This is a genomic window from Aggregatibacter sp., from assembly GCF_057314075.1.
This window is the reverse complement of the sequence record NZ_DBHLAR010000003.1, coordinates 1-57,671: the sequence shown is the minus strand read 5'-3', so window position 1 is coordinate 57,671 and position 57,671 is coordinate 1. Positions and strand designations below refer to the sequence as shown.

The following is a 57,671-nucleotide window of genomic DNA, read 5'->3' as shown; positions in this document are numbered from 1 at the left end:
ATTTTAATTGCGCGCGCCATTGCTTCCGAATGCAAATTAATGTTGTTGGATGAGCCGACCTCTGCTTTGGATTTAGCGAATCAAAATACTGTGTTATCGTTATTGCAACAGTTGGTGAAAGAACATAGATTAACCGTCATATTTACAACGCATCAACCGAATCATGTGGTTGCCGTGGCGAATAAAGTTTTGTTGATGAATAAGCAAAACGTGTTATTTGGTCAAACTGATGATGTGTTGACGGCAGAGAATTTGACACGGTTATTTCATTTACCCATGTTGGTGCAGGAAGCACACTATCAAAACCATGAATTTACGCATTTTGTCCCCGTGTACGACAGCGTATTAAGTGGCTTTCATAGGATCAAAAAATGTTGAATTTAACGATTTTTAGCGCAGGCAGTTTTCGTCATGTTTTAAATGAGCTCGTGACGATTTTCAAGCAGAAAAATCCGGTGGAGGTTCATTTACATTTGGCGCCGGCGGGGTTGTTGCGACAACGCCTGGAAGCCGATGAATACTGTGATATTTTTATTAGTGCTAATTTGCAAAATATCAACATCCTATCTGCCACGAAATGTATTTATAACCAGCAAATTCTAGCGTTTAATCGATTGATGCTCACGACACGAGACGAATCGCAATACAAGAATAGAGAAACATTGGATATATTGCTAGATCCTCATTTGCGTCTCGCTACATCAACGCCTATCGCTGATCCGGGGGGCGATTACACTTGGCAACTTTTTGATTTAGTAGAAAAAAGATACCCTAAGCAAGGTGAATATTTAAAACAGCGTGCATTGCAATTAGTGGGAGGAGAACAAAGCATTGTACCTAAAGGTGAAATTGCCGCGGAATACCTATTAAAAGAGGGGTACGCTGACGTGATGGTAGGCTATACCAACTATCAGACATATTTACAGCATTGTGGTTTATGCTGTCATCTTTTCCCGCCTGAATGGAATATCAAAGCGATTTATGCCGCAGTGCAACTGAATGAAAATTTAGCAACACAACAGTTTTTTCATTTTTTAACCTCTGCAGAGGCAGCACAGATCATGTATAAGCACGGTTTTTTATCAGAATAAAACACATGCTTTTTCCACCGCACTTTCCTTATCTCTTTAATCCCAAGCAAATTAAGCTCCTCTTCATTTTTTCGGTATAATATCGCTCATTATCTATGTCATATAGCCTTAATCATAAAGAACGAAAATTATGCTAAATCACCTGCAAAAAGAATTAAATGAACTGGTTAATCGCGGTTTGGATCGTACGTTACGCATTGCCGTGACGGGGGTGAGTCGAAGTGGGAAGACTGCCTTTATTACGAGTTTAATTAATCAGTTGTTACATATTAATCGCGTCGATAATAGCCATCTTCCCTTGTTTGATGCGGCACGCCGACATGGCATTATTGCGGTAAAACGAATTCCGCAATTGGATTTGTCCGTTCCTCGTTTTGATTATGAAGGCAATCTTAATGTGTTGTCGCAACAACCACCGAAGTGGCCACAGTCCACCAAAGGGGTAAGTGAAACACGTCTGGCGATTCGTTATCAGCGCAGTGGCGGTTTGTTGCGTCATGTGAAAGAAAAGGGGTCGTTGTATCTGGATATTTTTGATTATCCGGGAGAGTGGTTGTTGGATTTGCCGTTGTTGGATTTTGATTTTCAGCAATGGTCACAGGAATTGCAGCGACAACTGAATACGACACATTTGAAATTGGCGCAAAGCTGGTTGGAGAAAGCTCAAAACGTGAATTTGACCGCGCCGGCGGATGAGGATATTTTGGCGCAGCTTGCCAAGGATTACACCGATTATTTATGGCAATGTAAACAGCACGGCTTGCATTTTATTCAGCCGGGACGATTTGTGCTACCCGGTGAGCTGGAAGGGGCACCGGCTTTGCAATTTTTCCCCTTGTTGCATTTAACTGAACCACAATGGCAACAACTGAAGAATGAAGCGAAAGAAAACAGCTATTTTGCAGTGTTGCAAAAACGCTATGATTATTACCGTCGGCACATTGTGAAAGATTTTTATCAACAGTATTTTTCCACGTTTGATCGGCAAGTGATTTTGGCAGATTGCTTAACGCCGCTGAATCACAGTCGCGAAGCGTTTGAGGACATGCAGTTGGCGTTACATCAATTGTTTCGCAATTTTCATTACGGCAAACGCAATTTTTTAAACCGTCTTTTTTCACCGAAAATCGATAAATTGATGTTTATTGCCACCAAAGCGGATCATATCACCACCGATCAGTTGCCGAATTTGGTCAGCCTAATGCGCCAGTTAGTACAGGAAGGCGGGCGTTACGTGGAGTTTGCGGATATTGCTACCGATTACACCGCCATTGCGTCTATTCGGGCAACGCAACAGATGGTGGTAAATCAACATGGTCGTCAATTTAAAGCGATTCAAGGCGTGCGGAGTAGCGATTTGCAAAAAGTCACGCTTTATCCCGGTAGTGTGCCGAGTAAATTGCCGAGTGCTGATTTTTGGCAAGATCAAAAATTTGAATTTGATCAGTTTGAACCGCGCCGTTTAGAACAAGGCGAAAACATACCGCACTTACGAATGGATGCCGTGTTGCAATTTTTACTGGGCGATAAGCTATAACAGGAGAAAGCAGAATGGAAAAAATGATTTTTAGTCAACAGGAGCTGGTTGAACAACAGGAGGCTTTCATCGCTAAACAGGAATTTCATGAAAACCAAGCTGTGCCGGATACGGATGCAGACAATGTGCCGTTGGAAGGTGAATTGTTAGAAGCGCAATTTGAGCAAAGTGTTCAACAGCCACCACGTTGGTGGAAACGAGCTCTGATTGGCACCGCACTTTTATTTTTTACGGCGACAGTGGCGCAGTCCGTGCAATGGCTGATGGATACTTGGCAGCAAAATCAATGGATCTATTTTGCCTTTTCCTTGGTGTTATGTTTAGCGGTGTTACTTGGTATTTCTGCCATCATAGGAGAATGGCGACGTTTGGTGCAGTTGCGTAAGCGGGGTGAAATGCAGCATCAAAGCCGTGAATGGCTGGAAAGTGCGGTCGTTTTTCACGGTGAATTTCCGGCAGAAACCCATCAACAAGCGATTGAATTGTGTGAGCAAATGGGCAAATTAATGAAACTGGACGCGCAACAAGGCGATTTGGCGAAGTGGCGTCAGCAAATGAACGAATCTTATTCCGTGCCGGAAGTATTGCATTTGTTCAGCCAAAATGTATTGCTCCCTTTTGATAAACAGGCCAAAAAACTGATTAACAAAGCAACGACAGAATCGGCAGCATTGGTGGCGATTAGTCCGTTGGCGTTAGCAGATATGTTTTTTATTGCTTGGCGCAACATCCGTTTGGTCAACCAAATTGCACGGCTTTACGGCATTGAATTGGGCTATGTCAGCCGCCTTCGTTTGTTACGCATGGTGTTGGTGAATATGGCCTTTGCCGGGGCGACAGAATTGATTCAAGATCTTGGCGTGAATTGGCTTTCGCAAGATCTTACAGCTAAACTTTCTGCCCGAGCCGCACAGGGCATTGGCGTTGGATTGTTGACGGCGCGATTGGGCATTAAAGCCATGGAATTTTGCCGTCCTCTTGCCTTTGAAACTAACGAAAAACCGCGTTTATCTCATATTCATAAAGAATTATTGAGTCATCTCGGCGCGAGTATTTTTGAGAACTTGAAAGTGAAGCAAAAAGATAAAGCGTAAACTATAAATAAAACTTGCCAAAGTGGTTGGCGATTTTTTGTTGTAACGGTATCATGACAACCGTTTTTTATTGAATGTGCTTTTTACTTCTCGAGGCTTTTTATGGCAACGCCCCAAAATATTGATGCTTTTTCTCATATCGTAACGCGAAATCCGCAAATGCAGGACATTATCGCCAAAGCGAAAAAATTTGCCTTATTGGATGCGCCATTATTGATTCAAGGGGAAACCGGCACGGGAAAAGATGTGATTGCCAAAGCTTGCCATGATTTTAGTACGCGTCGAAATAAGGAATTTCTTGCGGTGAATTGCGCAGGCATTCCGGGAGAAGATGCGGAAACGGAAATGTTTGGACGACGCAATAAAGACGGCGAGTTTATCGGTTTTTTTGAATATGCGGATGGCGGCACGGTGTTGTTGGACGGGGTGGAGGAGTTGCCCTTAACCTTACAGGCAAAGCTGCTCCGTTTTTTGAGTGACGGTACTTTTCGTCGTGTGGGTGAGGAAGAGGAACATTACGCCAATGTTCGCGTGATTTGCACCACACAACAGCCACTACAACATTATGTAGAACAAGGCAAAATGCGCAGTGATTTATTTCATCGATTAAATGTGTTGACGCTTAATTTGCCACGTTTACATGAGCGAATGGAAGATATTGAGCTGTTAGCGCGTCAATTTATCCGAGAAATCAGTGAGAAACTCGCCATTTCTGCACCGCACTTTGATACTGAATTTTTACATTATCTACAACAATATCCTTGGTTCGGCAATATTCGTGAACTCTATAATGCCTTGTACCGTGCGGTTTCCTTAACAAAAGACAATCAGTTGCGCATTGAGGAACTAGGCTTGGAAACATCGGTTGCTGCATCGCAAGAGGTGGAGGGCTTGATGATGGAGGGCGCAACTTTAGAGGAAATGGTGGGGCGATTTGAAGCCGCCGTACTGACCAAATTTTATGCCCAATACCCGAGCTCCCGAAAACTTGCCGCGCGTTTAGGTGTTTCCCACACGGCAATCGCCAATAAATTACGCCAATACGGGATTGGCAAATCCTAGTCCTCTTCCGGCTGAATTGGGTTAAATGCTTCAAGTATAGGGAAACGTTTCACCAGTTTCAGCCATTCTGTTTTTTCAAGACGAATACTCAATAAAAACTCACCATATTCAGTGATTTCTTCTTTTTCCACGCAATTGAGTTCATACAGCACATGACGAATTTTTCCTTCCGACGGTGAAAGTTGAAGCGAGAGTTGGAGAATGTGATCTGTTAAACGAGCACGAATAGCTTCCAATAAAAGCGCAAGGCCGTCTGCAGAATTAGCCGAAATATAGACCGCACTTGGCTGATGTTTTTCATCGTATTCGATGTGTGGCGTTACGTTTTCCAGTTGATCAATTTTGTTGTACACCAATAATCGTGGCACATCTTGCGCACCGATTTCTTCCAGAACGAGGTTCACCGCCTCGATATTTTCTAATTTGCGGGGATCGGCGCAATCAACCACATGGAGCAATAATGCGGCTTCGGTGGTTTCCTGTAGGGTGGATTTGAAAGCGGAAATTAAATCGTGAGGCAAATCCCGTAGAAAGCCTACTGTGTCCGCCAAAATCGTTGTGCCGACATCTTTTAAACTGAGACGACGCAATGTGGGATCGAGCGTAGCAAATAACTGATCCGCCGCGTACACATTGGCAGAGGTCAACAAATTAAACAGGGTAGATTTTCCGGCATTGGTGTAACCCACTAAGGAAATGGTCGGGATATCTGCTTTTTGGCGCGTTTGACGATTCTGATTACGTTGCTTAGCGACTTTTTCCAAGCGATTTTGTAACTGGTTGATACGCACTTTAATTAAACGACGGTCGGTTTCCAGTTGAGTTTCACCGGGGCCACGCAAGCCCACCGCACCTTTTTGTTGATCTAACCCGGTTTTACGGCGCACCAAACGTGTGGCGAGGTGTTTTAACTGAGCCAGCTCCACTTGTAATTTCCCTTCATGGGAGCGGGCGCGTTGAGCGAAAATATCTAAAATTAAGCCGTTTCGATCAACTACGCGACAATCACACAAGCTTTCTAAATTTCGGGCTTGTGCAGGCGTTAAGGTGTGGTTTACTAAAATTAAATCGGCTTGGTATTGTTTGACCGCATCGGCAATTTCTTCTGCTTTGCCTTGCCCAACAAAATATTTGGCTTGTGGCGAACTGCGACTACCGGTGATCACAGTGAGAATATGTGCCTGGGCAGATTTGGCAAGGAGTCGAAATTCGTTTAAATCGTCTACATTTTTCTGCCCATCAAAAAAACAGTGCACGATAATGGCATTGTTCAATGCGTGATGTTCATTTTCTAGGGGATTTTCAGACGCAAAAAGTGCGGTGGAAATTTCCGCAGAATCCACCGCACTTTCAGTTAAAGGTTGTTGAGTTAAATTACCGAGTAAATTAGCCAATATTTTCCGCTTTGTTATTCTGCTTGAGCATCAATATTGTTTTCTACAGAAGGAGTTTCCTGTTGTACTTGGTGTTGTTGCTGTTGGTTCGCGTTGTGATGTGCGACAGAACGAGCCGGAACAACTGTTGAAATTGCGTGTTTATAAACCATTTGATTTACCGTGTTTTTCAACAAAATCACGAATTGGTCAAACGATTCAATTTGCCCTTGTAATTTGATACCGTTTACTAAATAGATTGAAACGGGAATGCGTTCACGACGTAATGCATTCAAGTAAGGATCTTGTAGAGATTGTCCTTTTGCCATTTTTCTTTCCTTCTTTTTGTAAAAAGTGATGAATTAAAACAATACAGCAAGCTGTATGCCTCCGCGAATCAATATAGCAACAATTATATTGAAAGTCACTAGGCGCAATCTGTGTTTTACGCTTTCGCTGACACCGAGGTTAATACTTTTTCAAGGGCTTGAGCCGGTTGCAAACTATCCAACCATTGAATCGGTGATGTCCAACCACGTAGCCAAGTGATCTGGCGTTTTGCTAGTTGGCGGGTGGCGCAGATACCACGAAAAACCATCTCATCGTGGTCATAATCACCGCGTAAATATTCCCACATTTGGCGATAACCCACACAGCGAATGGACGGCAGGTTCTCGTTTAAGTCGGGACGACGGTACAATTTTTCGACCTCTTGCTGAAAACCAAGTTCAATCATGTTGTGAAAACGTTGCTCAATTCGATGATGTAAGACCTCTCGTTGTTTCGGTACAATCGCAAATTGCAGAATGTCATACGGCAAGGCTTCGCCTTTTTGTGCCGTTAATTCCGTTAAGGTCTTACCAGTTAAATAAAAGACTTCTAATGCGCGGTTAATCCGTTGCGAGTCATTCGGGTTAATACGTTGTGCTGAAATTGGATCGATTTTACTGAGTTCTTGATGTAATCCACCCCAACCGATAAGTGCTGCTTTTGCCTCAATTTCCGACCGCACTTTTTCGTCAGCGGAGGGGAGGGGCGACAGACCTTCCAATAAGGCTTTGTAATACAACATCGTGCCGCCCACCAATAAAGGAATTTTGCCTTGTGCGCTAATCTCTTGCATTTCGCGTAAAGCATCTGTGCGGAAATTCGCCGCAGAATAACTTTCTGCCGGATCGCAAATATCAATTAAACGATGAGGTGCCAGTGCCAGTTCGGCTTTTGAGGGTTTTGCCGTGCCAATGTCCATGCCACGATAAATCAGGGCAGAATCGACGCTGATAACTTCCACGGGCAATTGTTGGCGCAACTGGATCGCCAAATCCGTTTTACCGGAGGCGGTTGGCCCCATTAAAAAAATCGCTAAAGGTTTGTGTTCTGAATGCTGCATAGTTAGCGGGTTAATTGAGTTAAATAAGGCTGCCAGTCAATTTCGACGAGTAAATCTAACAGGCGAATTTGTTGCTGTTTCGCGAGTAACTGTTCGGTTTCTGTCAGTAAATTTACCGCATCGGCCAGCACGGTGATTGGCGGCGAGGCTAAAGGTGCCAAAAGTGCGGTCAAAAATTCAGGTAAATTTTCGAAAGATTGATTTAATAACGACACAATCATGTGCTGTAAGTTTTGTTGGCGCAAATGTGCCGATACTTTTTGTAACGTGATTTTATGTTGCGCCGCCTCTTCCATAAACACAAAGCCGATTTGCTCGAAAAAGGCTTTTTGTTGAAGCCATACCTGCCATTGCGCATCAGATAAACGGAAAATAATCGGAATCAACAAGGGCTGGGAGGTGGGCGCTAAGGTTAAATTTAGCGTTTGTTTTAGCTGTTGCAAACGCGCAAGCGAGAGTAAATAAAAATGTTGTTCTTGCTGTAACAGCAAGGCTTCATGTTGGATTAATGCAAGAGCGTGCAAGAAATGGGTATTTGTTTTTTTGACTTCGGTTACGTTGGTTTGCATTGTTGTCGAAGAACCTGCCCACAATGCTTGATGTGCTTTTAACACGCTTGGTGTAATTGATTCACGTGGAGACGTTTCGCCATAAAAGTGCGGTGGATTTTTTGGCTGTTTTGGCTGTTCGTGATATCGGTTTTCCGAGTCGGTATTGGCAGAATGAACTGTCGGCTGGGCAAAGATATTTTGTCCTGCAGCCAAGCGATTGGGTTTTGTCTGTGTGGAAACTTCCCATGCACCGGCGGGTTCTTCCACGCGATATTCTGTTGCAAGCGTATTCAACGGCATTGGCTCGGAGGCCAACGCATTGCTGATGCCTTGGGTGATGAAATCATGCACCAAACGAGATTGCTGGAAACGCACTTCGTGTTTGGTGGGATGGACGTTCACATCAACATCATTTGGATTAAGATCAATAAACAGCACAAAAGCTGGGTACTGCTCGTTGGTTAAATAGTCAGCGTAGGCTTGTCGAATGGCGTGAGTAATGATTTTATCGCGCACCATCCGCCCATTCACATAACAATAATTTAAGTCATTTTGTGGACGATGAAAGTGGGGCGTAGCGATCCAACCGGACAAATGGAGATCATCGTGTTTCCAATCAATTTGCAACGCATTCTGAATAAAATCATCCCCACAAATTGCCGCAACACGTTTTAATTTTTGTTCATTCGTGACCGCACTTTTGTATTGGCGTAATACTTTGCCATTATGCGTCAGGGTAAAACTGATATTAAATTTCGCCAACGCAATACGACGAATGACTTCATCAATATGAGAAAATTCGGTTTTCTCGGAACGTAAAAATTTACGACGGGCGGGCGTGTTAAAAAATAAATTTGCCACCTCAACGGTTGTCCCCACCGGATGGGATGCCGGTTGAATGGTGGTTTCCATGTCGCGTCCTTGGGCATAGACCTGCCAAGCTTCGTTTTGTTCTGCAGTACGAGAGGTGAGGGTTAAACGGGAAACGGAACTGATACTGGCAAGGGCTTCGCCACGGAATCCCAAACTTAAAATGGCTTCCAAATCGGCAAGATCGGCGATTTTACTGGTGGCGTGACGGGCAAGTGCTAAAGCCAATTCTTCCTTGGCAATGCCAATGCCATTGTCGCGAATTCGGATAAGACTGGCGCCCCCGTTTTCAATATCAATTTGAATTTTATCGGCACCGGCATCTAGGCTGTTTTCCACCAATTCCTTTACTACCGAAGCAGGGCGTTCTACCACTTCTCCGGCAGCGATTTGGTTGGCTAATTGTGGCGATAAAATACGTATAGTCATTATTTTTTCCCTGAATTATCGTCAAGCAGTTGGATTTTTTGTCCGCTTAACACTTTGCCATCTTTTAATTTCGGGTTTAATTTCAACAGCTTATTGGGTGAAATTTTATATTCTCGGGCAATCGAGTAAAGCGTTTCATTTTTTTGTACCGTATGGAATTTCGGTATTGCTTCTTTGACTTCCACTTTGTTTTTATTTTGTTCTTTTGGCTTCGTTTGGCTGTGATTCGGTTTCTCTTGTTTTTTATTTTTATCCGCCGCCTTAGTTTCTACCGGTTTGGCTTCCTTAATGCTTGGCGCGTTTGTTTTGGGTGTTTTCTCCGTTTTTAGCGGTTGCCCTGACTTCGCTTCTTCTACTACTTTTGCCTCTCCCGGAATTTTGAGGATTTCGCCCACCAAGAGTTCTTTTCGCTTGAGCTTATTGAGAGCAAGGATATCTGCAGAGGAAACCTTGTATTTCAAAGCCAATTTATTCAAGGATTCACCAGTTTTTACGCTATGACGAATGCCACTATCTTTAATCTCATCAGGTTTCATCTCTTGCGGTTTAGCTTGAGCGGTTTGGGTTGGTGTCTCTTTTTCTTCTACGATTTCTTTAGCGTTATTTTTGGCGTTACTTGGAATTTTAATGGTTTCACCGATTCGCAATTCTTTGCGTTTTAATTTATTCAAAGTAAGAATGTCCGCCGGTTTTACACCGTACTTGGCGGCAAGTTTTGTTAGATTTTCCCCAGCTTTTACGGTGTGGCGTAAAGCGCTATCGTTTGTCTCAAGTGCGGTGGATTTTTCATCTGTTTTTGTCGTGGCAATTTGGGGTTCGTCTTTATAGTTTTTACGGCGATATTCCACTAAGCCGTTGTAAATGACTTGGGCGATTTTTTTGCGGTATGCCGGTGTACTTAATTTAAGTTCTTCTTCTTGATTCGACAGAAAACCGGTTTCTACCAAAATAGAGGGAATATCCGGTGAACGCAAAACACCGAGGCTGGCATGGCGTGGTGTTGGACGGCTTAAAGAGGCAATTTGGGAAAAATGGCGTAAAACGATATTGCCCAATTCATATCCTACGCGTTGGCTATGACCAAATTGTAAATCTAATACGGTTTGATCTAAGTATTTTTCATTATGTGAAGCAAGCACGTTACCGGCACCACCGAGTAATTCTGAGCGTTTTTCATGATCTTCCAGCCATTGCCCCATTTCATCATTGGCACGACGGTTGGAGAGAACCCACACAGAAGCGCCGCGTAAATTCGGGGTTTCTGAGGAATCGGCATGGATAGAAACTAAATAGTTGGCTTTATATTTACGGGCGATTTCTGAACGCTGTGGCACAGAAATAAAATAATCGCCGTTGCGGGTAAGTACTGCGCGAAAGTGAGGATCTTTATCCAGTAACGCCTTCAATTCTTTGGCAATAGAAAGCGTGACATTTTTTTCATAAATTTTGAGATTGTGTCCGATTGCGCCAGGGTCTTTTCCACCATGGCCGGGGTCGATCGCTATCGTCCAAGTATTATTCGCAAACGCGGATAGCGCAAAGAAGAAAAGGCTGTTAATCAAAAGAAATCTAAACATCGTTTTGGGTTTCATTGTGATAAAAGGTTAATTCAGTTTTTCAATAATGTGTCGACCGGTTTCAGATTTAGCAATTAATTCAATATTGCGGGCGTGTTCAGCGTAATGAATATTAACGAGTAAATCCGGTGCTGAGAGCAAACCGGCACCTTTTTCAGCCCACTCAATTAAACAAATCGTGTTTTCTGTGAAGTAATCGCGGATGCCCATAAATTCAAGTTCTTCCGGATCAGAAAGGCGATATAAGTCAAAATGATAAATATTTTTTCCTGAAATTTTATATTCTTCTACGAGCGTATAAGTAGGGCTTTTTACATTGCCTTGATAACCCAATCCCTGAATCATGCCACGACTTAATGTGGTTTTTCCCGCACCGAGTTCTCCGTTTAGATAGAGTGTAATGCCTTTATGATTTGGCACTTGGCAAATGGCATCAATGAGTTTTTTGCCAAAATTACACATGGCATTTTCATCAGAAATATATTGAATTAATGTTTCAGTCATCTTCTTCGCCGGTTGAAAAATAAGGCTGGATTGTACCGCACTTTGAGGGAATTATGTAGTTTTATGATTGCGTAACGTTGCCAAGAGTCATGCTGCAAATTTCATCATTAAAGCTAAGAGCTAGGCAAAAAAATCCCCCGCAAACGCGAGGGATTGTGAATTTGGAGCGGGAAACGAGGCTCGAACTCGCGACCCCGACCTTGGCAAGGTCGTGCTCTACCAACTGAGCTATTCCCGCATTCACATCAAATGAATGAGACGGCATTATACGAATATTTTTAGGCAGTGCAAGCATAAAATCATGAAAATGATGCGCTTGTTTATATATTCGTCGATTTAGTCCATCTTTAAAAAATGTTCGCGATAGTAAGCGAGTTCTTTGATGGATTCACGAATGTCGTCTAAGGCTAAATGGGTGTTTTGTTTACTAAAACCGTCCAGAATTTCCGGCTTCCAACGGGCGGCTAATTCTTTTAGTGTGCTGACATCAAGGTGGCGATAGTGGAAGTAGTCAGCAAGCTCAGGCATGTATTTAAAGAGAAAACGCTTGTCTTGCGCCACACTGTTGCCACAAATGGGCGATACCCCTTTTGGCACATATTTTTTGAGGAAATCTAAGGTTTGTAATTCTGCCGCGCGTTCGGTTAATTTGCTGTTTTTAACACGTTCAACCAGCCCATTGGCGGTGTGGGTTTTCACGCACCAGTCGCTCATTTTATTGAGTAATTCATCCGATTGATGGATGGCAAGCACCGGCCCTTCGGCAAGAACATTTAAATTTTTATCGGTGACAATTGTTGCGATTTCAATGATGTGTTCTTTTTCCGGATCTAAGCCTGTCATTTCAAGATCAATCCAGATCAGATTTTGTTTATCTAATGCCATTATATAAGGTATCCTATGCAAAAATTTTCCTTATTCTAGCGAAAAACGCGAGAAAAAACGACCGCACTTATATGAGTAAACCTAAATTAACGCAAAATCAAAAACGCCGAATTCAGTCCAATAATCATAAGGTATTACATCGCCATCAGAAGAAAGACATTGATTGGCAGGATGAAATGCTGGGCGAGTCGCAGGATGGCTTGGTTGTTACGCGCTATGCCCGTCATGCAGATGTGGAAAATGCGCAAGGTGAGATTTTTCGTTGTAACTTGCGTCGTACATTAGCGAGCGTTGTCGTCGGGGATCGCGTGATTTGGCGGCAAGGCAATGAACAATTGCAAGGAGTGAGTGGGGTAATTGAAGGGGTTCATCCACGCAAAAATGAAATTTCCCGTCCGGATTATTATGATGGCATTAAAGTCATCGCGGCTAATATTGATCGCATTATCATTATTTCTTCCGTACTGCCGAGTTTGTCGTTGAATATTATTGATCGTTATTTGGTGGTATGCGAAGACGCCCACATTGAACCGATTATTGTGTTGAATAAAGCCGATATGCTGACGGAACAGCAATGGCAAGAGGTGGATTTACAGCTGAAAATTTATCGTGATATTGGCTATCAAACATTGATGGTTTCCGCGCAAAATAAAAAAAATCTGGAAAAACTGACCGCACTTTTATCGGATGGCGTGTCTATTTTTGTGGGGCAATCCGGTGTGGGAAAATCCAGTTTGATTAATGCCGTTTTGCCGAATGTGGATGCATTAGTTGGGGAAATTAGTTCAACCTCAGGCCTTGGACAACACACCACAACCTCTTCTCGTTTATATCATTTACCGCAGGGAGGCAGTTTAATTGATTCACCGGGCATCCGTGAATTTGGTTTGTGGCATTTGGAAGATGAGCAGATTACCAAAGGTTATCGAGAATTCCAAACCGTGCTGGGGACTTGTAAGTTTCGTGATTGTAAGCATTTAAACGATCCCGGCTGTACCTTACGTCAGGCGGTAGAAGAAGGCAAAATCAGTGCTGTTCGTTATGAAAATTATCATCGCTTACTCAGCAGTAAAAAAGAAATGAAATCGCAGCGCCATTTTTCTGCGGAATAAAAGTGATTTACTATTTTTTAGGTATGAAATGTTAATTATTGGTTAATGAATTAGCTGATTTTCTGTTTTTTTTGTGATCTAATTCAAATTTTATACCAAATCGCCTTGCGAATTCATTGTGTTCATCTGATACTGCACTATATTTATTTTAATTATTTAAATAAATATTTAATGAATCTTATCTACTTTTTCCAGAGGAAAATTATATGTACTCAAAAGATGTTGAAATTACAGCACCTAACGGTTTGCATACTCGCCCAGCGGCACAATTTGTAAAAGAAGCAAAAGCATTTGCCGCAGATATTACTGTTACTTCTGCAGGAAAAAGTGCGAGTGCAAAAAGTTTATTTAAATTACAAACATTAGCCTTAACTCAAGGTACCGTTATTACGATTTCTGCTGAAGGTGAAGACGCAGAAAAAGCAGTTGAGCATCTTGTTGCATTAATTCCTACATTAGAATAATGCTGTCGCCATAATTTGCGTTCTTATGTTTTTCAATAAAAGCATGGAGAGCTGTGAATTATGGCTTTGTTTTATTTATTCGGTGATTGATTTTTGTTCAATTTACATCAATGAATTTAGATAATAGAGAAGGTCATTATGATTTCAGGAATTCCTGCCTCTCCCGGCATTGTTTTTGGTAAAGCGCTCGTCCTTAAAGAAGAAAAAATTGTACTGGATACGCAAAAAATTAAAGATAGCCAAATTGATGCTGAAATCGCGCGTTTCTATGAGGGACGCAGTGCGGCGGTTGAACAATTAAATTCAATTAAAGATCGTGCTTATGCTTCTTTAGGCGAAGAAAAAGCTGCCATTTTCGAAGGGCATTTAATGATTTTGGAAGATGAAGAGCTGGAAGAGGAAATTATTGATTATCTTCGTTCAAATCATGTGAATGCGGCGGTAGCGGCCAATGTGGTGATTGATCAGCAAGTCGCCATGTTGTCTGAAATTGATGACGAATATTTAAAAGAACGTGCCGGTGATATTCGTGATATTGGTAATCGGTTGATTAAAAATATTTTAGGCATGCACATCGTTGATTTAGGTGAAATCAATGAAGAGGCGATTTTAGTTGCCTATGATTTAACGCCTTCTGAAACGGCACAGCTAAATTTAGACAAAGTATTAGGTTTTGTGACGGATATCGGTGGTCGAACATCACATACCTCCATTATGGCGCGTTCTCTTGAGCTGCCGGCAATTGTTGGGACGAATAATGTTACCGAGCTGGTGAACACCGGAGATTTCTTAATTCTTGATGCATTAAATAATGTGGTTTATGTTAACCCCTCTCAAGAAGACATTCAGTGTTTAAAAGCATTGCAAGCAAAATTAACAGATGAGAAAGCTGAGTTGGCGAAATTAAAAGATTTACCTGCATTGACACTAGATGGACACCGCGTGGATGTGGTTGCGAATATCGGTACTATTCGCGATATTGAAGGTGCGGAGCGCAACGGCGCAGAAGGTGTAGGGTTATACCGCACGGAATTCTTGTTTATGGATCGCGATCAACTGCCGACAGAAGAAGAGCAATTTATCGCTTACAAAGACGTCGTGGAAGCCATGAATGGCAATTTGGTAATATTGCGCACCATGGATATTGGCGGTGATAAAGAATTACCGTATTTGAATTTACCGAAAGAAATGAATCCATTCCTCGGTTGGCGTGCTATTCGTATTGCGTTGGATCGTCGCGAAATTTTAAATGCCCAATTAAGAGCGGTGTTACGGGCATCCGCTTACGGTCGATTAGCCGTCATGTTCCCGATGATTATTTCTGTAGAAGAAATTCGAGCACTTAAATCCGTGATTGAAGAATTAAAAGTTGAATTACGCAATGAAGGCAAAGATTTTGATGAAAATATCCAAATCGGTGTGATGGTTGAAACGCCATCTGCTGCTGTGAATGCCAAATTCTTAGCAAAAGAGGTCGATTTCTTCAGTATTGGTACAAATGACTTAACCCAATATACGTTAGCCGTAGACCGTGGCAATGAACTCATTTCTCATTTATATAACCCAATGAGTCCATCTGTGCTGAGTTTAATTAAACAGGTTATTGATGCCTCTCATGCGGAAGGAAAATGGACCGGCATGTGCGGTGAATTAGCCGGTGATGAAAACGCCACGATCTTGCTACTCGGTATGGGGCTAGATGAATTTAGTATGAGTGCAATTTCTGTGCCACGCATTAAGAAATTAATTCGTAACGTCAATTACCAAGATGCAAAATTCTTGGCTGAAAAAGCGTTGCAACAACCAACGGCGGCAGAAATTGAGCGCTTAGTTGCTGATTTTTTGGTAGAAAAAGCATTAAATTAGATACAAATTTGGCTTTTTAAGCTAAAATACGACCAAGTTTTAAACTTCAGGAGATGATAAAAATGGGTTTATTTGACAAACTATTTGGTTCAAAAGAGAAGAAAGCGGTTAATGTGGAAATTTATGCACCGCTTTCCGGTGAAATTGTGAATATTGAAGATGTTCCGGATGTTGTTTTCTCCGAAAAAATTGTTGGCGATGGTATCGCAATTCGCCCAACCGGTAACAAACTGGTTGCGCCGGTAGATGGCGTTGTAGGTAAAATCTTTGAGACCAATCATGCCTTTTCCATGGAATCCAAAGAAGGGGTTGAGTTATTTGTTCACTTTGGTATTGATACCGTTGAATTAAAAGGTGAAGGTTTTACTCGTGTAGCCCAAGAAGGTCAAAGTGTCAAACGTGGTGACACTATTATCGAATTGGATTTAGCATTATTGGAAGCCAAAGCCAAATCTGTGTTAACCCCTGTAGTAATTTCTAACATGGATGAAGTTAGCAATATGGAGAAAAAATCCGGTGAAGTTGTTGCCGGTGATTCCGTTGTATTGGTGTTGAAAAAATAAGTCGATTATTAAAAACAAAAGGCTTACCTGTTAAGAGTAAGCCTTTTTTATAGGTTAGAAACGCATTAAAAAATGACCGCACTTTGCTTGTTCAAAAGTGCGGTCATTTTTTTTCAGCATTTTTTAGTTTGCAATGCCTTTATGACGTAATAACGCATCTAATTGCGGTTCACGGCCACGGAAGTTTTTGAACAAGGTCATCGGTTCTTCAGAGCCGCCTTTGGTGAGAATTTCATCCAAGAAGGATTGACCGGTTTGTAGATTGAAAATCCCTTCCTCTTCAAAACGCGAGTAGGCATCTGCCGATAAAACCTCCGCCCATAAATAGCTGTAATAGCCTGCGGCATAGCCGCCAGCAAAAATATGGCTGAAGCTGTGCGGCATTCTTCCCCATTCTGCGCCAGGGATGACGGCAACTTGGCTTTTCACCTCGTGTAACATCGCTAACACTTGATTTTGCTTATTTGGATCAAATGTGTGGTGCAAGCGGAAATCAAACAGCGCAAACTCTAACTGACGCAACACAAACATCGCCGCTTGGAAGTTTTTAGCTTTGAGTAATTGGCTGAGCTTTTCTTTTGGTAGAGGTTCTCCGGTTTTATAATGACCGGAAATGAACTGTAGTGCCTCTTCTTCCCAGCACCAGTTTTCCATAAATTGGCTTGGCAATTCCACCGCATCCCAAGGCACACCGTTAATGCCCGCAACATCCGATACATCAATTTTGGTCAGCATATGATGCAATCCATGGCCGAATTCATGGAATAGGGTAGTAACCTCATCATGCGTGAATAAAGCCGGTTGGTCGCCAAGTGGACGGTTGAAGTTACAGGTTAAGTACGCCACCGGTTTTTGTAGGCTGCCGTCAATCTTTTTACGACGACCGATACAATCATCCATCCAAGCACCACCGCGTTTATGTTCACGAGCGTATAGGTCTAGATAGAAACTGCCGCGAACCTCGTCTTTTTCATCAAGCAAATCGAAGAAACGGACATCTTTATGCCAGGTTTCGACGCCATGGCGCTCTACCGCGCGAATATTGAAAATGCGTTTAATCAATTCAAATAAACCGCTTAATACGCGATCTTCCGGGAAATACGGACGCAATTCTTCATCGTTGATAGCATATAAATGTTGCTTTTGTTTTTCGCTGTAAAAAGACAGATCCCAAAGCTCAAGTGCGGTCAAATTATAGTGTGTTTTGCAGAAGTCTTTTAATTCTTGTAATTCACGTTCGCCTTGGGCTTTAGAGCGTGTCGCGAGATTTTCTAAGAAATCCAACACTTGTTGCGGATTTTCCGCCATTTTGGTGGCAAGGGATAATTCGGTGTAGGTGTTGAAATCCAATAATTTGGCTAATTCCACGCGTAGGCTAAGGATCTCCTGCATAATCGCCGAGTTATCCCATTTACCTGCATTGGGCCCTTGATCGGACGCGCGGGTGGCAAAGGCACGATACATTTCTTCGCGTAATTCACGGTTTTCACAATACGTCATGACGGGAATATAGCTTGGGTATTCCAAGGTGAAGCGATAGCCACTGACCCCTTTGCTTTCTGCAGATTGTTTGGCCGCTTCCAGTGCGGATTCCGGCAAGCCTTTGAGCTGGTTGACATCTTCAACGATCTTTTCCCAGCCCATGGTGGCGTCTAATACGTTATTGCTAAATTGTGAGTTGAGTTCGGATAAACGGGCAGCAATCTCGCCATAGCGTTTTTGTTTTTCTGCCGGTAAGGAAATGCCCGATAATTTGAAATCGCGTAAGCTGTTTTCAATGGCTTTCTTTTGCGCTTGAGTGTAATCGGCAAATTCAGGGCTATTTTTTAATTGTAAATAGGCTTTATATAATCCTTGATGTTGTCCGACCCACGTGCTGTATTCGGCCAATAATGGCAAGCAGGCTTGATAGGCTTCACGTAATTCGGGGCTATTTTTTACTGAGTTTAAATGCGAAATTGGCGACCACACTTTGCTTAAACGATCACCGGCTTCGGTTAACGGGAGAATGAAATTTTCCCAAGTAAAGTGCGGTTGATTTACCACGCGTTCTACCGTTTCGCGGTTTTCTTGAATAAGTTGTTTGATAGCGGATTCAATGTATTGCGGTTCAATTTTAGAAAATGCCGGTAGTATGGTTGACGTCAGTAATGGGTTTGTCATTAAGCTATCCTTAATATAAATAAATGTAGTGAGTAAAATTGGGCTCGATTTTATGATTTCAAGCTTGAAAAATCTACCAATTCAATTATTATTGCGAATAATTTTTATTTTGAGGTGTGCAATGAAATACTTTTACATTGGATTAGGGTTTATTTTTTTAGCGTTAGGTCTTATTGGTATTGTTGTGCCTATTTTTTTGCCGACCACGCCATTTTTGCTTTTAACGTTGTTTTTCTTTACAAAAGGTTCGACACGTTTACATAACTGGTTTGTGGGCACAAAGATTTATCAAGCACATTTAAAAGATTTTCATGAACAACGCGCTTTAACTAAAAAAGCCAAAATCTACATTTTGAGTTTTTCCACTACGATGTTGTTAATGGGGTTTTATTTCACACCAAGCATTGTCGGCAAAAGCATTATCATGAGCGTGTTATTGATTAAATATTGGTTCTTCTTTTTCTGGATTAAAACCCTCGAAGCAGAATAAGCTTCAAACATTCGTGTATAATGAGCGCAACTTATTTCATGAATGTATTTCAATGCGTAATTTCCTCTTTAAAAGTGCGGTGCTTTTTTTAGGTGTTTTTTTTCTCAACGGATGTGATGAACACGCTCAAAAGCTCGCCGAATCCTCTCTAACGGTTGATGCATCTGCAACGCCGGAATTCTCTCAATCCCGTCGCCAATTATTGGTTCGTGGTGTTTATACCGATTTATCTCTCAATCCGCTACAAGCGTCTAACATTGAACAAGTCGCCTTTTTGCGTGATCTTTTTGAAGGATTGGTGATTTACGATGCCAAAGGCAATATTGTGCCGGCAGTGGCGGAAAACTGGCAAACTCAAGACAATAAAACATGGCGATTTAGGTTACGCGAAACCGCTAAATGGTCCAATGGAGAGCCCGTGACGGCTCAACAATTCGTGGCAAGTTGGTGGGCATTGGCAAAATCTAACAGTCCGCTAAAAGATTATCTGGCGTATATGAATCTGCTGAATGCGGAGAAAGTATTAAAGCAAGAACTGCCACCGGAGGAGCTAGGAATCGTGGCGGAAAACGACCGCACTTTACGTCTAACCTTAGATAAACCGACGCCGTATTTGCCACAAATGTTGGCTCATAGCAGCTTGTTGCCGCAATATTTACAACCTCATGAAGGCATTGTAACCAACGGGGCGTATCAAGTCAGCGGTCAGCAAGGTGATCTCATTCATCTGGAACAGAATCCGCACTATTGGGCGAAAGAAAAAGTCTTCTTCGAAAATGTGGACTATCAAAAAATCAACTCAAAACAGGAAGTGAGTGCGTTAGATATTGTGTGGCAACCGCAACAATATGTTGAACAGACACAATATTTCCCGCAACTCTGCACTTATTTCTACGCATTTAATTTCAACATGCCACAATTGGCACAAAGCTCGGTGCGTAAAGCTTTGGCGATGCTGACATCTCCTCGTCGTTTACTGCCTGAAAATCCAAGTCGGTTTTATTTAACGGATAATTTTTTACCGCAGTCTATGCAAACGCTAGAAAGTCACTGGGAACAAACTCCGGTGGAGCAATTATTAAGCCAGGGGCAAATTAGTGAAAAAGCGCCGTTAAAACTGACCTTGAGTTACGAACAATCTGAACTGCAGAATCAATTAGTGCAAGGGATTATTCGTATGTGGTCGCAGTCAGATATGATCCGAATTATTGGTGAAGGTATGTCAAAAACACAGTTATTGGAAAATATAGCCAAAGGCAATTTCCATATAGCCCGTTCCGGTTGGTGTGCCGACTATAACGAGCCATCCGCATTTTTGAGTTTGTTTTATAGCCATAGCCCGGATAATAAAAGCGGTTATCGCAATGAGGAAGTGGATCGTTTGTTTGAGCAAAGTTTAAAGGTGATTTCCTCGGCAGAACGCACTGCACTTTATAGCCGAATTGAGCAAATTTTGCAGGAAGAAAATGTGGTATTGCCACTATATCAGTCTAGGGTTCCCGTTTACCTTAATCCGACTTTAAATGGTTACGACTCAGCCAATCCAACAGAAGTTATTTACAGCAAGGATTTGTTCCGACGGATTGAGTAAAGTGCGGTTGAAAATAGGAACGTTTATTTAAGTGTTAAAAGTATGCTTGGATAGCTATTTGAGATAACCGCCTTAGAAAAATAAAAAGCACAAACGCAATGAACGTTTGTGCTTTTTTATGTCATGTGAGGCTGTTATTTTTTCGGCACTTCTTCTTGGCAATAGGGGCATTCCATTAAATGTTGTTCACCGTTATGTACGATAAAATGGCCCATTTTTTTGGCTTTGGTATCTAAATAAGCCGTGTTATAGCGGTTTTCGCCAACATTCAGCGGCACGCGTTCTACCACATTAATACCGGATTGTTTCATGGTTTCGATTTTTTCCGGATTATTGGTAAGCAAGCGAATTTGTTTGACGCCTAATAAATCGAAAATGTCTGCACACACGCTAAAATTACGTTCATCCGCAGCAAACCCTAAAGCCAAATTTGCCTCAATGGTGTCCATGCCTTTATCTTGTAAGGAATAAGCGCGAATTTTGTTAATTAAGCCAATGCCGCGGCCCTCTTCACGGTGATAAATCAATACGCCACGACCTTCTTGTTGAATTTGGCGTAATGCCGCGGCAAGCTGGAAACCGCAGTCACATTTTAAACTATGCAATGCATCGCCGGTGAGGCATTCGGAGTGGATACGTGCTAAGACGGGTTCTTCTGAATGGCTGATGTCGCCCAAGACTAAGGCAACGTGTTCTTTTTTCGTGTCGGGAAATTCAAATCCCACGATTTTAAATAGCCCGAATTCTGTCGGTAAATTGGCTTGGGCAACGAGTTCAATTTTTGCCATAACGTATCCTTATTTTGTCCTTATTCTTTTTCTTTTGTTGGGTTCTGATGATAAAATGACGGCTCAATTTTATCTATGGTTATGAATATGTTAAAAAGGTTGTCATTATATACACTATTGCTTTGTCTTGTCCCTCTTTTTGTCTGGCTGTCCGCTTGGCAGTGGAGCGGCAGTCTCATGTTTGAAGACTACGAGCATCCTTTATATTGGTTGACAGAAAGTGGGAGTGTGCCTTACGCCATTATCACTTGCGGCGTTTTTGCGTTGCTTTTTTTACCATTATTTCCTCAGCGAAAACAATGGATTTTAGCTGTTGCTGTAATGGCTTTTTCAATGGTTGTGACACAAGGACTGAAATCCGGGTTGAAAAACGCGTTTAGTGAGCCTCGGCCTTTCGTGACTTATGTTGCTGACCAAACCGGTACAAGCACCGAAGCTTTTTATGCGCAAGATCGCAAAGCTCGGGCGCAATTTGTTGAGCAATTTTATCAAACGCAAGCATCTGTACCGGAATGGATCAAAGGGCATTACGCGAGCGAAGTGGGCTATTCTTTTCCATCCGGGCACACGATTTTTGCGGCCAGCTGGCTTATGTTAACGGTGGGGTTCGTACAATTAATCGGTAATCGAAAAGGGCGTGCAAAATTATTAATTGCATTTATGAGCTGTTGGGCGGTGTTAATGTTGGTCAGTCGTTTACGTTTCGGCATGCATTATCCAATTGATTTATTTATTTCAGTGTTAATTGCGTGGTTAGTACACTGGATGATTTTTGCATTCTTAGCGAAAAAACAGTATTTCCAGAAAATGGAATAAGTGACTAAAAGTGCGGTAGGTTTTTCAGATATTTGTTGCGTCGTGTAAAAGGAGATGGGTATGTTATATGGGCTTGATATTGGGGGCACCAAAATTGAATTAGCGGTGTTTAATTCTCAGTTAGAGAAGCAATATAGCGAGCGGGTGGAAACACCGAAAAGCAGCTATGAAGATTGGTTGAATGTCATTGTTAATCTGGTGAAAAGCGCCGATAAAAAATTTGATTGTAAAGGTTCTGTGGGATTAGGCATTCCAGGTTTTGTGAACCAAACTACCGGCATCGCTGAAATTACCAATATTCGCGTAGCAGACAATAAACCCATTTTGCGCGATTTATCTGCTTTGTTAGACCGTGAAGCCCGCGCTGAGAATGATGCAAACTGTTTTGCGCTATCGGAAGCTTGGGATGCTGAAAATGCGCAATACCCTTCTGTGTTAGGATTGATTTTAGGCACCGGTTTTGGTGGCGGATTTGTATTGAATGGTAAAATTCATTCCGGACAAACCGGTATGGCTGGCGAGTTGGGGCATTTACAGCTGAACTACCACGCATTGAAATTACTCGGCTGGGATAAAGCACCGATTTATGATTGTGGTTGCGGCAACAAAGCTTGTTTGGATACTTATTTATCCGGTCGTGGTTTTGAAATGCTATACCGTGATTTGAAAGGCGAAGCTTTATCGGCAAAAGAAATCATTCAACGTTTCTATGCCGATGATAAAAGTGCGGTGGATTTTGTCGGTGTTTTTGTGGAACTTGCTGCAATTTCTATCGGTAACATTATTACGGCTTTCGACCCACATCTTATTGTGCTAGGCGGGGGATTATCCAATTTCGATTATTTATATGAAGCGTTACCAAAAGCATTACCGCCCCATTTAATGCGTAGTGCTAAAGTGCCGGTGATTAAAAAAGCCAAATACGGTGATTCCGGTGGGGTGCGTGGGGCGGCAGCATTGTTTTTATCCCGCTAATAATGATTAAAAATAAAAAGGCTGAATTTATTTCAGCCTTTCTTTTTTCTTTGAGATTATGGGATTAAAAAATTATCAACGGTTTCGACTTCGAGTCTGCCTTGTTCTATTCGAACGGCTTTGGCAACTTGCTTGATCATTTTATCCCGAGGATTCTTTTCATCCAGTGTATAAATCGGTGTACTGCTCAAGTAAGCGGAAATATTACTGGCAAGTAGAGGGAGAAGATTTTGCACTTGCCCTATATACTGTTGTGGCGACCCGGACCAACGAAGCACGCGAATATCTTTCAAATATACGGCACCTTTTTGCGCATCATAATAAGGCACGGTGTCAAAGGTGAGATTCAGCTTGGCAGAAAATTGATCAGTTGGGAGTTGAAATAAACCATCAATAATGCCACTTAACTCCAATCGTTTTTCTGCGTTTTGCCCAATTTGGGCGCTGAAATCATGCAAGTTGTAGTTCACACTAGCTAGGCCGGGAATGCCATAACTGTTTTTATAATGATTATGTTGTTTGAGTAATTGGTTTATTTCGCTTTCGCCGATAGCTAAGGCAAAAGCGGCTGTTGAGCATGTGAATGTCAGTAAACAGGCAAAAATGAACGCGATGCCTTTTTGTTTTAACCATGCAAACATAGATGTTCTCCAAAGTGTAAGGTTTAAAAAAAATCAAAAAACGGTTAAACTAGACCGCACTTTTATTGGTTTTAGGAGTTTTTTATGCGTCAATATATCGTCAAAGCGATACTCGGTGCTTCAATATGTTCTTCAATTCTATTGCTCTCTGCGTGCGGATCTTTATTTCCGTCGAACGACATGCACAAACCGAGAGCGGTGGTTGATGTCGGTTCAACATCAGCGCCAACGTTTGATGTTAATGCCTTTGTTCAAAAAGCGGAAACATTGCCACGCTTTGAATATACGCACAACAATACCCATTATGTCGCGTATCTTAATGGACAACCGGAATTGATTAAAGTTACGCATGACGGTGAGAATAAATTATTTTTTTATAAAGCCGGAAATGTGGCTGCAGTGCAAGAAAACGGGAAAGTGTACAGCCTAAACGGTGCTAATGAATCGCATAAAACGCTCATCGCCGAAGGGGCTAAATTGTACAAAATGTTGGGAACAAACAGCGCGGATAAAGGCGCTGCCAACGTCAAAACCGGCAATGATGCCAAATTGAATTACCTTTGCATCGCGAAAATTCAGCAGGTTGCACAAACGTCACGGGTATTTCGCAGTTCGGCAAATCACGCTAACAGCGATTCCCGCCTTACCGCTGATGTTCGTTTGAACGGCAATCAATTTTATAAAATGGATTGTCAATTAGCCGGTGATCGTGTGGCTAAATTAAGTTTAATTAAAAAATAGCACACCTAGTTGCTTAAAAGTGCGGTTAATTTTGACCGCACTTTATGTTTGTGGGGAACGAAAATATGTCGCAATTATCCGCATTGCCTTTTGAAGAATATGTTCAGCAAGTGCTTGCCGAGCATAAAGGTGAGCGCGTATATCATTTTACTTATAACGATAAAGATTTTTGGTTAAAACAACCGGAACAATTACACGGTGTGTGGCATTTTTTGAAGCCGAAACCGAAACAAGCCTTTAAAAACGAAATTCAAAGTCTGCAATACCTTGCGGAACATCATGCGCCGGTACCGCACCTTGAAATGTTTGGTGAGGATTTCTTAGTGTTGGAAGACGGCGGAAACAGTGTAGCCCATTGGATTGGGCTTCGCCTTTCCGAACAACAAAAACGCGCTATTTTATTGGATGCTGCAGTCGCATTGGCTGGCTTACATAGACAAGGATTAGTGCATGGCCGTCCGGCAATTCGTGATATCCTATGGCGTGATGGTCAAGTGTTGTTTATTGATTTTGAAGTGAATGCAACCAAGCGGGCTTTAAGTAAGCAAAAAGCGCGTGATTTGTTGCTGTTTATCTATAATTTATGTCGTGAAGATGAATTATCCGATGAGATCATTTGCGATGTTATGCGGAAATATCGTGAATGTTGCGAGCCACAGGAATGGCTGGATATGCTGGCATCCGTAGAACATTATCGTTGTATTTACTATTTATTACTGCCCTTTAAAGCTATCGCCAAGCGAGATCTTATTGGAATTTATCGGCTATATCAGAATATTGAACAAGTGAAAAGAGAGGACTAAATGAAAAAAATCATCATGACATTATTTATTGTTTTGAGTCTCAGCGCCTGTTCCGTTGGTGTAGGTGTTGGTGGCGGTTCTAATAGTGTCGGCGTAGGCGTTGGCACTGGCGTTCGATTCTAAAAAAATGCCCGATAATATTTCTTATCGGGCATTTTATTTTTTTACTGTTTAACATACGACTTTAATGTCTGTTCCACTTCATAAATCCAATCTAATTCATGTTGCGTAAAACCGGCTTGTAAACGGGCATCCGTGTTGATGACGCCTTTAAAAATCACAATACGATATTTGTGTAGCAGTTCGGTAAAACATTTCATAGCCTCTAATCCGCGCTTGGCGGAAAGTGCGTGATACCAATGATTGCCGATATAAACGTGTCCGATTTCATCCGTTAAAATCACATCTAAAATCTTGACGGCGGCCATGTCTTTCCGTTGCGCAATTTTTTCTTGTAATACAGGCGTGGCATCCAGCCCTCTCGCTTCCAGTACGCGTGGCACTAATGCCATACGTTCCCAAATATCATGCGCGGTTGCCTGTGCCATTTCCCATAAACCGGCATGGGCTTCAAAATCGCCGTATTGATATCCAAGCGTATGCAAATGCGCGTTGACTAAGGAAAAATGGGTGCTTTCTTCACGTGCGACACGTAGCCAATCTTTTACAAATGCCATGCCTTCGCCTAATTCTTGTTGCGCATTTCGGCCAAAACGCCAAGCAGCATCCAAGCCTAAATTAATGGCATTAAATTCAATATGGGCAATAGCGTGCAACGTTGCTGCATAACCTTCTTCTGTGGCGAAAGAACGTTTCGGTACATCTTTCGGTGCAACGAGCCGTGGCTTATGCGGAATACCGGCAAGATCCATTTCTGGCGTCACTTCCGGAAAATCGGGTAATTCCGCCAATTTAATCTGCGGTAATAGCTCATCATAAAGATGATTCACTAAGCGGCATTTTTCTAACGGATCCTTGGTTTGCAGAGCCTTGGTAACGGCATGCCAAAAATCTTGAGCAGCATAAAGTGCGGTCATTTTTTTCCTCGTTTTTTATTGTTCTTCCGGAACGTAACGAATTAACCCTTCTTGTTGGGTGGTTGCAATTAATCGGCCATCTGCCGCAAAAAATTGACCACGAGCAAGCCCACGGGCGGCATAGGCGTTGTTACTTTCAATGGCATAGAGTAACCAATCATTCATATCAAACGGGCGATGGAACCAAATAGAATGGTCGATGGTGGCAACTTTCATGCCTTTTTGTAAAAAGCCTTTTTCATGGGGATGAAGTGCGGTCAAAATGCAATGAAAATCGGAGAAGTAGGCGAGCAGGCATTGTTGAATGCGATAGTCTGTCGGTGCTTCGCCATTGGTGCGCACCCAAGAGTATTGTTGTGGTGGCAGTTTATGTCCGCGGAACGGATTATTTAAATATTTGGTACGAATATCAAAGGGACGCTCTGCTGTAAATTTATCGCGCACGGCTTCCGGAATGGTTTGTGCCATTTGCTGAATGACCGAGCTTTCTGACATGAAGGCATCAGGTGCTTCTACCTTTGGCATCTCGCTTTGGTGTTCAAAGCCTTGTTCCAGCGTTTGGAAAGAGGCGGTAATGTGACAAATCGGTGATTTATGTTGAATGGCTTTTACCCGCATCGCCGTGAAATTTCTGCCCTCGCGTAAAATTTCGACATCATAAATAATCGGATATTGGCTGTCGCCCGGCGAAAGAAAATAGGCGTGGCAAGAATGTAAAAAACGATCTTGAGGGGCGACTTGAATCGCAGCAGAAAGCGCCTGCGCCACGACTTGACCACCGAACACTTGGCGAAACCCGAGATCTTGGCTTGCGCCGCGAAAAAGTAAATCGTCGATTTTTTCCAGTTTTAACAGTTCGATAAGTTGGTTAAGTGCGGTCATGATTTTCCTCATTTGTTTAAAGTTCAGGCTGTTCTGATGTGATCCGGAGATAACGTTTGCAATTCAATAGGGCTTATTGCATAATGCGAAGCCTTAATCGCGCTATCAAATCTTGCGGTTAATTCAATGGAAACCTTTTCGGTCCCTCGCAATGAAGTCTGGTTTACCAGGTCAGGTTCGGAAGAAAGCAGCCAGAGTCAGAATTTTCGTGTGCCGAGACTAAGCCGGAAAGGTTTCCACCTTTCCAGCCCTTCCTTTTAAATACGTTGTGTCAGTTGCTTGAAAAAGCCATTTTCTTTATTGATCAATTCGCTGTACGAACCTTGTTCAATTAATCGACTGTTATCGATCACCACAAGTTGATCAAATTGCTCAATGGCGGTTAAACGGTGTGTCACCATAATCAAGGTTTTACCGACACTGTGAGCCAAAATCGCTTGCAGAATATGGCGTTCGGTTTCGCGATCCAAGCCTTCTGTGGGTTCATCTAAGAGTAAAATGGGCGCATCATTTAATAACACGCGTGCCAAGCCTAAACGACGTTGTTCACCGCCCGATAACGGACGACCGCCGTCTCCCAGCCATAAATCTAATCCTTGTTCTTGATTCACCAATTTTTCCAAGCCCACTTGTTGTAGCACGGCAACCATTTTTTCATCGCTCAATGGCGCAGGGTTAGCCAGTTGCAAGTTGTTACGCAACGTATCGCTAAACACATGCACGCGTTGCGTTAAGAAACAAAATTGTTGGCGTAAACTGCTTTCGCTATAGGCTTGAATGCGATTACCGGCGAATAAGATTTCCCCTTGGTTGGCATCATAATTGCGTACCAATAATTGAAGTAGCGTCGATTTGCCGCTGCCGGTTTTTCCTAAAATGGCCAATTTTTCACCGGCTTGAATATGGAGATTTAAGTCCACTAATGCCGGGTTATCACGTTGCGGATAAGTGAAATGAACTTGATTAATTTGCAATAACGGCACTTGAGTTTGGCTTTCAACACGTTGCGTGCCGGAAAAATCCACCAGGGGTTGCTGTTCAATAATATCGGTTACCCGTTCAGCCGATGCCACCATTTGCCCGATGTGCAAAAATGCGGCGCCGATCGGCATCAGAATTTCAAACGAGGCGAGGGCGGCAAAGGCAAACAAGCCAATCAAGGCTGTGCTGTATTCATTGCTGCCCAAATCCACTTGTGCGGCAAACCACATCACAATACATAACACCAAACCGTTGGCGAACAACAAAAGTGCGGTGGAAAATCCCGATAAATTTGCTTCCCGTTGTTGATAGGCTTGCCATTGCTGTTCGGTTAGGCTCAATTTCCCTTTTAGTTTTTCTTCCCCGTTAAATAACAATAATTCTGCTTGTGCCTGAATAAATTCCACAAATTGCGTGCGGTACAGTGCGCGGGATTGGGTTAATTTTGCGCCGAATTTGTTGCCCAGATGGTAAAAAATGGTTGGGATCACCAGTAATAAGGTCAGTAATGTGAGGCCAAGGAACAGTGCGAGTGGCACATGAACAAAACTTAATCCAAGGGTAATCAAAGTAATCACCACAATGGCACTGATAAACGGTGCAATCAGGCGAAGATAAAGTCCGTCTAAGGTATCCACATCGGCGACCAAACGGTTTAATAAATCACTGTTACGATAGCGATTGAGCACGCCCGGGCTTAACGGAATAATTTTGCTAAACACTTGCACGCGTAATTTGGCTAACACGCGGAAAGTGGCATCGTGGGTGACGACTTTTTCAAAATAGCGCGCCACCGTGCGCCCGATGGCTAAACCGCGTACGCTAGCGGACGGATAGAAAAAGTTAAAGAGCGAACCCAAGCCGGCAATGGCGGTCGCCGCCAAGAACCAACCCGAAAGGGTAAGTAACCCGATGCTGGAGGCAAGCCCTAGAATCATTAACAAACCACCGAAAATTAACGGCAGTTTGGCAAATTTAAATAAACGAATAAAAGGCAATAAAGCACGCATTAGTTAATATCCTGTTGTCGTTGTGCCAATAATTCGGCGAAGAAACCTTGATGTTGCAGTTGGTCAAAATGCCCCTGCTGAATTATTTGTCCGTGACGCATCACTAAAATGGTGTCGCATTGTTTCAGATCTTCAATGCGGTGGGTGATCATCACGGTTGTTTGTTGGCGACTGATGTGTTGCAAGGCTTGTAATACCTGATTTTCCGATTGCGCATCAAGGCTGGCAGTCGGTTCATCTAATAACAACAAATTGCCTTTGCGCAGTAGCGCACGTGCAACGGCCAAACGTTGTGCTTGCCCGACGGACACGCCAATGCCACCTTCTTTAATTTCTGCCTCTAAGCCGAGACGGTCGGTAAATTCTTTCGCTTGCGCTAATGCCAATGCGTGATCAATTTCTTGTGCGGAAGCTTGAATATCCCCCAATAATAAATTCTCTTTAATCGTGCCTTGCAACAATAACGGGTTTTGTCCAACCCAGGCAATGTGTTTGCGCCATTGGGCTAAATCGACATCGCGCAATTCTTGCCCGTTGATTTTCAGGCTGCCTTCATAAGGTAAAAAGCCCAAAATGGCATTGATCAGCGAGGTTTTTCCGGCGCCGCTTTGTCCCACAATCGCGATATGGCTTTTCGCCGGAATATGGAAATTCAGCGCTTCTGTCAGCGGTTTACCTTGTGGCGACAAGACCACCACATTTTCACCTGAAATTTCCACCGCACTTTGGCTTTCAAATGCCGCTTTGCTGTTGCCTTGAGCGATTAAATAATCTTCTTCCAAGAAATCTACGATGGCATCTGCCGCACCAATACCGGCTGCACGGTCATGATAATAAGTGCCGAGGTCGCGTAAGGGTTGGTAAAACTCCGGTGCAAGAATGAGGCAGAAGAAACCGATAAAGAGTGTAATCGGCGTGCCATAACTGCCGAATTCCACTTGCCCTAAATAACTGAAACCGAAATACACCGCCATTAATGCAATAGAAATCGAAGTGAAAAACTCGAGGACGGCAGAGGAGAGGAACGCCATTTTTAGCACATCCATGGTAGTTTCACGGAAATCTTCCGTACTGTTTTCAATATGGCGGGTTTGCTCGGAAGTGCGGTCGAATAAACGTAAGGTTTCCAAACCGCGCAGACGATCGAGGAATTGACCGCTTAACCGCGCAAGGGTATCCATGTTCTTTTGGCTGCTGTCTGCCGCCGCTTTGCCGACTAAAATCATGAAGATAGGAATCAGCGGCGCGGTGCCCATTAAAATCAAACCGGCTGCCCAGTTTAACGGGAACACGGCAATCAGAATAATCATTGGCACAATGGCGGAAAGCGCTTGTTGCGGTAAATAGCGGGCGTAGAAATTATGCAAGTTCTCTACTTGTTCCAACATGATGGTTGCCCAGCTTCCGGCAGGTTTATTGTTAATTGTTGCCGGGCCAACTTGATGGATTTTATCCAAAATTTGCTGACGAATCATATTCCGTAATAATTGACCGCACTTGAAGCCGATTTTTTCTCGGAACCACAAAATTAGCGCACGTAGCGCAAAGCCGGCGATTAAGCCGATAAAGTAAGGGACTAAATCGGTAACCGGTTCGCCCAGAATAATGAGCTTATGCAGCAAAGCGGCTAAGAGATAAGTCTGCCCCACTAAAATCACTGAGGAGAACGTGGCGAGCAGAACATTGAGATTCAAATATTTTTTAATCGGCTTTTGCTGGGTGCGAAGCCATTGTTGCAAATGTTTTTGACGAGATTTATCCATAAGTTATGTTTTATCAGAAACAGAAAAACGGAAGGTGGGCGTTATTGCCCACCCTGTATTACACAATGTGTTGTCTCAGTGCGATGACCGTGCGGTTATGCTTTTTGCGCATCCAAATAACGCTCGGCATCTAACGCCGCCATGCAGCCGGTGCCGGCAGAGGTAATGGCTTGGCGATAATTGTGATCCATCACATCGCCCGCGGCAAAAACGCCTTCCACGGAAGTGGCGGTTGCATTGCCGTCTAAGCCGGATTTCACCACGATATAGCCGTTCTTTAATTCCAGTTGATCTTGGAAAATTTCCGTATTTGGTGCATGGCCGATGGCTACGAAGACGCCGTCTAATGCGACCTCTTCCGTTGCTTCGGATTGCACGTCTTTCAAACGTACGCCGGTCACGCCCATATTGTCGCCCAACACTTCATCTAAAGTGCGGTTGGTATGCAGCACGATTTTGCCTTCTTCCACTTTTTTGTATAAACGGTCGATAAGAATTTTCTCTGCACGGAAACTATCGCGACGGTGGATCAAATGCACCTCGGAAGCAATGTTGGCTAAATAGAGCGCTTCTTCCACGGCGGTGTTACCGCCACCGATGACGGCAACCGGTTTGTTGCGATAGAAGAAACCGTCACAAGTGGCACAAGCGGAAACGCCGCGACCTTTGAAGTTTTCTTCAGAAGGTAAGCCTAAATAACGGGCAGAAGCACCGGTGGCGATGATTAACGCATCGCAGCTAAAGGTTTGTGCATCGCCGTATAATTTTAATGGGCGAGAAGATAAATCTACACGGTTAATGTGATCGAAGACGATTTCAGTCTCAAATTTTTCGGCGTGTTGCAACATTCTTTGCATTAATTCCGGGCCGGTCGTTTCACCGAAATCTCCCGGCCAGTTTTCAATTTCGCTGGTGGTGGTGAGCTGTCCGCCTTGTTGTAAACCGGTGACGAGTACCGGTTTTAAATTAGCGCGTGCCGCATAAATTGCCGCCGTGTAACCGGCAGGGCCTGAGCCTAAAATGAGTAATTGCGCGTGTTTAATATCTGACATAATCAATCCTTATCAACGTAATATTTGTGGGCGCTATTATAGAAGATTTCCCCTTAGTACAACAACGAATAGAGCAATCGGCGGTATTTATTGGTTACCGGATCGTTGTTGCCGATGGCGGCCAAAATAGATAAAAATTCCTGCTTAATTTTGCCGTCCTCTGCGCCTAAATCTTGACGTAAAATGGTAAATAACAAGTCCAACGCCTCTTCGTTGCGATTGGCTTGGTGTAATTGCAACGCCAATTTTAACGCGAGATCATGGGTTGGTTGTTTCGCAAATTCTTCCTGTAATTGTTGAATTTCCGGCGTATCGGCAGCTTTAATCAACAACTCAATTTGCGCCTGTAAACCCTGCCAGCGACTGTCACGATCTTGTAGGGGGATTTTGTTCAAAATCTGCTGTGCCGGCTCAGTTTTTTTCATGGCGATATAGGTTTCCGCATAGAGCAGTGCGATATCGCTATTTTTCTGATCAGATAACTCCCACGCCTCTTTCAACAACGGCAACGCTTGATCATAATTTTCCACCGCAAGCAAATCCAATGCCTGATTAAATTTGATTTCTTCCTCTTTCGGCAAAATCGCACTCAAACGCTGTTGCAAGGTGGTGTTATCCAACGCGCCTTGAAAGGCATCTAACGCTTGCCCGTCTCTAAACAAATAAGTGGTCGGCAAGGCTTGAATACGGAATTGCGCCGCCACCATTTGTTCTTTCTCACAATCTACTTTAGCTAACACAAATTGCCCTTGGTATTGGTTGGCATAATTTTCCAAGGTTTTTACAAACGCCACCGAATCTGCATGGCTTGGCGCATAAAACGTGATCACCAAAGGATGATGTTGTGAAAGTTGTAAAATTTCGTTGAGATTTTGCTCGTTGAGGTCACGAATGGCAGGAAAATCAGTCATGTTCTTCTCTTGTTTTGAATGAAATGAATGGCGCGCATTATAGCAAAGTGCGGTGCGATTTTTTAGTGTTTTTCAGGGTATAGCGTCTTAAAGGCTTGCAAGATTGACGACTCGCATAAAGTCGACCCGGATAGGGTTTAAATACGCAAAATATCCGAAAATTTGACTGCACTTTTCATGTCATTTCCTATTAGTAAAAAATGTTGTTCATAAAGTGTGGTTTATTACTTAATCATTATTTGCTTCATCAAATAACAAGGAGAAAATCATGAAAAAATGTCGGTTTTGTTTATTGAAGAATAATAGTGAATGCTGGTGTAGCGTGGTGCGCCACCGCTTGCGCCTTGGTACGCCGCGTCAAAGGCGATGGTCAGATAGCCCTGTTCGGCGAGTTTTTGCGCGTACAGACCCGCCACTTGCTCTTTCACGCCGCCGTTCGGGTGGGCGACGACGATGGTCGGGTATTTTTTGCTCGGGTCAAAATTGGCGGGCGTATAAACGTTGGCGGCGACTTCGATGCCGGTCTGTTTTTGCACGTATTTGACGGGGTGGATTTGCACTTTGCCCGCCTCATTTTTTGTGATGGCGTGGTCGTAAGTCAAAGTGAATGGGTTGTTGCGGTAGTCTGCTGCCATAGCGTTGCCTCCTAGTGTTGCGGTTAAGATTACGGTTAATAAAGTAGTTTTGAGACGTTTCATTTTAAGTCCTGCTGGTTGATTGATCGATGGAATGCATTATAGGGATTTGTGTTGGTTTGATAATTAGGGGAAATGGCAATGCCGTTGTGAGGAAAATTCAGTAATCAGGCTTTCAGACGACCTTTTATTTTCACTATACTGAAAATCAGCCTGTAAAACCCTTTAACTTTGCATTATAATGAAAATAATCTAGCAGAATTTAGGAAGTTTTCATTATGCTGCAAACTGTATTTGACCGCCCCATTTATCTCAACCGCTTGAAAAAATACCAAAACAGCGAATTTATCAAAGTCATCACCGGCGTGCGCCGTTCGGGCAAGACTTTTGTGCTGGAAATGTTCCGCCGTTATTTGCAAACCAGCGGCGTGGCAGAGGCACAGATTGTGTTTTTGAACTTTGAATCCATGCAGCACCAAGCCTTGCGCACCGCCGAAACGCTGTACCGCTATGTGATGGAGCGTGCGCAGGCGGGGCAGAAAATGTATCTGTTTTTTGATGAGATTCAACGGGTTGCAGGCTGGGAAGATGCCGTAAACAGCCTGCGGGTAGATTTGGATGCGAATATTTATCTGTCGGGCTCAAATTCCTCGCTGCTGTCGGGCGAGCTGGCGACGCTGCTGGTGGGGCGAATGGTGGAAATTCCCGTGTTTCCCCTTTCATTTCAAGAATATATGCAGTTCCGCCAATTCGACGGCGTGCCGGACACACTTTTTCCCGAATATGTGCAGCGCGGTGGTTTCCCCGCCACGGCGTTGGTGGAAGACGAAGAAGTGTGCCGCACGATTTTGGACGGCATTTTCAATTCGATTTTACTCAAAGATGTGAGCGAGCGTGCTAACCTGCGCAACGACGGCGTGTTGAGCCGCCTCGCCGCCTTTTTATTGAGTGAAACAGGCAACAGCATTTCCATTAACAACATTGCCAACACCCTGAAAAACGAGGGTACGGGCGCAAGCAACAACGCCATTGCCAAATATGTGGACCTGCTGGAACAGGCGTTCATCTTCTACCAAGCCCGCCGCTACGACCTGCGCGGCAAAGCCCACTTGCGCACCCAAGCCAAGTATTACAGCGTGGACACGGGCTTGCGCAACGCCACGCTGAACAAATCTTTCCGCGACAACTTCGGCCATCAGATTGAAAACATTGTGTTCATCGAACTGCTGCGCCGTGGCTACCAAGTAGACGTGGGCAGCTACGACAACACCGAAATTGACTTCGTGGCGAAAAAAGGCGCGGAAATCCAGTATTTCCAAGTCGCCATGCAACTGCCCGAAAACAGCAACCGAGAAGTCGGCAATCTAGTCAACCTGCCTGATAATTATCAAAAAACCGTGCTGACCGCGAACCGAATGGACGTGGGCGAAGTGGATGGAGTTAAGGTGGTGCATGTGGTGGATTGGTTGGTGGGGAATATATCTGCCACCGATTCGGATAGTGTACAATAAATGATTCTTTTTATAGGGAAAAGGAAGGAGGAATAAAATGATTTTTCCAGAACCGCCGGACTCATTTTTAGAAGTAAGAGTGCATGACTTATCTTGCACCCCATCGATTTGTGCTCTATGTGCTGGGTATGAAGGAGGAGAATGGAGAGCCGCCCATCTGGCTGATCATGCTATGGAATGGCTGCCTGAGTTCTGCTTATCATTTGATGAAATCACTAGCCTATCATCTAGCAATGCATTGAAACTAATAAGAAAGGCTGCTCGCTTAGTTTATCAAACTGATAAATATAAGAATCGAGGAGAATTTGGAGAGCTTTTTCTTCATATTATATTAAGGCAAGTTTATGGTTCCATCCCAGCTATACAGAAAATATATTTTAAAGATTCTGCTAATTCAACAGTAAAAGGATTTGATTCTGTTCATGTTATAGAAAGAGATGGAAAATTTGAGCTTTGGATTGGAGAGGTTAAATTTTATAGTAATGCAGCAAGAGCCATCATTGAAGTAATAAAAGAAATAGTAGAGCATACAGCAATAGATTATATAAAAAACGAGAAAATATTTATTTCAAATATGCTGAGTCAAAACCATCCATTCTATTCAAAACTAAAGCGACTCCTTGATCAAAACACTTCTATAGATGATTTATTTGATTGTGCATGTATTCCAATATTAATTACCTATAATAGCAAGGTAGTTAAAAGCCATAATAAGAGAGATGACGAATACTCAGAAAAAATAGAAAAGGAAGTTCTAAAAATCAGAAATAGCCTAGAAAAAAGACTATCAACAGTTAAATTACCCCCCATCCAAATTCATCTTTTTCTTCTTCCATTAAAAGATAAGGACACATTAGTTGAACAAATGGATAAAAAACTTAAGGGATTACAATAATGTTGAAAAATCATGAAGAGATCGAAAACAGGCTAAAATCTAAAGAAAAAATCAACTTTGATACAGCATTTCTTATTCTTCAATCTCTATGTGAATTAGTTAATCACTCCTATGATACTAATAGATTGCAATTACTGTTACTGCGCATATTAGACCGCAAAGAAGAATTTTTAGATTTTACAGATGTACTAAATGGGCTTATACGACATTTTGGTCTTTATCCCTACTTAGACGTAAAAACCTTAAATTTTAAAGATGAGCTTGCAAGAGCACTGCATAAACCATCATTGTTATCCAATACTGAGACAGAAGCTCCGTCAGATGATGATTTTGTTTTTCATCGGGTTCAAGCTGAAATTTTTCAGTATATTCTCAATGGAAAGAATGTTATTTTAAGTGCGCCAACCAGTTTTGGTAAAAGCGCGATTATCGATGCGATTATTGACTCACATAGATTTAATAATATTGCAATCGTTGTACCTACAATAGCACTGATTGATGAAACAAGAAGACGTTTATCTAAGTTTAAGAATAGTTATAAGATAATTACTCATGCCTCACAGAAATATACAGATAAAAATATATTCATTCTCACCCAAGAAAGAACTGTTGAATTTTCAGACCTGCTTGACCAAGACATATTTATATTAGATGAATTTTACAAATTAGATCCTAATCAAGATTCAGAGAGAGCAACTACATTAAATCATGCATTTTACGAATTATATAAAAAATCTAAACAGTTTTATCTGCTAGGTCCAAATATTGATCGTATTCCCGATGGATTTCAAGAAAGATTTGAATGTAAATTTATCCGAACAGATTTTTCAACCGTTGTTACTGAACTTATTAAAATTAAATCAAATAATCAAAATAAAGAAGAAAAATTATTAGAATTATGCAGAAAGATAAAAGAACCTACTTTAATTTATTGCGCCTCACCTAATAGTGCAAGGAAAATAACAAAATTACTATCAGAACAATGCTGCCTGAATTCATCACTATCTGAAGCTGCAGAATGGATTGGAGAACATTATCATCCTGATTGGACACTCGTAAAAGGCTTAAAGAATGGCATAGGAATGCATCATGGTCGTATGCCTAGGGCACTGGCACAGTTATGTGTAAAAGGTTTTAATGATGGCAGTTTGCAATTTTTAGTTTGCACATCCACCTTAATAGAAGGAGTAAATACAAAAGCCAAGAATGTTATTATATATGACAACAAAATCGCTACAAAAAAATATGATTTCTTTACCTTTAATAATATAAAAGGGCGTTCAGGAAGGATGTTTCAACATTTTATTGGTAATGTATATATTTTTAATGATCCTCCACAGCAAGATTTACCATTGGTAGATATTCCTGTTTTTTCTCAAGATGAAGACAATACTAAAGAAAGTCTGATTATACAACTTGACAGAGAATATATGACTGATAACTCTTGGAACAGGATAGAAAAATACTATAACCAAGACACATTAAGCATATCTACAATTAAACAAAACATAGGCATTGAACCTAAGGACCAGATTAACTTGGCTTTAGAAATGCTAAATGATTTTTCAATGACTAGTAATTTAGCTTGGAATTCCTTGCCAGAATATAATCAGCTTAAATATTTATGTAATTTAATATGGAAGTTCTTTGTAAAAAGTGGACATATGGGAGAAGTTGTTTCAGGTGAACAACTAGCACTAAAACTAAGCCGGATAAGACATAAATCAATTGAGGATATTATACAGCTAGAAATTAAAGATGGGAAAACTGCAGATTATGCTGTAGAGGACACGCTAAATTTTGTTCGGCAATGGCCCCAGTTCCATTTTCCTAGATATGCAATGGCAGTTTGTAGAATTCAAAATGAGATTGCACAAAAGCAGGGTATTGACCTTGCTGACTATAGTTTTTATTGTGGACAGATTGAAAATTTATTTTTAGATCCTGTATTTACTGCTTTAGATGAATATGGCCTTCCATTGCAAATAGCCCAAAGAATAGATGAATTAAAAACAGACGGAAATCTTGACCTAGCAATAGAGAAATTATCTAAATTGAATATTTCAAATTTAGAATTAACAGAATTTGAAAAAAATCTCGTATTGGAAGTTCAAAAAACAATTTAAGTTAATCTATTAAAACTATGTTTACCAACCGCAACTTCAACGACCTCTACGCCTTCACCCAAGTCGTCAAACTCGGCAATTTCAGCCGTGCGGCGCAGTCGCTCGGGGTGCAGCCGTCGGCGCTCAGCCACCGTATGAACGATTTGGAAAACCGCTTAAATACCAAGCTGTTAAACCGCACCACCCGTTCCATGTCGCCCACCGAGGCGGGGCCGCGGCTGTATGAGCGGATTGCGCTGATGTTTGGCGGGATTCAGGAGGCGCTGGCGGCGTTGGGCGATTTGCGCGGCAAAGTGTCGGGCAGGCTGCGGATTAACGCCGCCGAAAACCCCGCCTATTACCTGATTTACCCCAAAGTGCGATCGTTTTTGGCGGCGTTTCCCGAGGTGGACGTGGAGATTCTGATCAGCAACAGTTGGTCGGACATCGTGGCGCAGGGCTTTGATTTTGGTGTAAGACCTTTGAGCGACGTGGCGCAGGACATGGTCGCCGTGCCGATTTCGGGCGAACGGGCGATGTGCGTCGTTGCCGCGCCCGACTATCTCACCCGCCACGGGCAGCCTGAAACGCCGTCCGAACTGGTGCAACACCGCTGCATCGTGCCTGCGTTCAACGCCTTTAACCGCTTGGACGACTGGGAATTTTTCCAAAACGGGCAAATCCACCGGGTGCGCGTGCCTGCCAGCCTCACCTTCAACAGCACGGCACTCATCAAAACCGCCGCCCTCGACGGCTTGGGGCTGACCTGGCTGCCGCACTACGCCGTCGCCGACGAACTCGCCTCGGGCGCACTGCTGGAAATTTTCGCTCACGCCCGTGCCATCTATCCGCCGATGGCCTTGTACTACCCGCCCAACCGCCACAAAACGCAGGCAGCGGAGGCGTTGATTGAGTGGTTGAAAATAGAAAAGGTCGTCTGAAACTCAACTTTCAGACGGCCTTTTGATTTTAATTTTTTAGCAAAGCCAAAGAATATTTCATCATTTCCTACTGGGAAAATATGTTGTTTATAAAGTGCGGTTTATTGCTTAATCATTTATCCGTACAATCCGCCTCATCAGATATTAAGGAGGCAACGATGAAAAAAATGCCTGTATTGTTTGTCGGGCATGGTAGCCCGATGAATGTGTTAGATAAAGAAAACCCATTCAATCAGAATTTCAGCCTAATTACGCAAAAGTTTGCCAAACCGAAAGCCATTTTGATGATTTCAGCGCATTGGTATAGCAGCCGTTTGCAGGTTTCATCGGGCGAACAGCCTGAAATGATTTACGATTTCTACGGTTTTCCTGAAGAACTCAGCCAAGTGCAATATCCGGCGCCCGGTTCGCCTGAGTTGGCGGAACAAGTGCGGTCGTTATTGCAGCCGGAAAATATCGAGCTGAACCCGACGCGCGGTTTTGATCATGGTACTTGGGCGGTGCTGAAATTTCTGTATCCCGATGCCGATATTCCTGTGGTGCAGCTCAGTCTTAACCGCTTACAACCGGCAGAGTGGCATTTCAATTTAGCGAAAAAGTTGTCTGTTTTACGCGAACAAGGCGTGTTGATTATCGGTAGCGGCAACATTGTGCATAATCTAAGAGCCATAAGCTGGGAACATATTGATCAAATCGGTGCGGGATACAACTGGGCGTATGCGTTCCGTGATCACATTAATCACGCCATGACCACGCAAAATAACGATGAATTGGTGCATTATGAGCAATTTGGTGAAAATGCGGCACTTTCCGTACCCACACCTGATCACTATTTGCCACTCTTGTATGTAATGGCGTTGCGTGAGCCGGATGAAAAAGTGGCATTTTTCAATGATAATTTGATTGCCGGTTCATTGAGTATGACCTCTGTGTTGGTGGGATGAAATGAACGCAACACTTTATGTTGAAATCTATAAATTGGTGTTGTAATAGGGCGGGGTGGTGGCGAGCATTTCGCTTTCAGTTGCCGAGTTTGAGGAACCGTTCACGCACGGATCCGCCCGGTAAAGTAACATGAGAAAACACAATGAGAGCGCTTCTTGCTTTGAAGGTGACAACAATCACGTTATGTTCTGAAAATTAGTGATTCGTTGTTGAAAATAAATTAATCACCAGCACGCCGGAAATAATCAGGGCAATTCCTAACATAGCGGGCATATCGAGTTTTTGTCCAAAGGCAAAGAAGGCAACCATCGCTGTCAAAATGATCCCTACGCCGGACCAAACGGCATAGACTAATCCGACAGGCAGGCTGCGGAAGACGATGGAGACCAAATAAAACGATAAGGCATAAATCAATAACGCACTTATGGTAGGAAGCTGTTTGGTAAAACCATCGCTTAATTTCAGCAAATTGGTGGCGATGACTTCCAAGCCGATAGCGCCACCCAGTAAAAGCCAAGGATTCATATTTTCTCTCTGTTTGTAAAATCTTTCTAAAAAATGACCGCACTTTAGAATGCGATTGAACCGTCCATGAAAAAACGACAATTTTGAACGGAATATAGCAAATTTGCATTACGCCGTCGCAATTCTTTTTTAGATAGGGTTTTTGAATTGATTTAATAGATTTCAATCGGTAAAACCTTTCTATATTATGCTTGGCGATATTTACTTCAAGCTAATACTATTTATTAAGGAGTTTTCTATGAGTGCTAAATGCCCTTTTTCTCATTTAACCAGCACGCCTTTAACGATGGGTAACGGCGCGCCTGTTGCCGATAACCAAAACAGTTTAACTGCCGGCCCACGTGGTCCGTTACTTGCGCAGGATTTATGGCTTAACGAAAAATTAGCGGATTTCGTGCGTGAAGTGATTCCGGAGCGTCGTATGCATGCGAAAGGTTCCGGTGCATTCGGCACCTTTACTGTGACGAATGACATCACTCAATACACCCGCGCCAAAATTTTCAGTGAAGTCGGCAAAAAAACGGAAATGTTTGCACGCTTTACGACCGTTGCCGGTGAACGTGGTGCTGCGGATGCGGAACGTGATATTCGTGGTTTTGCTTTAAAATTCTATACCGAAGAAGGGAACTGGGATTTAGTGGGTAACAACACGCCGGTATTTTTCTTGCGCGATCCGCGTAAATTTCCTGATTTAAATAAAGCGGTAAAACGCGATCCGCGCACGAATATGCGTTCAGCTACAAACAACTGGGACTTTTGGACATTATTGCCTGAGGCATTGCACCAAGTCACTGTTGTCATGAGTGATCGCGGTATTCCGGCAAGCTATCGCCATATGCACGGTTTCGGTTCACATACTTACAGTTTTTGGAACGAAGCGGGCGAACGTTTTTGGGTGAAATTCCACTTCCGTACCCAACAAGGCATTAAAAACTTAACCGATGCAGAAGCGGCTGCCGTCATCGCAAATGACCGTGAAAGTCATCAACGCGATCTGTATGAAGCGATTGAACGGGGTGATTTCCCGAAATGGACGTTATACGTACAAATTATGCCTGAAGCCGATGCGGAAAAAGTGCCTTACCACCCATTCGATTTAACTAAAGTATGGCCGAAAAAAGACTATCCATTAATTGAAGTAGGGGAGTTTGAACTTAACCGCAATCCGGAAAACTTCTTTGCTGATGTGGAACAATCTGCCTTTGCACCGAGTAACTTAGTGCCGGGGATCGGTGCAAGCCCGGATAAAATGTTGCAAGCGCGTTTATTCAACTATGCAGATGCACAACGTTATCGTTTAGGAGTGAACTACCGTCAAATTCCGGTAAATCGTCCACGTTGTCCGGTACACAGCAACCAACGTGATGGTTTTGGTCGTGTGGACGGTAACTACGGTAGCTTACCACACTATGAACCGAATAGTTTTAATCAATGGCAACAACAACCGGATTTTGCCGAACCACCACTTCGTATTAATGGTGATGCTGCGCACTGGGATTCCCGTAACGATGATAACGATTACTTCAGCCAACCGCGTGCATTATTTAACTTAATGAATTCGGAGCAAAAACAAGCGTTATTCAATAACACGGCAGCCGCAATGGGGGATGCACCTGATTTCATCAAATATCGTCACATTCGCAACTGTCATTGGTGTGATCCGGCGTATGGTGAAGGTGTTGCTAACGCATTAGGCTTAACTGTTGAAGATGCTTTAAAAGCACGTGAAGTAGATCCTGCTTTAGGTCAACCAGGATTGTTGTAATTTCAGGTTTTAATGCATATAGGTTTAGCGACAAAAAAACACCTGAAAAACGGATTGGACTTTATCATAAAAAATCACCTGAAATCTTAATAGCCGTGATGTGCAATTTTTCGATAGAGCTCAGTCAAAAATTACTTATAAAAAATCCCCTAAATTAAACATTTAGGGGATTTTTGTTTTTAATGATATGTGATTATTTCATGCCTTTCTTAACTAAATCCTCATAACCACCATGGTTGGTGACGTTGGTATAGCCGGCTTTTTTCAGCTCATTCAGTGCAGATTCTGCGCGGCGGCCACTACGGCAGTAGAGGTTAATCGGGGCATCTTTATCAGGGCTGACAGATTGGATGCGTTCAAGGATTTGATCGTGTGGAATATTAATCGCATCTTGTAAATGGCCTGCGTTAAATTCTTCAGCAGAGCGAACGTCAATCCAAACGCCTTTTGTGTTTGCTTGTTGTGCCATCGCTTTTTCTGTTTCTGGCATAGAGGCTGCAGAGGCAGCTAAGGGGGCTGTCATCGCAGCAGCGAAAACGATCGCAGTCATCAATTTTTTCATGATTTAATCTCCTTTTATATGGATGGTTATGTGTTTTGAATCGCCCATTATGTTACTCACAAACACGGCAGTAATAAATGGCAAATTAGCCCCAAAATGAGATGTTTTATGAATCGTTTTGATAGGAAATTTTAGGGGGGGTAACTAAATCTCAAGCGATCAGATGTTGAGTTTAGAAAAACAACTAAAAATCTGACCGCACTTTTTCTATCTAGCCAACGCTCGTTGCAAACTCTGCGTCCAAGCGGTTCTGAATGCGGCATCTTTGGCAAAAAGTTTGTATAGCTCGAGTTCATCTCGGTGGCGTTCACTCATCACATCGCGCAAAATAGCTTGGAAAGCCAATTCACGGGTATGAACATCCGGGTTGTTTTGATATTTTTGCTCAAAGTCTTTATGGCTACGGATGCGCTCAGTAATATTGATAAATTTTACCCGTTGCTCATCCGGTGTTGCGCTCCAATCTTGAAACCATCTTTCGTTAAATACACGAATAATTTCATCAATCGGATCTTTTTCTTTATCTTCACCATGCGTGCCACGTGGATTTGGATTTTGTGGGTCAAGTTCCGTTTCTTCATCATCTAATTTAATGCTGTAATTCAATTTAGTACGCGCCAAGCCGTAAGAGCTTAAATCTACGGCATCTAAAATTTCATCAAATTCATCCATTGGATCTTGCACTTTTAATTTGGGTACTAAGAACTTGAGGAACCAATAGAGCTTTTCCCAAGCAATATTTTCAAAATTGATGATGGAGGCCATTTGTCCGTAGATTTTTAAAAACTGTTTTGCCTTGATTTTAAAGTCTACTTTTGCTGTTTGTTCAAGATTCAAGTCATGATCGAAACGTTGAACCGCCACATCAATAATACTGCTTAATTGTTGTGCGTCTTTATTGGCAAAATAGCCTTCAGTAAAGTCGTTGACCTCCGCTTGTTCATACACGCCGGTTTCATCCAACTGATCTTTCAAATCATGCAAGACATTGACATCGGTTGCTTGAGACAACGAAGTAGAAGTATAAAACGGCTCAAATGCTTGCTGAATATCTTCAACTCTGTTAAAAAAGTCCAATACAAACAAATCTTCCGTGCGTTTACCCAACTTATTCGCACTGCGATTTAAGCGAGATAAAGCTTGCACACAAAGTACGCTGGAGAGTTTCTTATCCACATACATCGCACACAATTTCGGCTGGTCAAAACCGGTCAGATATTTATTGGCCACCACCAGCAAACGATATTCATCTTGATCGAAATACTCTTTGGTATCGCTTTCTGCAAACCCATTCATTTCCGCTTCGGTGTATTCAACGCCATCAACCACTTTACTGCCTGAAAACGCAATTGCAATTTTAAATGGATTGCCTCGCTCAGCCAGCAAGCGGTTTAATGCCTGAAAATAGCGGATGGCGGTTTCAATATTTTGCGTTACCACCATTCCCTTGGCTTTGCCTTTGAGTTTTTTACGGTTAAAGATTTGCTGGATAAAATGATCCAGCATCACCTCCGCTTTAGTATCAATCGTTTGTTGAGAGCGCTCCACATAAGCTTTCAGACGGCTTTGTGCCTTCTTACTATCAAACTCCGGATTATCTTCAATCGATTTAGTGATCTCATAAAAACTTTTATAAGTGGTGTAATTAGCGATCACATCTAAAATAAAGCCTTCTTCAATCGCCTGCTTCATGGAATAAAGATGGAACGGCTTAAATTTACCATCCGCCTGTTTCTCGCCGAATTTTTCCAAAGTGCTGTTTTTCGGTGTGGCAGTGAAAGCAAAATACGACGCATTGCCGCGCATTTTGCGGGATTGCATGGCGTGTAAAATCAAATCTTGCACATCTTCGGCATCAAGATCTTCCGTTTTGCCGATCGCTCGGTTCATATTGTCGTGTGCCGAACCGGATTGTGAGCTGTGCGCCTCATCAATAATTACCGCAAATTGTTTGTCACCCAAATCAGCAATGCCATCCACAATAAACGGGAATTTCTGAATCGTGGTAATAATGATTTTTTTGCCCTGCTCAAGCGATTGGCGCAATTCTGCCGAACTCAACGCCGGCGCAACAATGTTTTTCACTTCTGAAAAATCTTTGATATTGTCGCGCAGTTGCTTATCCAGTAAACGACGGTCGGTTACGACAATCACCGAATCAAAAATCGGGCGGTCTGCCTCTCTACCATTTGCTGCCAGCTCATTACGCGGATAAGCCTCAATCAACTGATACGCCAGCCAAGTAATGGAATTAGACTTACCTGAACCGGCAGAATGTTGAATCAAATAACGTTTACCCACGCCATGTTCGCTGACATCAGCAATTAAACGGCGGACCACCTCTAATTGATGATAGCGGGGGAAAAAGAGCGAGCGTTTCTCCAGCGGATCTTTTGTTGAACCATCTAAACGCATAAAATGCTGAATAATGTTGGCAAGACTGGCTTTGCTGAACACCTCTTGCCATAAATACGATGTGCGGTGTCCGTTGGGATTGGGCGGATTGCCCTTACCGCAGTTGTTGCCCAAATTAAACGGCAAGAAAAACGTAGCAGGCCCCGCCAATTTGGTGGTCATATAAGCTTCTTCCGTATCTAAAGCAAAATGCGCCAAACAACGCCCGAAATGGAACAGCGTTTGGCTTAAATCACGGTTGCGATATTGTTTTTGGGCATCAATGGCCGTCTGACCCGTCCAATGGTTTTTCAGCTCAAGGGTAATAATCGGCAAGCCATTGACAAACAGCACCATATCCACCGTTTCATTGCTTGAGGCAGAATAAGGCACTTGGCGCATACAGCTAAACAGATTTTGTTCAAAACGCTGTTTGACCTTTTCGCCACTGCTGGCAAGCGGAACAGGGTAGAGCAAATCAAAATGGGCGCTATCAATATCCAAGCCTTTTTTCAGCAGGTGCAACACGCCGTTTTTCTTCATTTGGCGGTCTAACCGCTCTAGAATTTTACGTTGCCAGTCGTTTGGGTTTAGCTGTTGAAAACGGGCAAGTTCTGCCTCTTGGCTGGTTTGCAGGAATTGCCAAAACAGACGCAAGTCAATCGCAAACTGCGCATCAAAATCCTGTGAAAATGCCAACTCAAATCCATGATGGCGTGGCAGGTATTCAGCCTTAGGCTCGCCCAGCTTATTTTCCATGTTTTCACGCCAAGTGCCGGTTAAGGCTTTTTCGATGGCAATTTCTAAATCTTTTTCCTTAGTTCCTGAAACCATTTTTCACCCTTTTGTGAAATTTTTAAAATTTATTCATTACGTCTAAGTTGCACAGCCGCCAATATTCAAAATCCATCGGATTTTTTGACCGCACTTTTCACACTGATACCCGCACCTTGCCGGTCACCACATCGTTAATCAATACGCTTTTATACTCTTTCAGTTTTTCAATATGGGCTGTTTTTAATGCGATTGCTTGATCGATTTTGGTTGCTTGTTTATTGAGGTAAATAGCAATTTTTTGTTGTTCCTCTAAATCTGGTAATGGAAGATAAAAATTTTTGATTGCTTGAAAGTTTAGTCCCTCGCGTCCACCTCCTTGTTGAAAGAACCAAATTTGTTTTTGTCCAATTTCTGAAGCTAATAGCATATTCAAAAAAATTGTATTAATTTTTTTATTTGGACGAATAATACAAACATGCTGGTTCACATTCATTTCTTCATTCGAATCTACATAAAAACAACGTCCTAAAGAGCCCCCCGTAATATTTAAAAGTACATCTCCTTTACGTACCTTACTATTTTTCATTGAATTATGTGTAAATTCAGAAATTCTTGCTACATCATTTAAATCAATGCGATCAAAGTGTATATTTTGACTGCGTAATAATGGTATGCCACCATCAATATAATTTGAACCACCTCCTAAAGGGGTAATTCCACTACCTATTTTGGAAGTAACATGTTTAATTTTCTTCACTTCCCAATGCTCCGGCACTTGCCCTATCCACTCCACACCGGAATCTTTTAACGGCATATCAGGGTTTAAGCCACGGGTTACAGCATTTTGAATCAGAATCTGCTTGTGCTCTTTCAACAGGGCAATCTGCTTTTCTGCCAAATCCACCGCCTGATCGATTTTAGCGGTTTTATTGTCTAGGAATTGTGCGATTTTTTGTTGTTCGGAAAGAGGAGGAGCAACCAAAATACTGTCTGAAATATGACCATAGTTAATTGTTTGTCTAACACCTGAACCTAATAATTTCATATACGCAACATCGTATCTATGTAATAAATACGAAAAGTATTTTTTGTTAATTATTTGTTTTGCTTTTAAAACAATGTAACCAGCACTTACAACAACGTCTATTTCTGATAAAGCAATTCTCAAACTAATTAAGTCATAATTTAAGTTTAAAGGATTTATTAAAAATTCTCCTTTTAACACCTCTTGATACGAACGTTTTGTTGCCTCTGTTACTTTATCGTCATCTTTTTCAATAACTTTACCAAAACTAATGGCTCCACAATTAAGAGACAGGTTTTGCTTATGTTTTTTTTCAACAAATAATTGTTTCAAGCGTTTTAATTCCCAATGGCTAGGCACATCCCCCAACCATTCCACGCCCGAATCTTTGTAACTATCGTATCGTCTCATTTGCAAAAAATCCTTAAAATCTGACCGCTCTTATTGATTCAATTTGTGACTCTGCTAAAGCTTCGCTTAAACATCACAAAATGCGCTTTATATTCCCAAAATCTCACTAATCAAGCCGTCTGCTTGTTTTTCCAGCGCAAGAATGTCTTGGGCAACTTCCGCAAGGCTGCGCAATGGCTTATGGCGGTAGAAGTATTTGTTGAAGCTTATTTCATAGCCGATTTTCACGCTTTCCATATTCAGCCATGCTTCGCTGATGTGCAGTTGTACTTCAGTTTTGAAATAATCGTGGATATTTTGTTTGAGTGGTATGGATTCGCTGTCGCGTAAGTCGCTGCTGGTTTCATATAGGATATATTCGCCTGCTTTTTCGGTGGCGTAATAGCCAAAGTCTGCCAGCTCGTCGGCTTGGCATTGGTAGCGGGCGCAAAGTGTTTGTACTTCGTCTGGCTTGAGTTTGACGGTTTTTGCAATGACTTTAGCGGCGTTTTCGTTATACCAACTGACGGCATTGAAGATGGCTTTTTTCTCTGTGGTAGAGAGGGCAATTTTTGCAGATTTCAAATCATTTTCGACCGCTTGTTTGAATTGGTTGAAATCATCAAATTGGGTTGAGCCAAAATGCTCGAGCAATGTTGATGCCTTCTGAAAAAGTGCGGCGGCGTTTTCCCACGTTTTAATATCCAACAGCTTGGTCTTGTTTTTGTTGTTTAAAGCAATGCCTTGTGTTTCACACCAAGCAGTGATTTCTTGCTCTGTTTCAGCTAAATATTCGGCGTTGTAAACCTGTTCGCCATGTTGCTGATAAAGATATTGCATCGGCTCAAACAGAGCCTTATCAAAACGTAAGGATGCAATATTTTCTGCGGTAAATTGGGCAGAACGACGATCCGGGCGTTCGATGGTGACTTTATAATAGCCGAAATCTTGATTGTCAAAAATCTGCGAAGCCAGGCCGACCGCTTCATTTTGGCTGTCGATTTCGCGCGCTTTGGCGGTGAAATCAAGATAGTTTTGGGTAATTTCGGCGATATGTTCAGGTGCAAATTCGCAGTTTTTATCGCCAAGGTTTTTACGCAATTTGCGGAATAAGAGGCTGGCATCAATCAGCTGTACTTTGCCTTTACGTGCTTCGGGTTTATTGTTGGACAGCAACCAAATATAGGTGGTAATGCCTGTGTTGTAGAACAGGTTGTTAGGCAGCTGTACGATGGCCTCCAGCAAATCATTCTCAATGATATGGCGACGGATATTGCTTTCCCCCGAACCTGCATCGCCGGTAAAGAGGCTTGAGCCGTTATGTACGGAGGCCACTCGGCTGCCGATTTTATTATTAGGTGCTTTCATTTTGCTGACCATTTCCATTAGGAATAGCAGCTGTCCATCACTGGAACGAGGTGTAGCATCAAGGATTTCTTCTTTTCCCCAGTAATCAGGCAAGCTAACTTTAAAGCGACTATCGATAACATCATTGCCATCTTTAATATAAGCTTGGTCACTGCTCCAGCTTTTGCCGTATGGCGGATTGGAAAGCATAAAGTCGAAACAACTACCTTGGAAGCTATCGGTTGCAAGGGTGGAACCAACTTTGATGTTTTCAGGATCGTCGCCTTTAATCATCATGTCGGATTTGCAGATGGCGTAAGTTTCGTCGTTGATTTCTTTGCCAAATAGGAAAATTGAACGCTCGCCTTGCGATTCTGGTAGCGGATATTTTTGTTCAATAAAGTTTTGTGATTCGGTCAACATACCGCCACTGCCGCAAGCCGGGTCGTAAATCGTAATAATCGCCGGAATTTGAGTTTTAAGTGGATCAAAGACTAAATGGGTCATAAGCTCAATCACTTCGCGTGGCGTAAAGTGCTCGCCAGCTTCTTCGTTGTTTTCTTCGTTAAACCTACGAATCAGTTCTTCAAACACATAGCCCATACCCAGATTGCTCAAGGCAGGCAATTTGTTGCCATCCGGGTCTTGTTGCTCTTTAGGCGTAAGGTTGATGTAAGGGGAGATAAATTTTTCCAACACACTCAGCAAAACATTTTTATGGGACATGTGGCGGATTTGTTCACGCAGCTTGAAGCAGTTGATAATTTCCTTCACGTTGGCACTAAAACCATCAAGGTATTCTTCAAAATTGGCCAGCATATATTGCGGTGTATTGCTGGCGGTTTGATAGAGGGATTTCAGCGTCCATTTTGAGGTGTTATAAAAAACATGGCCTGTAATTTTTTTTAGGGGAAGATCATCCAATTCGGTGAATGCTAATTCTTCTTTTTGAAAGCGTACTTCTTCCAATACCGCTTCTTTGCTTGGCTCAAGTAACGTATCCAAACGACGAAGCACAAACATTGGCAAAATCACATCACGATATTTACCACGCACATAGACATCGCGCAGACAATCGTCAGCAATGCTCCAAATAAAAGAAACAAGTTTGTTGTGAACTGAATGATCCATATTTATTCCTGAATGATTTGTTTTTATTTTGACGCAATATTGTTACTGATTTTGAGTTAACGAACAATTTCCACTTTTAAATAAAGAGTTATTTTGCTTTGCCATTACCCCAAAACACCTAAAAATCTGACCGCACTTTGAACTATTTTAGAACTATTTCACACTCAATCTCACCGCCACGGTTTCGCCAGCCTCAAGATAGCGATGGATTCGCGCGGTTTCTACGCATACCATGGTTTGATAGTCGTTTTCAGCCATGCTGCTTGTGGCTTTGTGCCATGGGTTCCATAACACCACATCGCTGGCATTTTGATGTGTTACGAATAGGGTGCGTTGGTTGGCTTGGTCGTGAATTTCTGTTGGTTGCTGTGGGGCGGCATAAATGCAATCCACGTTTTCATTGATGGCGCGTGGTGAAGGCACGGTTTCCTGTGATTGGGTCAGGGAGTTAAAACAGGTTGTTGGCAGGTTGACGATCGTCGTGTTGGCGATGTTGCCAATGTTGAAATAACTGTGTAGAGCCAGTTGCACGTTTTCCATGCCGGTTTCGCCGTAGTGAGTAAAGCGTACATCGCAATGTTCGGTGAACAGCATTTCAATTTTAGCCAAGATGAGGTGGTGTTTTGAAAACAACGAAAAAACCAACCGCACTTTATCATTGCCAATCTCATAGTCGCTTAGTTGCCACAGCCTGGTACGGGCGAAACCGTGCGCCGGTGTGCCGGCATTACCAAACCATGGGTAGCAAATAGGGATGCCGCCGCGAATGGCGTTGCCGGCTTTAAACGGCTCAATGTCACTTAACCACAATACATCTTGTTTGCTGTGCGCCGGTTGCCAACTGAATAAATGCGCCCCTTGCAAGGCGATTTTGGCGGTGCCGACGCGGTGGTGTAAATGTAAAACTGGAATGTCGTTGTAAGCATATAAGCTCAATTCTGGTGTGATTTGTTGTTGTAATTGAATGTTCATCATCTTGTCCTTGTTGATTCAGAAAGAAGGGGAAATCTGCTATACTGTGCCGACTTTTTAACAGGTGAAAAATAATGGCGTATTCAAAACAAATTAGCAAGGCGTTTTCCCCAGACGGTGCATTAAGTGCACACATCAAGGGCTTTCGTCCCCGCGCAGAACAGCTTGACATGGCGACGGCGGTGGGCAATGCCATTGAACAGCAAGGGGCGTTAGTGGTGGAAGCCGGCACAGGCACGGGCAAAACCTTTGCGTATTTGGCGCCGGCGTTATTGGCGAAAAAGAAAACCATCATTTCCACCGGTTCCAAAAATTTGCAAGATCAGTTGTTTAATCGTGACCTGCCGGCCATTCAAAAAGCTCTCGGGTACAGCGGCAAAATTGCGTTGCTCAAAGGGCGTGCTAATTATTTATGTTTAGAACGTTTGGAGCAGGTGATTGCGCAAGGCGTATTGGGTGATCGCAATGTGCTGCATGATTTATCCAAAGTGCGCAAATGGCGCAATGCCACGAAGACCGGTGATTTGTCCGAATGTATTGAAATTGCCGAAGATAGCCCGATTTTGCCTCAACTCACCAGTACGGCGGAAAGTTGTTTGGGGAGTGATTGTCCTAATTATGCGGATTGTTTTGTGGCATTGGCGCGTAAAAAAGCGTTGAATGCGGATTTGGTGGTGGTCAATCATCACTTATTTTTTGCCGACATGGCAGTGAAAGAAAACGGCTTCGGCGAATTGATCCCGAATGCAGAAGTGATTGTGTTTGATGAAGCGCACCAACTGCCTGATATTGCCAGCCAATATTTTGGTCAATCGGTGACATCTCGCCAACTTTTTGATTTATGTAAAGACATTCAAATTACCTACCGCACCGAAGTGAAAGATATGAAACAGCTTGGTGTGGCGGCAGATCAGCTGTTAAAAATCGTGCAGGATTTTCGTTTAATGTTGGGTGAAGGTAATTTGCGCGGCAACTGGCGGCAAATGCTACAACAAAGTGCGGTCAAAAAAGCCTTTGATTTTTTATTGGAAAAACTGAATTTCACCGCTGAAGTGGTGAAATTAGGCTTGGGGCGTTCACAAACGCTAGACAGCATTTTTGAGCGCATCGCGCAGTTACAAAATTTACTTAAACGCCTAACGGAAACAGAAATCACCGGCTATTGCTATTGGTTTGAATGTATTGGTCGTCAGTTTGGGTTGCATATTACCCCGCTTACCGTAGCGGATAAATTCGGTGAGCAAATGGCAAAACAAAAATGCGCCTGGATTTTCACCTCTGCCACCTTGGAAGTGGGCGGTACTTTTGCCCATTTTTGCCAGCGTTTAGGCATTCAACAGGCTGCGCAGAAAATTCTGCCAAGCCCCTTTAATTATGCGGAGCAATCCTTGCTGTGCGTGCCACGTTATCTGCCGGCAACCAATCACAGCGGCACGTTCACTCAATTAGGCAAAATGTTACTGCCGATTATCGAAGCCAACCAAGGCCGTTGTTTTGTGCTTTGTACGTCGTATGCCATGATGCGTAGCCTGGCGGATTATTTTCGTGAAAACAGTGAGCTGACGATTTTATTGCAGGGCGAAACGGCGAAAACCACGCTGTTGGAACAATTTATTTCGCAATCGCACAGCGTGCTGGTGGCCACCTCCAGTTTTTGGGAAGGCGTGGACGTGCGGGGCGATGCGTTGTCATTGGTGATTATTGATAAACTGCCGTTTACTGCGCCTGATGAGCCATTATTGAAAGCCCGCATTGAAGATTGCCGTTTGCAAGGAGGCGATCCGTTTAATGATATTCAAATTCCCGAAGCGGTGATTACCTTGAAGCAGGGCGTAGGGCGGTTAATTCGTGATGTGACCGATCGCGGTGCTGTGATTATTTGCGATAACCGCTTGGTGATGCGACCTTATGGGGAAACTTTTTTACGCAGTTTGCCGAATTTTAAACGTACTCGGGATTTGCACAAAGTGGTACAATTCTTAACAACGTTAAAGACAGACGATAACAACGAATCAATATAAATATGAAAAATGTCACATTATTAGCTTTAGATACCGCAACAGAGGCTTGTTCTGTTGCTTTGTTACGCGGCGGTGAAAAAACACATTTAGCGCAATTTGCACAGCGTGAACACACCAAACATATTTTGCCGATGGTGGATGAAATTTTGGCACAAGCAGGCATTACGCTACATCAAGTGGATGCCTTGGTTTTCGGTCGAGGCCCGGGCAGTTTTACCGGTGTACGTATTGGCGCAGGGATTGCGCAAGGGTTAGCCTTCGGGGCTGCGTTGCCGGTGATTCCGGTGTCCAATTTAGCTGCGATGGCGCAAGCCGCATACGTGCAATATCAGGCGGAAAATGTGTTGACGGCGATTGATGCACGTATGAATGAAGTGTATTTCGCCCAATGGCAAGCGCAAAAAGTGCGGTCAGATTTCGGTGAGTTTTTAGATTGGCAGCCGATGATTGCCGAGCAGGTTTGTAGTCCGTCAAAAGCCATTGAGCAAGTGGCTCAACAACATCATGAAAACGCCGTTTTAGCAGGAACCGGCTGGGCGGCTTATCCTGAGTTAAACGAAGCGAATCTTGGTAAAGCGACAGAGATCACCTTGCCTTCCGCATTATATATGCTGGATTTGGCATTGCCAAAATGGTTTGCCGGCGAGACCATTAGCCCGTTGGAGATTGAGCCGATTTACTTACGCAATGAAGTAACGTGGAAGAAATTGCCGGGGCGAGAATAGATTTTAATCACCTTTTGAGAGGAGCATTAAAATGAGCAAAAAAATAGGGTTAATATTTACCGCACTTTCTCTTGTTTTAACCGGTTGTGTGTCGGCGCCTCAAGGGTTAGAGCCAAAACAATTTGATGCGTTAAATTTAAACAAACTCCAACCGCAAGATTATGATTGTCGTTGTGTGAAAGTCCGATTGGGCGGCAAAGTGATTTCCGCTACGGCATTGAAAAATCAGACAAAAGTGGAAGTGTTGAATCAAACGGTTGCCTATTTCTCCGCAAAACCGATCATTGATAGCCACAGTAATGGACGTTTTATTGCCTATTTAAACGGCTTTGTGGATCCGGAAAACTTAAAAGATCAATACATTACCATTGCCGGCGTGCTAAGTGGCAAAGAGCAGGGCAAAATTGATCAAGCGGATTACCGCTATCCGGTGGTGCAGGCGCATCAATATCGTCTTTGGAAGTTAGTACAAGAATATTATTACGATCCGGACGATATGTATGATTACGGGCCGTTTTATCCATACGGTTGGGGCGCACCGAGATTCATGTGGGCCGAACGACGTCTTCGCTATAATTTGTATTAAGTTTGGGCGGAATGTTAGAATTCCGCCTCATTTTATAAAAATAAAGAAAAAAGATAAGGAATCATCATGACTAAACCTTGGTTTCAAAATTATCCGGAAGGTTCTGAGCGTGAATTGGATACGTCAGAATATGATTCGATTTTAGATATGTTTGATAAAGCGATTCGCGAACATCCTGACCGTGCCGCTTACATTAATATGGGACAAGTGTTAACGTTTCGTAAATTGGAAGAACGCAGTCGTGCTTTTGCAGCCTATTTGCAAAATGAATTGAAGTTAGAACGTGGTGATCGTGTGGCATTAATGATGCCGAATTTGTTGCAATATCCTATCGCGTTATTTGGGATTTTACGTGCCGGCCTTGTGGTGGTGAACGTGAATCCGCTTTATACGCCACGCGAGTTAGAACATCAACTTCAAGACAGCGGCGCCAAAGCCATTGTGGTGGTGTCTAACTTTGCCTCTACGTTAGAGAAAATTGTATTCAACACCGCTGTAAAACACGTCATTCTGACCCGTATGGGCGATCAGTTGTCTTTTGGTAAACGCACATTAGTGAACTTTGTGGTGAAATACGTGAAGAAACTCGTGCCAAAATATAAGTTGCCAAATGCGGTCACGTTCCGTGAAGTGTTGAGTGTCGGTAAATATCGTCAATATGTGCGTCCGCAAATAGAACGCGATGATTTGGCCTTTTTACAATACACAGGTGGTACGACGGGCGTAGCAAAAGGGGCGATGTTGTCGCACGGTAATATTATCGTGAATGTGTTCCAAGCCAAGTGGATTGCTCATCCTTTTGTGGGTGATCGTAGTCGTGAACGATTAGCCATTTTGGCTTTGCCTCTGTATCACGTTTTCGCCCTCACCGTGAACTGTTTGCTGTTTATTGAATTGGGGGTGACTGCCGTATTAATTACGAACCCGCGTGATATTCCGGGTTTCGTAAAAGAACTGAAAAAATATCCGTTTGTGGCGATTACCGGCGTGAATACCTTGTTTAATGCTCTGTTAAACAATGACGAGTTGAAGAACGTGAATTTCTCTGCCTTAAAACTTTCTGTGGGCGGCGGCATGGCGATTCACCAATCCGTTGCAACTCGTTGGCATGAATTGACCGGTTGTAACATTATTGAAGGTTACGGCATGACGGAATGCTCTCCGCTAATTGCGGCATGCCCGGTGAATGTGGTGAAGCATAACGGCAGTATTGGTGTGCCGGTTCCGAACACCGATATTCGAATTGTGAAAGAGGACGGCTCTGAAGCAGCTCTCGGTGAAGCAGGGGAGTTGTGGGTGAAAGGCGAACAGGTGATGCAAGGTTATTGGCAACGCCCGGAAGCCACCGCGGAAGTGATCAAAGACGGTTGGATGGCAACCGGTGATATTGTGATCATGGATGAAAGTTACAGTTTGCGCATTGTGGATCGCAAAAAAGACATGATTTTGGTGTCCGGTTTTAACGTGTATCCGAATGAAATCGAAGATGTGGCGATGTTAAACAATAAAGTGGCGGAAGTGGCGGCAATCGGTGTACCCAATGAGGTATCCGGCGAAACCATCAAACTTTTTGTTGTGAAGAAAGATGAAAGTTTAACCCGCGATGAATTGCGACAACACTGCCGTAAATATTTAACCGGCTATAAAATCCCAAAAGACATTGAGTTCCGTGAGGAATTGCCGAAAACCAACGTAGGTAAAATTTTACGTCGTGTTTTACGTGATGAAGAAATGGCGAAACATGTGACAACCGCCTAAGTTATTTTATTAATCAATTCAAGAGAGAATGTCGCTTTATGGCACATTCTCTCCTTTATTTCTATGACATATCAAATAAAAGAATGTAACGCCTCACCACGCTTTCAATTAATTACTGATGATCAGGCGTTGTTTGATGTTTGTGAACAGGCAAGAACACAAAGTGCGGTGGCATTAGACACTGAATTTATTCGAGTCAGAACCCTGTACCCGAAATTAGGCTTAATTCAATTATATGCCGGTGATGAAGTGGCGTTAATTGACCCGACAACAATTCAGGATTTTTCTCCTTTTATTGCCTTACTTGCGGATGAAAGCGTACTGAAAGTATTGCATGCTTGCGGTGAGGATCTGGAAGTTTTTCAACATTATTTTGCGCAATTACCACAGCCTATGTGCGATACACAGGTGATGGCGAATTTTCTTGGTTTTGCCGGTTCCGCCGGTTTTGCTACGTTGGTACAACATTATTTCCACATTGAAATTGATAAAGGGGCGTCACGCACCGATTGGTTGGCGCGCCCGTTATCAGAGATACAGTTACGATATGCCGCTGCGGATGTATGGTATTTATTGCCTTTATATGCGCAAATGCAGATACAACTTGCGCAAACCGAATGGCAAAGTGCGGTCAAAAATGAATGTGAATTTTTGCTGCACAAACGCGCTCACGCTGTTAAAAATCCTGATACGGCTTATTTTGCGATTCCTAATGCGTGGAAGTTAAATTCCTTAGAATTAATGCGTTTAAAATTGCTCGCAAAATGGCGTATGGAAGAAGCCATAAAACGTGATTTAGCGTTAAATTTTGTGGTACGTGCAGAAAATTTATGGCAAGTGGCAAAATATAACCCGAAGAATACCTCGACTTTATTGGAACTAGGTTTGAGCACGGCAGAAGTTCGTATTCATGGTAAGAAATTGCTACAAATTATTGATCAGGTGAAACGTATTTCAGAGGAGGATTATCCGCAGCCAATTCAACGTCTGGCGGATGATTCGCGCTATAAAGCCGCATTGAAGGCATTACAACAACAATTAATTCAGATTGCTCCAGATAATTTACCAAAAGAAGTGATTGCCAGTAAGCGTCATTTAGAAAGTCTGATGAAGTGGCACTGGCGAAAAGAAACGGAGGATGAGCCGCCGGAATTATTAAGTGGTTGGCGTAAACCATTTGGTGAAAGCCTGTTGGAATCCTTAAAAGCATTCGATGCATAAGATATTTAAATAAAAAAAGTGCGGTGAATTTTTATGACGTTTAAAAACGTGTTGAAAATCCACCGCACTTTTTATTGATGGCGATTATTGCAATTTCTTATCTTCAAACTCACCATTGAGACTTTCTAAGAAAGAAGTAATGTCATCAATGTCTTGCTGTTTCGTTCCTTTTATCTCTCCAAGAAATATCCAATTCCTTTATAACAATCAAAGAGAAAAAATACCAATGATCATGCTGAATATAAGAAGAGGGATTTGATAGTTTCCGTAAGGGGAGGTAGATGCGTTTAATAAACAAAGATAATGCATTACCCCATTAAAGATAAAGTAAATATTAAGAGAAAGAATATATTAAATAATTAGGAACTTATATTTGGTGGGTCGTGAAGGATTCGAACCTTCGACCAACGGATTAAAAGTCCGCTGCTC

General features: G+C 42.8%; 49 protein-coding genes, 1 tRNA gene, 1 other RNA gene and 1 pseudogene (1 of these 52 running past the window's edge). 28 read left to right on the top strand and 24 right to left on the bottom strand.

Translation table 11 applies throughout. The features are described 5' to 3' along the window. The 5 genes from ACO5E4_RS01730 to ACO5E4_RS01710 all read left to right on the top strand — a co-directional run. Positions 1 to 378, top strand: partial view of an ABC transporter ATP-binding protein gene (locus ACO5E4_RS01730; RefSeq protein WP_485861855.1) — the final stretch only. Its footprint begins 408 nt before the window's first position; only the last 378 of its 786 coding nucleotides appear in the window; its start codon lies off the left edge, out of view; the stop codon is at positions 376 to 378. Next, entirely contained in the window at positions 372 to 1,091 is a 720-nt protein-coding gene (locus tag ACO5E4_RS01725) for a substrate-binding domain-containing protein (RefSeq protein WP_485861854.1), read from the top strand. The genes ACO5E4_RS01730 and ACO5E4_RS01725 overlap by 7 nt, the downstream gene beginning before the upstream one ends. Before the next feature lie 130 nt (positions 1,092 to 1,221). Then, positions 1,222 to 2,628, top strand: coding sequence for a YcjX family GTP-binding protein (locus tag ACO5E4_RS01720; RefSeq protein ID WP_485861853.1), 1,407 nt, complete (start codon positions 1,222 to 1,224; stop codon positions 2,626 to 2,628). Between the two features lie 14 nt (positions 2,629 to 2,642). Beyond that, complete coding sequence (locus tag ACO5E4_RS01715) at positions 2,643 to 3,722, top strand: TIGR01620 family protein (protein WP_485861852.1); 1,080 nt, start codon at positions 2,643 to 2,645, stop codon at positions 3,720 to 3,722. Positions 3,723 to 3,824: 102 nt separating this feature from the next. Beyond that, positions 3,825 to 4,784, top strand: a complete 960-nt coding sequence (locus ACO5E4_RS01710) for a sigma 54-interacting transcriptional regulator (protein WP_485861851.1) — start codon at positions 3,825 to 3,827, stop codon at positions 4,782 to 4,784. Here the strand turns inward: ACO5E4_RS01710 and hflX are convergent. The 8 genes from hflX to orn form a co-directional block, all read right to left on the bottom strand. Further along, positions 4,781 to 6,178, bottom strand: coding sequence for a ribosome rescue GTPase HflX (hflX, locus tag ACO5E4_RS01705; protein WP_485861850.1), 1,398 nt, complete (start codon positions 6,176 to 6,178; stop codon positions 4,781 to 4,783). The two genes, ACO5E4_RS01710 and hflX, sit on opposite strands and share 4 nt — an antisense overlap. 14 nt (positions 6,179 to 6,192) lie before the next feature. Beyond that, a complete protein-coding gene (gene hfq, locus ACO5E4_RS01700) occupies positions 6,193 to 6,486 on the bottom strand; it encodes an RNA chaperone Hfq (protein WP_109127805.1) in 294 nt (97 codons plus the stop codon). 116 nt (positions 6,487 to 6,602) lie between these two features. Beyond that, positions 6,603 to 7,547, bottom strand: coding sequence for a tRNA (adenosine(37)-N6)-dimethylallyltransferase MiaA (gene miaA, locus ACO5E4_RS01695; RefSeq protein ID WP_485861849.1), 945 nt, complete (start codon positions 7,545 to 7,547; stop codon positions 6,603 to 6,605). 2 nt (positions 7,548 to 7,549) lie between these two features. Then, a complete protein-coding gene (gene mutL / locus ACO5E4_RS01690; protein WP_485861848.1) occupies positions 7,550 to 9,397 on the bottom strand; it encodes a DNA mismatch repair endonuclease MutL in 1,848 nt (615 codons plus the stop codon). Then, positions 9,397 to 10,989, bottom strand: a complete 1,593-nt coding sequence (locus tag ACO5E4_RS01685; protein WP_485861847.1) for an N-acetylmuramoyl-L-alanine amidase — start codon at positions 10,987 to 10,989, stop codon at positions 9,397 to 9,399. Before ACO5E4_RS01685 ends, mutL begins: the two co-directional genes overlap by 1 nt. Before the next feature lie 12 nt (positions 10,990 to 11,001). Next, positions 11,002 to 11,478 carry a tRNA (adenosine(37)-N6)-threonylcarbamoyltransferase complex ATPase subunit type 1 TsaE gene (gene tsaE / locus ACO5E4_RS01680; protein ID WP_454906639.1) on the bottom strand — a complete coding sequence of 159 codons (477 nt, stop codon included), beginning with the start codon at positions 11,476 to 11,478 and terminating at the stop codon, positions 11,002 to 11,004. A gap of 162 nt (positions 11,479 to 11,640) precedes the next feature. After that, positions 11,641 to 11,716 (bottom strand) — tRNA-Gly (locus ACO5E4_RS01675). A gap of 98 nt (positions 11,717 to 11,814) precedes the next feature. Further along, positions 11,815 to 12,363 (bottom strand): oligoribonuclease, encoded by a 549-nt coding sequence (gene orn / locus ACO5E4_RS01670; protein WP_485861846.1) that lies wholly within the window; start codon positions 12,361 to 12,363, stop codon positions 11,815 to 11,817. A 71-nt stretch (positions 12,364 to 12,434) separates the two neighbouring features. On the opposite strand from orn, the gene rsgA reads away from it, so the two are divergent. The 4 genes from rsgA to crr all read left to right on the top strand — a co-directional run bounded on the left by rsgA (position 12,435) and on the right by crr (position 16,368). After that, a complete protein-coding gene (rsgA, locus tag ACO5E4_RS01665) occupies positions 12,435 to 13,475 on the top strand; it encodes a small ribosomal subunit biogenesis GTPase RsgA (RefSeq protein ID WP_485861845.1) in 1,041 nt (346 codons plus the stop codon). 206 nt (positions 13,476 to 13,681) lie between these two features. Further along, positions 13,682 to 13,939, top strand: a complete 258-nt coding sequence (ptsH, locus tag ACO5E4_RS01660) for a phosphocarrier protein Hpr (RefSeq protein WP_006717733.1) — start codon at positions 13,682 to 13,684, stop codon at positions 13,937 to 13,939. 138 nt (positions 13,940 to 14,077) lie between these two features. Next, a complete protein-coding gene (ptsI, locus tag ACO5E4_RS01655) occupies positions 14,078 to 15,805 on the top strand; it encodes a phosphoenolpyruvate-protein phosphotransferase PtsI (RefSeq protein ID WP_485861844.1) in 1,728 nt (575 codons plus the stop codon). Between the two features lie 62 nt (positions 15,806 to 15,867). After that, positions 15,868 to 16,368, top strand: a complete 501-nt coding sequence (gene crr, locus ACO5E4_RS01650) for a PTS glucose transporter subunit IIA (RefSeq protein WP_314956038.1) — start codon at positions 15,868 to 15,870, stop codon at positions 16,366 to 16,368. 123 nt (positions 16,369 to 16,491) lie between these two features. Here the strand turns inward: crr and prlC are convergent, their stop codons facing one another. Next, complete coding sequence (prlC, locus tag ACO5E4_RS01645; RefSeq protein ID WP_485861843.1) at positions 16,492 to 18,531, bottom strand: oligopeptidase A; 2,040 nt, start codon at positions 18,529 to 18,531, stop codon at positions 16,492 to 16,494. 121 nt (positions 18,532 to 18,652) lie between these two features. Here prlC and ACO5E4_RS01640 point away from each other — a divergent pair, with 121 nt between their 5' ends. Beyond that, positions 18,653 to 19,021 carry a YbaN family protein gene (locus ACO5E4_RS01640; RefSeq protein ID WP_032997827.1) on the top strand — a complete coding sequence of 123 codons (369 nt, stop codon included), beginning with the start codon at positions 18,653 to 18,655 and terminating at the stop codon, positions 19,019 to 19,021. Between the two features lie 52 nt (positions 19,022 to 19,073). Then, positions 19,074 to 20,612: a peptide ABC transporter substrate-binding protein gene (locus ACO5E4_RS01635; protein WP_485861842.1), complete on the top strand. Its 1,539-nt coding sequence runs from the start codon at positions 19,074 to 19,076 to the stop codon at positions 20,610 to 20,612. A gap of 134 nt (positions 20,613 to 20,746) precedes the next feature. Here ACO5E4_RS01635 and ribA read toward each other — a convergent pair whose 3' ends face one another. Beyond that, on the bottom strand, positions 20,747 to 21,400 hold the full coding sequence (ribA, locus tag ACO5E4_RS01630; RefSeq protein WP_109127816.1) for a GTP cyclohydrolase II: 654 nt from the start codon (positions 21,398 to 21,400) through the stop codon (positions 20,747 to 20,749). A 75-nt stretch (positions 21,401 to 21,475) separates the two neighbouring features. Between ribA and ACO5E4_RS01625 the strand changes: the two genes are divergently transcribed. Both ACO5E4_RS01625 and nagK read left to right on the top strand, forming a co-directional pair. After that, positions 21,476 to 22,216 carry a phosphatase PAP2 family protein gene (locus tag ACO5E4_RS01625; protein ID WP_485861841.1) on the top strand — a complete coding sequence of 247 codons (741 nt, stop codon included), beginning with the start codon at positions 21,476 to 21,478 and terminating at the stop codon, positions 22,214 to 22,216. Between the two features lie 60 nt (positions 22,217 to 22,276). Further along, positions 22,277 to 23,191 (top strand): N-acetylglucosamine kinase, encoded by a 915-nt coding sequence (nagK, locus tag ACO5E4_RS01620; RefSeq protein ID WP_485861840.1) that lies wholly within the window; start codon positions 22,277 to 22,279, stop codon positions 23,189 to 23,191. A gap of 56 nt (positions 23,192 to 23,247) precedes the next feature. Here the strand turns inward: nagK and ACO5E4_RS01615 are convergent, their stop codons facing one another. Next, positions 23,248 to 23,832 (bottom strand): YceB family lipoprotein, encoded by a 585-nt coding sequence (locus ACO5E4_RS01615; protein WP_485861839.1) that lies wholly within the window; start codon positions 23,830 to 23,832, stop codon positions 23,248 to 23,250. Positions 23,833 to 23,916: 84 nt separating this feature from the next. On the opposite strand from ACO5E4_RS01615, the gene ACO5E4_RS01610 reads away from it, so the two are divergent. The 3 genes from ACO5E4_RS01610 (at position 23,917) to ACO5E4_RS01600 (ending at position 25,499) form a co-directional block, all read left to right on the top strand. Beyond that, complete coding sequence (locus tag ACO5E4_RS01610; RefSeq protein ID WP_485861838.1) at positions 23,917 to 24,573, top strand: hypothetical protein; 657 nt, start codon at positions 23,917 to 23,919, stop codon at positions 24,571 to 24,573. Between the two features lie 65 nt (positions 24,574 to 24,638). Then, positions 24,639 to 25,376, top strand: a complete 738-nt coding sequence (locus ACO5E4_RS01605; protein ID WP_485861837.1) for a lipopolysaccharide kinase InaA family protein — start codon at positions 24,639 to 24,641, stop codon at positions 25,374 to 25,376. Next, positions 25,377 to 25,499: a lipoprotein gene (locus tag ACO5E4_RS01600; protein WP_314956023.1), complete on the top strand. Its 123-nt coding sequence runs from the start codon at positions 25,377 to 25,379 to the stop codon at positions 25,497 to 25,499. A 41-nt stretch (positions 25,500 to 25,540) separates the two neighbouring features. Here ACO5E4_RS01600 and ACO5E4_RS01595 read toward each other — a convergent pair whose 3' ends face one another. Next, entirely contained in the window at positions 25,541 to 26,413 is an 873-nt protein-coding gene (locus ACO5E4_RS01595) for a ferritin-like domain-containing protein (RefSeq protein WP_485861836.1), read from the bottom strand. Positions 26,414 to 26,428: 15 nt separating this feature from the next. Next, entirely contained in the window at positions 26,429 to 27,295 is an 867-nt protein-coding gene (gene tesB, locus ACO5E4_RS01590) for an acyl-CoA thioesterase II (protein ID WP_314170400.1), read from the bottom strand. 135 nt (positions 27,296 to 27,430) lie between these two features. On the opposite strand from tesB, the gene ffs reads away from it, so the two are divergent. Next, an RNA gene (gene ffs, locus ACO5E4_RS01585) (signal recognition particle sRNA small type) lies at positions 27,431 to 27,529 on the top strand. Positions 27,530 to 27,552: 23 nt separating this feature from the next. Here ffs and cydC read toward each other — a convergent pair. From cydC to ACO5E4_RS01560, 5 genes and pseudogenes are all read right to left on the bottom strand, one after another. Continuing rightward, a complete protein-coding gene (cydC, locus tag ACO5E4_RS01580) occupies positions 27,553 to 29,286 on the bottom strand; it encodes a heme ABC transporter ATP-binding protein/permease CydC (RefSeq protein WP_485861835.1) in 1,734 nt (577 codons plus the stop codon). Next, a complete protein-coding gene (gene cydD, locus ACO5E4_RS01575) occupies positions 29,286 to 31,049 on the bottom strand; it encodes a heme ABC transporter permease/ATP-binding protein CydD (RefSeq protein WP_485861834.1) in 1,764 nt (587 codons plus the stop codon). Before cydD ends, cydC begins: the two co-directional genes overlap by 1 nt. 95 nt (positions 31,050 to 31,144) lie before the next feature. Further along, positions 31,145 to 32,101 (bottom strand): thioredoxin-disulfide reductase, encoded by a 957-nt coding sequence (gene trxB / locus ACO5E4_RS01570; protein WP_485861833.1) that lies wholly within the window; start codon positions 32,099 to 32,101, stop codon positions 31,145 to 31,147. Between the two features lie 53 nt (positions 32,102 to 32,154). After that, a complete protein-coding gene (locus ACO5E4_RS01565; RefSeq protein ID WP_485861832.1) occupies positions 32,155 to 33,012 on the bottom strand; it encodes a co-chaperone YbbN in 858 nt (285 codons plus the stop codon). 314 nt (positions 33,013 to 33,326) lie between these two features. After that, positions 33,327 to 33,710, bottom strand: a pseudogene (locus ACO5E4_RS01560) (alpha/beta hydrolase); the annotation flags it as partial. Positions 33,711 to 33,925: 215 nt separating this feature from the next. On the opposite strand from ACO5E4_RS01560, the gene ACO5E4_RS01555 reads away from it, so the two are divergent. The 5 genes from ACO5E4_RS01555 (at position 33,926) to ygiD (ending at position 40,043) form a co-directional block, all read left to right on the top strand. Beyond that, positions 33,926 to 35,158 (top strand): ATP-binding protein, encoded by a 1,233-nt coding sequence (locus ACO5E4_RS01555; RefSeq protein ID WP_485861831.1) that lies wholly within the window; start codon positions 33,926 to 33,928, stop codon positions 35,156 to 35,158. Positions 35,159 to 35,195: 37 nt separating this feature from the next. Continuing rightward, the gene (locus ACO5E4_RS01550) at positions 35,196 to 36,053 is read left to right on the top strand and encodes a HamA C-terminal domain-containing protein (protein ID WP_485861830.1); all 858 of its coding nucleotides are present in this window, start codon (positions 35,196 to 35,198) and stop codon (positions 36,051 to 36,053) included. After that, on the top strand, positions 36,053 to 38,179 hold the full coding sequence (locus tag ACO5E4_RS01545) for a DEAD/DEAH box helicase (protein ID WP_485861829.1): 2,127 nt from the start codon (positions 36,053 to 36,055) through the stop codon (positions 38,177 to 38,179). Before ACO5E4_RS01550 ends, ACO5E4_RS01545 begins: the two co-directional genes overlap by 1 nt. 17 nt (positions 38,180 to 38,196) lie before the next feature. Continuing rightward, positions 38,197 to 39,099 (top strand): LysR family transcriptional regulator, encoded by a 903-nt coding sequence (locus ACO5E4_RS01540; RefSeq protein WP_485861828.1) that lies wholly within the window; start codon positions 38,197 to 38,199, stop codon positions 39,097 to 39,099. A gap of 158 nt (positions 39,100 to 39,257) precedes the next feature. Next, a complete protein-coding gene (gene ygiD, locus ACO5E4_RS01535; RefSeq protein ID WP_485861827.1) occupies positions 39,258 to 40,043 on the top strand; it encodes a 4,5-DOPA-extradiol-dioxygenase in 786 nt (261 codons plus the stop codon). Between the two features lie 196 nt (positions 40,044 to 40,239). Here the strand turns inward: ygiD and ACO5E4_RS01530 are convergent, their stop codons facing one another. Then, entirely contained in the window at positions 40,240 to 40,569 is a 330-nt protein-coding gene (locus ACO5E4_RS01530; RefSeq protein WP_485861826.1) for a DMT family transporter, read from the bottom strand. A gap of 238 nt (positions 40,570 to 40,807) precedes the next feature. Between ACO5E4_RS01530 and ACO5E4_RS01525 the strand changes: the two genes are divergently transcribed. Then, positions 40,808 to 42,334: a catalase gene (locus ACO5E4_RS01525; protein WP_485861825.1), complete on the top strand. Its 1,527-nt coding sequence runs from the start codon at positions 40,808 to 40,810 to the stop codon at positions 42,332 to 42,334. A 193-nt stretch (positions 42,335 to 42,527) separates the two neighbouring features. Here ACO5E4_RS01525 and ACO5E4_RS01520 read toward each other — a convergent pair whose 3' ends face one another. The 5 genes from ACO5E4_RS01520 to ACO5E4_RS01500 all read right to left on the bottom strand — a co-directional run bounded on the left by ACO5E4_RS01520 (position 42,528) and on the right by ACO5E4_RS01500 (position 50,934). Next, a complete protein-coding gene (locus ACO5E4_RS01520; RefSeq protein WP_048750209.1) occupies positions 42,528 to 42,896 on the bottom strand; it encodes a rhodanese-like domain-containing protein in 369 nt (122 codons plus the stop codon). Between the two features lie 207 nt (positions 42,897 to 43,103). Next, a complete protein-coding gene (locus ACO5E4_RS01515; RefSeq protein WP_485861824.1) occupies positions 43,104 to 46,124 on the bottom strand; it encodes a type I restriction endonuclease subunit R in 3,021 nt (1,006 codons plus the stop codon). 97 nt (positions 46,125 to 46,221) lie between these two features. Further along, positions 46,222 to 47,502, bottom strand: a complete 1,281-nt coding sequence (locus ACO5E4_RS01510; protein ID WP_485861823.1) for a restriction endonuclease subunit S — start codon at positions 47,500 to 47,502, stop codon at positions 46,222 to 46,224. An 87-nt stretch (positions 47,503 to 47,589) separates the two neighbouring features. After that, positions 47,590 to 49,959, bottom strand: a complete 2,370-nt coding sequence (locus ACO5E4_RS01505) for a type I restriction-modification system subunit M (protein WP_485861822.1) — start codon at positions 49,957 to 49,959, stop codon at positions 47,590 to 47,592. A gap of 153 nt (positions 49,960 to 50,112) precedes the next feature. Continuing rightward, positions 50,113 to 50,934, bottom strand: coding sequence for a D-hexose-6-phosphate mutarotase (locus ACO5E4_RS01500; RefSeq protein WP_485861821.1), 822 nt, complete (start codon positions 50,932 to 50,934; stop codon positions 50,113 to 50,115). A gap of 71 nt (positions 50,935 to 51,005) precedes the next feature. Between ACO5E4_RS01500 and yoaA the strand changes: the two genes are divergently transcribed. The 5 genes from yoaA to rnd all read left to right on the top strand — a co-directional run bounded on the left by yoaA (position 51,006) and on the right by rnd (position 57,242). Beyond that, the gene (gene yoaA, locus ACO5E4_RS01495; RefSeq protein WP_485861820.1) at positions 51,006 to 52,952 is read left to right on the top strand and encodes a DNA repair helicase YoaA; all 1,947 of its coding nucleotides are present in this window, start codon (positions 51,006 to 51,008) and stop codon (positions 52,950 to 52,952) included. Between the two features lie 2 nt (positions 52,953 to 52,954). Then, the gene (tsaB, locus tag ACO5E4_RS01490) at positions 52,955 to 53,677 is read left to right on the top strand and encodes a tRNA (adenosine(37)-N6)-threonylcarbamoyltransferase complex dimerization subunit type 1 TsaB (protein WP_485861819.1); all 723 of its coding nucleotides are present in this window, start codon (positions 52,955 to 52,957) and stop codon (positions 53,675 to 53,677) included. 31 nt (positions 53,678 to 53,708) lie between these two features. Then, the gene (locus tag ACO5E4_RS01485) at positions 53,709 to 54,263 is read left to right on the top strand and encodes a Slp family lipoprotein (RefSeq protein WP_485861818.1); all 555 of its coding nucleotides are present in this window, start codon (positions 53,709 to 53,711) and stop codon (positions 54,261 to 54,263) included. Between the two features lie 66 nt (positions 54,264 to 54,329). Next, positions 54,330 to 56,021: a long-chain-fatty-acid--CoA ligase FadD gene (gene fadD, locus ACO5E4_RS01480; protein WP_485861817.1), complete on the top strand. Its 1,692-nt coding sequence runs from the start codon at positions 54,330 to 54,332 to the stop codon at positions 56,019 to 56,021. 63 nt (positions 56,022 to 56,084) lie between these two features. Continuing rightward, positions 56,085 to 57,242 carry a ribonuclease D gene (gene rnd, locus ACO5E4_RS01475; RefSeq protein ID WP_485861816.1) on the top strand — a complete coding sequence of 386 codons (1,158 nt, stop codon included), beginning with the start codon at positions 56,085 to 56,087 and terminating at the stop codon, positions 57,240 to 57,242. Positions 57,243 to 57,671: the final 429 nt, after the last annotated feature.

Coding starts and splice junctions, on each gene's coding strand:
- ACO5E4_RS01725 (WP_485861854.1), top strand. CDS start 372: ATGTTGAATTTAACGATTTTTAGCGCAGGCAGTTTTCGTCATGTTTTA.
- ACO5E4_RS01515 (WP_485861824.1), bottom strand. CDS start 46,124: ATGGTTTCAGGAACTAAGGAAAAAGATTTAGAAATTGCCATCGAAAAA.
- ribA (WP_109127816.1), bottom strand. CDS start 21,400: ATGGCAAAAATTGAACTCGTTGCCCAAGCCAATTTACCGACAGAATTC.
- nagK (WP_485861840.1), top strand. CDS start 22,277: ATGTTATATGGGCTTGATATTGGGGGCACCAAAATTGAATTAGCGGTG.
- ACO5E4_RS01520 (WP_048750209.1), bottom strand. CDS start 42,896: ATGAAAAAATTGATGACTGCGATCGTTTTCGCTGCTGCGATGACAGCC.
- ACO5E4_RS01550 (WP_485861830.1), top strand. CDS start 35,196: ATGATTTTTCCAGAACCGCCGGACTCATTTTTAGAAGTAAGAGTGCAT.
- rsgA (WP_485861845.1), top strand. CDS start 12,435: ATGAGTAAACCTAAATTAACGCAAAATCAAAAACGCCGAATTCAGTCC.
- ACO5E4_RS01505 (WP_485861822.1), bottom strand. CDS start 49,959: ATGGATCATTCAGTTCACAACAAACTTGTTTCTTTTATTTGGAGCATT.
- prlC (WP_485861843.1), bottom strand. CDS start 18,531: ATGACAAACCCATTACTGACGTCAACCATACTACCGGCATTTTCTAAA.
- ACO5E4_RS01640 (WP_032997827.1), top strand. CDS start 18,653: ATGAAATACTTTTACATTGGATTAGGGTTTATTTTTTTAGCGTTAGGT.
- ACO5E4_RS01625 (WP_485861841.1), top strand. CDS start 21,476: ATGGTTATGAATATGTTAAAAAGGTTGTCATTATATACACTATTGCTT.
- cydD (WP_485861834.1), bottom strand. CDS start 31,049: ATGGATAAATCTCGTCAAAAACATTTGCAACAATGGCTTCGCACCCAG.
- yoaA (WP_485861820.1), top strand. CDS start 51,006: ATGGCGTATTCAAAACAAATTAGCAAGGCGTTTTCCCCAGACGGTGCA.
- ACO5E4_RS01510 (WP_485861823.1), bottom strand. CDS start 47,502: ATGAGACGATACGATAGTTACAAAGATTCGGGCGTGGAATGGTTGGGG.
- ACO5E4_RS01610 (WP_485861838.1), top strand. CDS start 23,917: ATGCGTCAATATATCGTCAAAGCGATACTCGGTGCTTCAATATGTTCT.
- cydC (WP_485861835.1), bottom strand. CDS start 29,286: ATGCGTGCTTTATTGCCTTTTATTCGTTTATTTAAATTTGCCAAACTG.
- ptsH (WP_006717733.1), top strand. CDS start 13,682: ATGTACTCAAAAGATGTTGAAATTACAGCACCTAACGGTTTGCATACT.
- rnd (WP_485861816.1), top strand. CDS start 56,085: ATGACATATCAAATAAAAGAATGTAACGCCTCACCACGCTTTCAATTA.
- ACO5E4_RS01600 (WP_314956023.1), top strand. CDS start 25,377: ATGAAAAAAATCATCATGACATTATTTATTGTTTTGAGTCTCAGCGCC.
- trxB (WP_485861833.1), bottom strand. CDS start 32,101: ATGTCAGATATTAAACACGCGCAATTACTCATTTTAGGCTCAGGCCCT.
- orn (WP_485861846.1), bottom strand. CDS start 12,363: ATGGCATTAGATAAACAAAATCTGATCTGGATTGATCTTGAAATGACA.
- ACO5E4_RS01525 (WP_485861825.1), top strand. CDS start 40,808: ATGAGTGCTAAATGCCCTTTTTCTCATTTAACCAGCACGCCTTTAACG.
- ACO5E4_RS01605 (WP_485861837.1), top strand. CDS start 24,639: ATGTCGCAATTATCCGCATTGCCTTTTGAAGAATATGTTCAGCAAGTG.
- tesB (WP_314170400.1), bottom strand. CDS start 27,295: ATGACCGCACTTAACCAACTTATCGAACTGTTAAAACTGGAAAAAATC.
- ACO5E4_RS01595 (WP_485861836.1), bottom strand. CDS start 26,413: ATGACCGCACTTTATGCTGCTCAAGATTTTTGGCATGCCGTTACCAAG.
- tsaB (WP_485861819.1), top strand. CDS start 52,955: ATGAAAAATGTCACATTATTAGCTTTAGATACCGCAACAGAGGCTTGT.
- fadD (WP_485861817.1), top strand. CDS start 54,330: ATGACTAAACCTTGGTTTCAAAATTATCCGGAAGGTTCTGAGCGTGAA.
- ACO5E4_RS01530 (WP_485861826.1), bottom strand. CDS start 40,569: ATGAATCCTTGGCTTTTACTGGGTGGCGCTATCGGCTTGGAAGTCATC.
- mutL (WP_485861848.1), bottom strand. CDS start 9,397: ATGACTATACGTATTTTATCGCCACAATTAGCCAACCAAATCGCTGCC.
- crr (WP_314956038.1), top strand. CDS start 15,868: ATGGGTTTATTTGACAAACTATTTGGTTCAAAAGAGAAGAAAGCGGTT.
- ACO5E4_RS01545 (WP_485861829.1), top strand. CDS start 36,053: ATGTTGAAAAATCATGAAGAGATCGAAAACAGGCTAAAATCTAAAGAA.
- ACO5E4_RS01540 (WP_485861828.1), top strand. CDS start 38,197: ATGTTTACCAACCGCAACTTCAACGACCTCTACGCCTTCACCCAAGTC.
- ptsI (WP_485861844.1), top strand. CDS start 14,078: ATGATTTCAGGAATTCCTGCCTCTCCCGGCATTGTTTTTGGTAAAGCG.
- ACO5E4_RS01635 (WP_485861842.1), top strand. CDS start 19,074: ATGCGTAATTTCCTCTTTAAAAGTGCGGTGCTTTTTTTAGGTGTTTTT.
- ACO5E4_RS01500 (WP_485861821.1), bottom strand. CDS start 50,934: ATGATGAACATTCAATTACAACAACAAATCACACCAGAATTGAGCTTA.
- hfq (WP_109127805.1), bottom strand. CDS start 6,486: ATGGCAAAAGGACAATCTCTACAAGATCCTTACTTGAATGCATTACGT.
- ygiD (WP_485861827.1), top strand. CDS start 39,258: ATGAAAAAAATGCCTGTATTGTTTGTCGGGCATGGTAGCCCGATGAAT.
- ACO5E4_RS01685 (WP_485861847.1), bottom strand. CDS start 10,989: ATGAAACCCAAAACGATGTTTAGATTTCTTTTGATTAACAGCCTTTTC.
- ACO5E4_RS01720 (WP_485861853.1), top strand. CDS start 1,222: ATGCTAAATCACCTGCAAAAAGAATTAAATGAACTGGTTAATCGCGGT.
- ACO5E4_RS01615 (WP_485861839.1), bottom strand. CDS start 23,832: ATGTTTGCATGGTTAAAACAAAAAGGCATCGCGTTCATTTTTGCCTGT.
- miaA (WP_485861849.1), bottom strand. CDS start 7,547: ATGCAGCATTCAGAACACAAACCTTTAGCGATTTTTTTAATGGGGCCA.
- ACO5E4_RS01555 (WP_485861831.1), top strand. CDS start 33,926: ATGCTGCAAACTGTATTTGACCGCCCCATTTATCTCAACCGCTTGAAA.
- tsaE (WP_454906639.1), bottom strand. CDS start 11,478: ATGACTGAAACATTAATTCAATATATTTCTGATGAAAATGCCATGTGT.
- ACO5E4_RS01565 (WP_485861832.1), bottom strand. CDS start 33,012: ATGACTGATTTTCCTGCCATTCGTGACCTCAACGAGCAAAATCTCAAC.
- ACO5E4_RS01715 (WP_485861852.1), top strand. CDS start 2,643: ATGGAAAAAATGATTTTTAGTCAACAGGAGCTGGTTGAACAACAGGAG.
- ACO5E4_RS01710 (WP_485861851.1), top strand. CDS start 3,825: ATGGCAACGCCCCAAAATATTGATGCTTTTTCTCATATCGTAACGCGA.
- ACO5E4_RS01485 (WP_485861818.1), top strand. CDS start 53,709: ATGAGCAAAAAAATAGGGTTAATATTTACCGCACTTTCTCTTGTTTTA.